A 55,329-nucleotide genomic window follows, 5' to 3' on the forward strand; every position below is an offset into this window, starting at 1 on the left:
GTGGGGGGGTGGGGGCGAGGGGGGTGGGGGCGAGGGGGGGTGGGGGCGAGGGGGGGTGGGGGCGAGGGGTCAGCGGGTGGCTGCTGGGGCGGGGGCTGGGGTGGGGAGGTGGGTGGCGGCGGTGAGGAGGGTGGGGAGCATGCGGGTGGCGTGGGTGGCGTAGCCGTGCGGGGAGGGGTGGATGCCGTCGGGGCCGAGGAGTTGGGCGGCGCGGTGGTGGAAATCGGGGCCGGAGGTGGGGGCGAGGTGGGCGTCGGTGCGGGTGGCGGTGCGGGTGTGGAGGCGGGCGAGGCGGGTGGAGCGGTGGTGGCCGATCCAGCGGACGGGGGTGCGGAAGCCGGGCGCGTAGCCGGGGTCGGGGCAGGGGACGACGACGAGTTGCCAGCCGGCCTCGCGGAGGGTGCGGGCGAGGTGGGCGTGCCGGCGGGCGGCGCGGCCGAGCGGGGCGGGCAGCAGGACGTCGTTGCCGCCGACGATCAGTACGGCGACGCCGGGCCGCAGCCGGGCGGCGCGCAGGACTTGGCGGCCGACGGCGGCGGTGGTGGCGCCGGCCCGGGCGTGGACCCGCAGGTCGACGGGCCGGCCGGTGCCCTCGGCGAGGCCGGTGGCGAGCAGGGCGCCGAGGGTCTGCTCGGGGCGGTGGGCGCCGAAGCTCTGGGCGAGCGAGTCGCCGAGCATCAGCAGGGTGAGCGGGTGGTCGGCGGCGTCCGGGGCGGAGCCGTACCGGCCGTCGGCGACCGGGACGAACCAGTCGGTGGGCGGCCGGTGGGCGAGCAGGCGCAGGTACAGCCGGGCGAGCCGGTGGGCGAGGCGGCGCATGGGGGGATGGACTCCGGGGTCGGGCGGGAGGGCGGTCAGGCGGCGGTGAGGACGACGGCGGCGTTCTGCCCGCCGAAGCCGCAGGAGACGGACAGGGCGGAGGGGGCGTCGACCGGACGGGGCGCCTTGGTGACCACGTCGAGGCGGATGGCGTCGTCGAGCCGGTCGAGGTTGGCGGTGGGCGGGACCAGCCGGTGCTGGAGCGCGAGCACGGTGAGGGCCGCCTCGATGGCGCCGGCCGCGCCCATGGTGTGGCCGATCACGCTCTTGTTGGCGGTGACCGGCGGCGGTCGGCGGAAGACCTGCCGCAGGGCCGCCGCCTCGGCGGGGTCGTTGAGCGTGGTGCCGGTGCCGTGCGCGTTGACGTGCCCGATCTCCTCGGGTGCCAGCCCCGCGTCGGCGAGTGCCGCCCGTACGGCCCGGGCCAATCCGTCGCCGCCGGGGTGCGGGGCGGTGAAGTGGTGGGCGTCGCCGCCGGCGCCGTGCCCGGCGAGGTACCCGCGGACGCGGGCGCCGCGGGCCCGGGCGTGGTCGGTACGTTCGAGCAGCAGGACGCCCGCTCCTTCGCCGAGGACGAAGCCGTCCCGGTCGGCGTCGAAGGGCCGGGAGGCGCCGGCCGGGTCGTGGCGGCGGCGGGAGAGCGCGCCGAGGCGGTCGAAGCCGACGCAGGTCATCGCGGAGCGGGCGCTGTCGGTGCCGCCGGCCAGCACGAGGTCGCAGGTTCCGGCCCGGATCAGGTCGCTGCCGAGGGCGAGCGCGCTGGTGCCGGAGGCGCAGGCGGTGCTGACGACCAGGCCGGGGCCGAGGGCGCCGAGGTCGAGGCTGACCTCGCCGGCGGCCATGTTGGGGATGGAACGCGGGATCATCAGCGGGGAGATCCGGTCGGCCCGGCCCGCGGCGAGCCGGCCGTACTCGACCACGTGGGTCTGCACGCTGGTGGCGCTGACCCCGAGGACGACGCCGACCCGGGTGCCGTCCCAGTGCGCCGGGTCGAGCCCGGCGTCGGCGACGGCCTGGCGGGCGGCGACCACGGCCAGCTGGCTGAACCGGTCGAGGCGCCGGGCGAGCCGCCCGCCGAGCAGGGCGGGCGGGTCGAAGTCGGCGACCCGGCAGGAGAAGTCGACGTTCAGGCCGAGGAGTTCGGGGTCGGGGCGGGCGGTGGGCGCGGCGCCGAGGAAGTGCTCCCAGACGGCGTCGGCGCCGCTCCCGGCCGGGGTGACCAGGCCGAGTCCGGTGACGGCGACCATCGAATGGGACGGGGCCAGCGGACGGGACGGGGCAGAGGGGCGCAGCGGGCTCAACTGACCGATTCCCGGGCCAGGGTGGCGTCCGCGTGGGCGGCGAGTTCGCCGAGGGTGCGGTCCGGGCCGATGTCGGCGACGGTGACGCCGAGCTTCTCCTCGACCACCAGGGAGAGTTCGACCAGGGCGAGGCTGTCGAGGGCGAGCGAGGCGAGGGTGGCGTCGGGGGTGACCACGGCCGGGGAGACGTCGAACTCGTCGATCAGGCAGGCGCGGATCGTCTCGTAGCTGCTGGGCATGGTGAAGTTTCCTTTCAGCTGGGGGTGTTGATGGTGTCGATGACGGCGGAGGCGGCAGCCCGCCGCCCGGGCAGCCGGGTCCAGGCCAGCGCGGCGCCGAGCAGGGCCACCGCGCCGCCGACGACAGCGGCGGCCGCCAGACCGTCGGTGAAGGCGGCCGGGTCGCCGGGAGCGGCGCCGGTGAGCGAGGTGGCGAGGACGGAGCCGAGCACCGCCACGCCGAGGGTCGAACCGACCTGCCGGGTGGCGTCGTTGAGCGCCGAGCCGACCCCGGCCGCGCCGACCGGGACGGCGCTCATCACCACCTCGGTGGCGACCGGGGCGAGCAGCCCGGCACCGAGCCCGGCGAGGGCCTCGAAGAGCAGCACCCGCCCGTCCCCCGAGTCGGCGGCCAGCCGGCCGAGTTGGACGAATCCGGCGGCGATCAGCAGCAGTCCGCCGGCCGAGGGCACCCTGGCCCCCAACGGCCGTGCCAGCAGAGGCCCGAGGAGCGCGCCGACGGCGAGCCCCAGGGACAGCGGGACCATCCGCAGCCCGGCCTGCCAGGCGCTCAGGCCCCGCACCTGCTGGAGGTAGAGGGTGAGCAGGAACATCGCGCCGAACATCGCGAAGGACATCAGCGCGAGCGTGGTGGTGGCCGGCCAGACCGGCCCGCCGCGCAGCAGCCGGACCGGCACCATCGGTGCGGCGCAGCGGAGTTGGCGACGCACGAAGGCGGCCAGCAGCAGGACGGCGATCGCGAAGGCGGTGAGCACGGCGGGGCCGGTCCAGCCCCGGCCGGGGGCCTCGATCACTCCCCAGACCAGGGCCAGCAGCCCGGCACAGGACAGCAGCGCCCCGGGCCGGTCCAACGGCCGGGCCTCCGGCGCACGGGACTCGGGGACGGCGACCAGGGCCGCCGCGCCGATCACCGCGATGACCGGGACGTTGAGCCAGAACGCCGACTGCCAGCCGTACCGGTCGACCAGCAGTCCGCCCGCCACCGGGCCGAACACCGCACCGACCCCGGCCACCGCCGCCCAGATGCCGATCGCCCGCTTCCGGGCGACCGGATCGCGCAGCACGTGCACCACGGTGGACAGGGTGGCCGGCATGAACAGGGCCGCGCCGAGGCCCATCCCGCAGCGCGCGGCGACCAGTTGGGCGGGCCCGGTACCGAGCGCCCCGGCGGCCGAGGCGGCCCCGCACAGCGCCAGCCCGGCGAGGAAGGCGCGCCGCCGGCCGTACCGGTCCCCCAGCGCACCGCCCGCCAGCACGCAGCCGCCCAGCGCCAGCGCGTAGCCGTCCACGATCCACTGGGTCTCGGCGAGGGTCGGGCCGAGGTCGGCGCGCAGGCCGGGGACGGCCACGTTGAGCACGGTGAAGTCGAGGCCGAGCAGGAACAGCGCGGCGCAGACCACCGCGACCGCCGCCCAGGCCCGCCGCGCGGTGGGCGGCGAGCTCACGGGCGCCGGGGCCGCAGGCGCCGAGCGCACGGGCGCCGAGCTCACAGGCATCGGGGTCGCAGGAGTCGGGCCCACAGGAGTCGGGGCCATCAGGCGGACAGCCGCAACGGCTCGTCGCGCCGCCGGAAGCCGATCCGGTACAGCGTGGCCGCGCCGCGCAGGAAGGTCACCTCGCTGGCCCGCAGGTAGCGCCGGTACCGCCGGTAGCCCTCGGGGCCGACCAGCTGCTCGGCCTGCTCGCGGGCCCGCAGCAGCCGGGCCGACCAGGAGGCGAGGGTGCGGGCGTAGTCCTCGGCGGAGGCGGTGAGGGCGACCACCGAGAAGTACGGGTCGCAGGCGGCGGCGATCTCGCTCAGCCGGGGCAGCCGGGCGGTCGGGAAGACGTCGTTGCCGACGAAGTCGCCGATCGGGCCGGAGCCGTCGGCGGCGCCGTCGTAGGCGATGGTCTGCAGCGACATCCGGCCGCTGGGGCGCAGCCAGCGGTGGCAGGCCGCGAAGTAGCGGGCGTAGCAGTCGAGGCGCTCGGCCCGGCTCATCCCGGCGGTGGCGAAGTGCTCGAAGGAGCCCATCGCCATGACGGCGTCGTACGGCCGGTCGGGGTCGTGGGCCTCCCAGCTCTCCAGTCGGGGTTCGACGCCGGGCAGGGCGCGGGCGGCGAGGAACTCGTACTGGGCGCGGGAGACGGTCAGCCCGACGGCTTCGCGGACCCGGTCGTCGCCGCTCGCGTGCGCCAGCATGGCGCCCCAGCCGCAGCCGACGTCGAGCAGCCGCAGGCCGTCGCCGGGGCGGGCGCCGACCAGGTCGAGGTGGTGGTCGAGCTTGGCCCGCTGGGCGCGCGGCAGGGCGGTGGCGTCGGGCGCGTCGCGGGGGATGCCGTCCCACTTGGCGGCGGTGTAGGCGAGGGTCTCGTCCAGCCAGAGGGCGTAGAAGTCGTTGCCCAGGTCGTAGTGGAACTCGATGTCGGCGGCGGTGGTGCCGGCCGTGGTGACGGTCATGCGGATCCTGTTCCGGGTGGTCCTGCGGTCCGGGCGGTCTGTCGGTCCGGGTGGTCTTACGGAGGTCCGGGTGGCCTCGCGGGAGCCCGGGCGGTCTTGCGGAGGCCCGAGCGGCCTTGCGGGCCCTACGGAGGCCCGGGCGGGCGGTGCTCTCAGCCGGCACCGGCCCGGCGGGCCCGGACGGCGAGGGCCTGATCGCGGCGCTCGACGAAGCGGGCGGCCCGCGCGTCGGTCCGTGCGAGGTGGGCGGCGATCCGTTCGCGGGCCTGTTCGCCGGTGGGGCCGAGCCCGGTCAGCTCGGTCACCCGGAGGGCGCGCAGCAGCGGGACGAGCACCTCGTCGTGGTGCACCCGCAGGTCGTAGACGCCGGCCACCGCGATCTCGGCGGCCAGTCGGCCGAAGCCGGGCATGGCCTGGCCCGGCATGGCGAAGTCGCGGATCGTGGTGTCGAGCGTGACGAGCACCTGGTCGGCGTCCACCTCGACTGCCGCGCGCAGCAGTTCGCGGTAGTAGACCATGTGGAGGTTCTCGTCCTGGGCGATCCGGGCGAGCAGCCGCTCGCAGACCGGGTCGCCGCTGAGCCGCCCGGTGTTGCGGTGGCTGACCCGGGTGGCGAGCTCCTGGACGGCGGCGTGGGCGACCACGCCGAGCACGCCGTCGAGGTCGGGGGCGGTGCCGGCGGCGAGGTGCGCCATCCGGGAGCGCTCCAGCGCGACGGGGTCGACGGCGCGGGCGGCGTGCAGGTAGCCCCGGATGGCGGCGGCATGGCGGTCCTCCTCGGCGGTCCACCGGTGCAGCCAGGCGCCCCAGGCGCCGTCCCGGGAGGTCCGGCTGCCGATGGCCCAGTGGTAGCCGGGCAGGTTGTCCTCGGTCAGCAGGTTGACGACCAGGGCGGAGCGCACGGCGGGTGCCAGCGCGGACTGCTCGGGGCGCCAGGGCTCGCCGCCCAGCGGGCCGTCGAAGTCCCGGCCGAGGCTCCAGGGGACGTACTCGTGCGGGAACCACTCGCGGGCGGCCGCGAGATGACGATTCATCAACTCCTCGGCAGTGGCTTCGAGTTCGGAGAGCCAGCGGGCGGTTTCCGCGGTAGCGATCTTCACGGGCCATGATCGTCGCGGACCGGCGCGCGGCTGCGCAAGCCCGCCTCACCCGTTCAGGTGACCCCGGGATCACGGCCCTGACCTGGGTCTATGCCACCGGCAATCCGGGCGCCGAGCGGCCCGACACGCGGCGCGTGAACGGCAACGACAACGGTCACCAGTACAGCCTTTGGATCTTTGTCGATTCTGCGGTTCACTTCGAGTGCGGGCGATCGCACCCCGTCACCACCCACCCGTGCGTCCAGAGAGGACTTCGATGGCCGGGCACGAGCATTCCCACGATGATCATGCGCATGACCACCAGAACCCGAAGGGCCACGGCCACGGAGGGCACGGCGGCCACGCGCACGGCCACGGGGGCCACGGCGGCCACTCCCACGGCGTCGCCGCCGACGCCGACCGCCGCTGGCTGGTCAGCGCCCTCACCCTGATCGTCGTCTTCATGGCCGGCGAGGTCGTGGTCGGCTTCGCCGCCCAGTCCCTGGCCCTGATCTCCGACGCGGCGCACATGCTCACCGACGCCGCCTCGATCGTGCTCGCCCTGGTCGCCATGCGGCTCTCCGCCCGCCCGGCCCGCGGCGGCTACACCTACGGGCTCAAGCGCGCCGAGATCCTCTCCGCCCAGGCCAACGGCGTCACCCTGCTGATCCTCTCCGCCTGGCTCGGCTACGAGGCGATCACCCGGCTGATCAGCCCGCCCGAGGTCACCGGTTCACTGGTGCTGGTCACCGCGCTGATCGGGATCGTGGTCAACCTGGCCGCCACCTGGTGCATGTCCAAGGCCAACCGCAGCTCGCTGAACGTCGAGGGCGCCTTCCAGCACGTGCTCACCGACCTCTACGCCTTCATCGCCACCGCCGTGGCCGGTGCGGTCATGCTGACCACCGGCTTCGCCCGGGCCGACGCGATCGCCTCGCTGATCGTGGTGGCGCTGATGCTCAAGGCCGGCATCGGGCTGGTCCGGGACTCCGGGCGGATCTTCCTGGAGGCCGCCCCCGCCGGGATCGACCCGGACGCGGTGGCCGACCGCCTGGTCACCGAGCCGCTGGTCGAGGAGATCCACGACCTCCACATCTGGGAGATCACCTCCAACCAGCCGGCCCTGTCGGCGCACATCCTGGTCACCCCCGGCGGCGACTGCCACGCCGTCCGGCGCGAACTGCAGCGCCGGCTGTCCGAGGAGTACGGCATCACCCACAGCACCCTCCAGGTCGACCACGTCGGCGAGGACGAGGCGGGCGCGCTGCTGCAGATCGCCGGCCCGGGCGAGTCGGCCGCCGAGCACTGCGCCGACGCCCACGGCCCGGTGCACCGCGCCGGCCCGCACGAACACTGAGCGCGAACACTGAGCGCGAGCGCCGAGCAGGATCGCTGAGCACGAACGCCGAGCAGGAGCACTGAGCGCGAACGCCGAGCACGAACGCCGAGACCGCCGTTCGTCGTCGCGGTGCGGCATGATCTGACTCGTGACCGCACCGCGACTGATGCTGCTCGACTCCGCCAGCCTGTACTTCCGGGCCTACTACGGCGTACCGGACTCCCTGCGCTCGCCGCAGGGGGAACCGGTCAACGCCGTCCGCGGCCTGCTGGACTTCATCGCCCGGCTGGTGCACGACCACCGGCCCGAGGAACTCGTCGCCTGCATGGACGCCGACTGGCGCCCCCAGTGGCGGGTGGACCTCGTCCCCTCGTACAAGACCCACCGGGTCGCCGAGGCCGCCGTGGACGGCGAGGAGGAGGTCCCGGACACCCTCGCCCCGCAGGTGCCGGTGATCGAGCAGGTGCTGGACTCCCTCGGCATCGCCCGGGTCGGCTGCCCCGGCTACGAGGCGGACGACGTGATCGGCACCCTCACCGCCCGCGCCACGGGCCCGGTGCAGATCGTCACCGGCGACCGCGACCTGTTCCAACTGGTCGACGACGAGCGGCTGATCACCGTGCTGTACCCGGTCAAGGGGATGGGCAACCTCCAGGTCACCGACGACGCGGTGCTGCTGGAGAAGTACGGCGTGCGCGGCGACCGGTACGCCGACATGGCTGCCCTGCGCGGCGACCCGTCCGACGGCCTGCCCGGCGTCAAGGGCATCGGCGAGAAGACCGCCGCCCAGCTGATCAACGAGTACGGCGACCTGGCCGCGATCCGCGCCGCCGCCCTGGACATCGGCTCCCGGCTCACCCCGGCCCGCCGCCGCAACATCGTCGAGGGCGCCGCCTACCTGGACGTCGCCCCCACCGTCGTCCGGGTCGCCCAGGACGCCCCGCTCCCGGACTTCGACCCGGTCCTCCCCCGCGAGCCCGCCGACCCGATGACGCTGGAGCACCTCTCCGCCCGCTGGGGTCTCGGCACCTCCCTGGAACGCGTCCTGGAGGCCCTGGCCACCCGCTGAGCCCGCTCCCCGCCGGCGACCTGTCGGCAGCCAGCCAGCGACCTGTCGGCGGGCAACGGTAGGGTTCGGGGAAACTGATGATCAGTTGTGTGTTTCCGAACTCGGGGGGTCCCTTGAACACCGTCTCCGTCAAGCGCCGCGGCGCGTTCCTGCTCGCGGCCGCCGCCCTGGCCACCGTCGGCGTCGCCGGCACCGCCCAGGCCGTGCCCAACTCCGGCTCGCTGTGGGTCGGCTACGGCAAGAGCAACACCTACGCCAGCGTCAAGTGCGTCCAGCTCATCTCCAACAGCCTGCACTACCAGACCGGTTACCACACGGTCGACGTGGACGGCTCGTTCGGCCCGGACACCTACGGCGCGATCGTCGCGCTCCAGAAGTGGGCCAGCCTGGACCCGGACGGCGTCGTCGGCCCGCGGACCGGCGACGTCATGATCGAGGCGACCAAGGACAGCTACCACTGCTACTCCTCGCTGCCCACCCTCAAGTAGGCACCGGCACCCAGCAGCGCAGGGGCCAGCACGTTCCCTCGAACGTGCGGGCCCCTGCGCGTTGCCGGCGGCCGGGCCCCGTCCGGCCGGACAGGGCCTAGCCCCTAGCCCACCGAGGAGTAGGCGATGATGCCGCGGCGCAGGCCGTCGACGGCCTTGCGGGCGGTCCTGCGGAGTTCGGCGTCCTCGCCGGCCGCGTCCTGGATCTGACCGAGGACGTCGATCAGCTGCTTCGTCCAGCGGACGAAGTCGCCGGCCGGCATGTCGGCGTCGCGCAGGACCTGGTCCAGGCTGTGGCCGAGCGCCCAGCGGTAGGCGGCCCAGGCGAAGCCGAGGTCGGGTTCGCGCTGGCCGACGCCTTCGGCGGTGTTGATCCGGTGCTGCTCCTCCAGGGCGTCCAGGTGGCCCCAGATCCGGACCATCTGGCCGAGCGCCTCCTTGGCCGCGCCCTCCGGCACCCGGGGGGCGCCGGCGTCGTCGGCCTGCCGCGACTCGAAGACCAGCGCCGAGGCGCAGGCGGCGAGTTCGGCGGCGGCGAGGCCGCTCCAGACGCCCTCGCGGATGCACTCGGAGGCCAGCAGGTCGAGCTCGCCGTAGAGCCGGCCGAGCCGCTTGCCGTCGTCGGTGACGGTGTCACCGCTCAGGTAGCCGAGGTCGGTGAGCAGGCCGCAGACCCGGTCGAAGGTGCGGGCGATGGTGTGGGTGCGGGAGCGCATCCGGCGTTCCAGCAGTTCGGTGTCGCGGTGCAGCCGGTGGTAGCGCTCGGCCCAGCGGGCGTGGTCCTCGCGGTCGGAGCAGCCGTGGCAGGGGTGCTGGCGCAGCTCGGTGCGCAGCCGGGTGATCTCCGGGTCGTCGGCGGCGGCCGCGCGGCCGCGCCGGAACCGCTCGGGCTCCAGGTGGCCGGCCTTGGTGCGCAGCGCGGAGGCGAGGTCGCGCCGGGACTGCGGGCTGCGCGGGTTGAAGGACTTGGGGATGCGGACGCGTTCGACGGCGACCACCGGGTGCGGGAAGTCGATCATCGCGAGCCGCTTGACCTGCCGCTCCGCGGTGAGCACCACCGGGCGCGGGCCGTCCTGGAAGTCGGGGTGGCGCGGGCCGCCCCGGCCGGAGCGGCTGACCGGCGGCAGGCCCGGGTCGAGGACCAGGGCGAGGCCGGCGAACTTGCCGGTGGGGACGTGGATGACGTCGCCCGGCTTGAGCTGCTCGATGGACTCGACGGCGGCGGCGCGGCGCTGGCTGCTGCCCTCGCGGGCCAGCTCGTTCTCGCGGTCCTTGAGCCGGCGGCGCAGCTCCATGTACGCGTCGAAGTCGCCGAGGTGGCAGGTCATCGACTCGCGGTAGCCGTCCAGCCCCTCCTCGTTGCGCTGCACCTGGCGGGCGATGCCGACGACCGAGCGGTCCGCCTGGAACTGGGCGAAGGAGGTCTCCAGCAGTTCGCGGGAGCGGTGCCGGCCGAACTGGGAGACCAGGTTGACGGCCATGTTGTAGGAGGGCCGGAACGAGGACTTGAGCGGGTAGGTGCGGGTGCCGGCCAGGCCGGCCAGCGCCTCCGGGTCGAGGCCGCGCTGCCAGAGCACCACGGCGTGGCCCTCGACGTCGATGCCGCGCCGCCCGGCCCGGCCGGTGAGCTGGGTGTACTCGCCGGGGGTGATGTCGGCGTGAGTCTCGCCGTTCCACTTGACCAGCTTCTCCATGACCACCGAGCGGGCGGGCATGTTGATGCCGAGCGCCAGGGTCTCGGTCGCGAAGACGGCCTTGACCAGGCCCTTCACGAAGAGCTCCTCGACCACTTCCTTGAACCGGGGCAGCATCCCGGCGTGGTGGGCGGCGATGCCGCGCTCCAGTCCGTCCAGCCACTCGAAGTAGCCGAGGACGTGCAGGTCCTCGTCGGGGATGTCGGCGCAACGCTCCTCGACGATGGCCCGGACCACGGCGCGGTCGGATTCCTTGTTGAGCCGCAGGCCGGAGCTGAGGCACTGCTGGACGGCGGCCTCGCAGCCGGCCCGGCTGAAGATGAAGGTGATCGCGGGCAGCAGGCCCTCGGCGTCGAGCCGGTCGATGACGTCGACCCGGCCCGGCGTCCAGACCTTGCCGGGGCGGCCGTTGGGCATGGAGCGGCCCCGGCCGCGGCCGAACCGGTCACGCGGGTTGCGGTCGAGCTCGGAGCGGGCGAGCCGGACCAGCTCGGGGTTGACGGCCTTGCCGGGGTTCTTGAGGCTGTGCTTGGGGCGGCCGTCCCGGTCGGGGTCGGCGAACAGGTCGTACATCCGGTTGCCGGCCATCACGTGCTGCCACAGCGGGACGGGGCGGGTCTCGGAGACGATCACCTTGGTGCCGCCGCGGACGGTGTCCAGCCAGTCGCCGAACTCCTCGGCGTTGGAGACGGTCGCGGAGAGCGAGACGAGGGTGACCGACTCGGGGAGGTGGATGATGACCTCCTCCCAGACGGCGCCGCGGAGGCGGTCGGCGAGGTAGTGCACCTCGTCCATCACGACGTAGCCGAGGCCGTCGAGGGTGCTGGAGCCCGCGTAGAGCATGTTGCGGAGCACCTCGGTGGTCATGACCACCACGGGGGCGTCGCCGTTGACGGAGTTGTCACCGGTGAGCAGGCCGACCTTGGCGGCGCCGTAGCGCTTGACCAGGTCCCCGTACTTCTGGTTGGAGAGCGCCTTGATCGGCGTGGTGTAGAAGCACTTGCGGCCGCCCTGGAGGGCCAGGTGCACGGCGAACTCGCCGACGATGGTCTTCCCGGAGCCGGTGGGGGCGGCGACCAGGACGCCGGAGCCGGCCTCCAGGGTCTCGCAGGCCTCCAGCTGGAAGTCGTCCAGCGGGAAGTCGTACAGCTGCTGGAAGCCGTACAGGGCGGTGGCCTGCTCCTTCGCCCGGCGACGGCTGGCCGCGTACGCCTCGGCGGGGCTGAGCTCCTGGTCTTCCTGGGGCTCTGGATCGGGGGTGTTCATCGCCGTCCGGGTGTGGTTGGTGTGATCTCGCATCTCAGCGAGAGGTTACCCGGGAGGAGTGACATCGATAGCACCGTTTTCCGAGGCACCGTTTTCAGAGCCGGGAGATCACTCCTCTCTCAGATCCATAGTTGCAAATGTCTTCAAGTGATCAGAGTCCGGCAAGATCCGAGCGACTCCGGTCATTCGCGGTGGAGTCCGGGATTCGCTCCCTACCTTCGTGAGCCAGGGCCGCGAGCGACGCGATCACCGCGCCGTCCCCGGCCACCGACTCACGGGAGGACCGCCACGATGGCGAACCTGGAGACGTCCCTCAAGGACTCCATGTCGATCGACGGCGCGATCGGCGTCGCCCTGGTCGACTACGGCAGCGGCATGGCCCTCGGCACCCTCGGGGACGGCGGCGAACTGGACCTCAACGTCGCCGCGGCCGGCAACACCGACGTGGTCCGCGCCAAGATGCGGGCGATGGAGGCGCTCAACCTGCTCGACAACGAGATCGAGGACATCCTGATCACGCTGACGCACCAGTACCACATGGTCCGGCCGATCACGACGCCCAGCGGGCGCGGGCTGTTCCTCTTCCTGGTGCTCCACCGCAACCGTTCCAACCTGGCGATGGCCCGCCACCGGCTCAAGCAGATCGAGCTCTCGCTGGAGATCTGAGCCCGCCGACACCAGGGAAGGGGGGCCTCGTGACGATCGGAGTACCTCCCGGCCGACGGCCGGGGGAGCTGTACCAGGCCAAGGCCGAGTTCTTCCGGATGCTCGGCCATCCCGTCCGGATCCGGGTGCTGGAGCTGCTGCAGGCCGGACCGACACCCGTCCGCGGACTGCTCGCCGAACTGGAGGTGGAGCCCTCCAGCCTGTCCCAGCAGCTCGCGGTGCTGCGCCGGTCCGGCATCGTCACCGCCACCCGGGACGGCAGCACCGTGGTCTACGCGCTGGCCGGCGGCGACGTCGCCGACCTGCTGCGAGCAGCCCGGCGGATCCTCACCGGGCTGCTCGCCGACCGCGACCTGCTGCTCGCGGAACTGCGGGCGGCGGGCGACCAGGGCCCGGCCGGCCCCGCGCCCACTCCTTGAACAGGGGCCGGTCGGCCGCGTGCCTACTCCTTGAACAGTTCCACCAGCGCGTCCGCGAGCCGCTCGTAGTCCGCCGCCCGGTTGTACAGCTGGGCGCTGACCCGCAGCACCGCGCCGTCGGGCCCGGGCCGGACGGCGACCCGGATCCGGTGCCGCCGCCACAGCTCGCCCAGCAGCGCCTGGTACTGCGCCTCGGTGTCGCCGCACCCCGCCGGCAGCCGTACGGCGCGCATCCACACCCCGGGCGTCGCGGGCAGCGCCCGCAGGCCCGCCCGCTCGACCAGCACCCGCTGGCCGTACGCGGCGAGCGCGGCGTTGTGGGCGGCGACCGCCTCGACGCCCAGTTCGCGCAGCAGCTCGAAGCCGGCCGGGGCGGCCAGCCACGGGGTGTAGTCGCAGGTGCCGCGCCACTCGACGTTGGCCGGGAAGCCGCGGTGGTGCTCCCAGGACAGCGCGAGCGGGCGCACCCGGGCGGTCCACTCGGGGCGGACGGACAGCACCCCGGTGGCGCGCGGCGCGAAGGCCCACTTGTGCAGGTTGCCGAACCAGAAGTCGGCGTTCGGGTCGACCGGCCCGGGCAGCATCCCGGGGGCGTGGGCGCCGTCCACCACGGTGGTCACCCCGCGTCCGCGCAGTTCGGCGACCAGGGCCGGGGAGGCCACCGCGCGGGCGGTCAGCGAGGTGATCCGGTCCAGGACGGCGACGGTGGTGCGGTCGTCCACGGCGGCGAGCACCGCGGCCCGGACGGCGGCCTCGTCCGGGGCGTCCAGCGGCACCTCGGCGACCACCAGCTCGGCCCCGGTCTCGGCGGCCCTGCGGGCGACGGCCTGGGTGACGGCGCCGTAGCCGTGGTCGGTGACCAGGATCCGGTCACCGGGGGCGAACGGGATGCTGTCCAGGGCGATCGCGGCCGCCTCGGTGACGTTGGCGACCAGGGCCAGCCGCTCCGGGTCGGTGGCCAGGTCGGCGGCGATCCGCGCCCGGGCACCGGCGATCCGGGCCGGCAGGTCGGCGAAGAAGCCGTCCGGGTCCAGCTCGTGCTCGGCCCGCAGCTCCTGCTGCACCCGCTGCACCGGGACCGGCACGGCCCCGAAGGAGCCGTGGTTGAGGTGCGCGGCCTGCGGCGAGACGCTGAACAGGCCCTCGGCGGCGGGCAGCGGGACCGGGGGCTCGGCGGTGCTCAGGTCGTCGACCACGGCGGTACTCCCTCTGGTGATGTGTGACATTGCATGCGTCAGGCTACGGCCCGGCCCCTGTTCCGTACACGTCTTCGGGGCGATCCATTGAGTTCCCGCCGGACCGACTGGGAAACTCCGCCTGACCGCGGAGACCGCGACGGAACGGGGAGAGCACAGGATGAGGATCGAAAGACCGGGACCGGTCGGGCAGCGGCAGTGGACCCCGCTGACCATGGCCAACGCGGGGCTCGCCTTCGGGCTGGAGCTCGCCCTGCTGGCCTCGCTCTGCTACTGGGGGTTCAGGACCGGCTCCGGCCTGGGCACCCGGCTGCTGCTGGGCCTCGGCGCACCGGCCCTGGCGGCCGCGTTCTGGGGGCTGTTCCTGGCCGCGGGCGGGCCGAGGTTCCGCCAGCCGCTCGGCGTGGAGATCGTGCTCAAGCTGCTGGCCCTGCTCACCGGGGCGCTCGCGCTGCACGCCGGCGGGCGGACCACCCTGGCGGTGGTCTACGCGGTACTGGTGGTCGTCAGCGTGACCGTGGAGTACACCGTGCGCTGACCCCGCAGAAGGGTTCGCGCCGTCCTCCGAAGGCACCGGCCGGCGGCGACTGCGCAGGGTAACTCCGCTGTCCGACAACGATCGTGGCGCCCCGGGAACGGAGTGTTCGGTCACGTCCGATAAGCTGGGACTTCAAGAGAGCTTGAAGTCGAGCGGCAGCGACGAGTCAAGGAGCGGTGACCATGACCGGGACGGCACCCGTCGACCTGCTCAGCGTGGGCGAGGTGGCCCGCCGGGCCGGGATCGCCACCTCCGCCGTGCGCTTCTACGAGGAGCAGGGGCTGATCTCCTCCGAGCGCTCGGCCGGCAACCAGCGCCGCTACCGGCGGCACGTCCTGCGCCGGATCTCGCTGATCCTGGTCGCCAAGCGGCTCGGCATCCCGCTCGCCGAGGTCGCCGAGGTGTTCACCGGGCTGCCCGAGGACCGGATGCCGGGCAAGCACGACTGGGAGCGGATCTCCCTCCGCTGGGCCGAGCAACTGCGCGCCCGCCGAACCGAGTTGGAGCGGCTGGAGGACGAACTGACCGGCTGCATCGGCTGCGGCTGCGTCTCGCTGCGCCGCTGCCGGGTGCTCAACCCCGGTGACGAGCTCGCCACCGAGGGGCCCGGGCCCCGGCTGCTGCTGCCCTCCGAGGAGCAGCAGGGGGAACAGTAGGGGGACCCGCGGGGGGAGCAGTGGCGGGTTGGTACCCGGTCGGACGCGGCCCTCGTGAGGTTCCCCGCCACGCCCGACCGGGGGCTTTTCCGGTTACGGCTGCTCCGGGAAGTGGCAGGCCGCCTGGCGCCCGCCGACCCCCACCACCTCCAGCAGCGGCCGTTCCGTCCGGCAGCGCGCCTGCGCCTTGGGGCAGCGCGGGTGGAAGCCGCACCCGGTGGGCGGGTCGGCCGGGCTCGGCGGGTCGCCGAGCAGCACGATCCGTTCCCGGGCCCGCTCCGCCGCCGGGTCCGGCAGCGGGACGGCGGACAGCAGCGCCCGGGTGTACGGGTGCGCCGGACGGCCGTACACCTCGGCCTTGTCGCCGATCTCCACGATCCGGCCCAGGTACATCACCGCGACCCGGTCGCAGACCCGCTTGACCACCGAGAGGTCGTGCGCGATGAACACGTACGCCAGGCCCAGCTCCCGCTGCAACTGCTCCATCAGGTTGACCACTTGGGCCTGGACGGAGACGTCCAGCGCGGAGACCGGCTCGTCCGCGACCACCAGCTTCGGCGAGGTGGCCAGCGAGCGGGCGATGCCGATCCGCTGCGCCTGGCCGCCGGAGAACTCGTGCGGGTAGCGGTCGAGGTGCTCGGGGATCAGCCCGACCAGCTCCATCAGCTCGGCCGCCCGGCCGCGCGCCGCCGCGGCACCCGCGCCCTGGACCAACAGCGGCTCGGAGATGATCCGGGCCACCGTCTGCCGGGGGTTGAGCGAGGAGTACGGGTCCTGGAAGACCATCTGCAGGTGCCGCCGGTGCGGCCGCAGCCGGGCCTGGGACAGCCCGCCGATCTCGGTGCCGTCGAAGGTGACGGTGCCCGAGGTGGGGTCGAGCAGCCGGACGATCATCCGGCCGGTGGTGGACTTGCCACAGCCGGACTCGCCGACCAGGCCCAGGGTCTCGCCCGCGGCGAGGTCGAAGCTCACCCCGTCCACGGCCCGGACCGGCGCACCGGCCCGGCCGGTGCGGGTACGCCGTCCGGCGAAGGTCTTCACCAAGTCCCGTACGGACAACAGCGGTTCGGCCATCAGAGGGCCCCTTCCGGCACCAGTGGCAGATGGCAGGCGGCCCGGTGGCCGACCCCGGGCGGGCCGGACGGGTCGAGCGGCGGGCGCTCGGCCAGGCAGCGGGCGTGCTCCTCCGCGGTCGCCGCGGTGGTGCGGGCGCAGCGCGGGGCGAAGGAGCAGCCGGGGGCGGGGGTGAGCAGCGAGGGCGGACTGCCGGGGATGGCCCGCAGCGGGGCGTCGTCGGAGTCGTCCAGGCGCGGGAGCGAGTCCAGCAGCCCGCGGGTGTACGGGTGCGCGGGTGCGGCGAACAGCCTTTCCGCCGGGGCCTGTTCGGCCGCTCGGCCGCCGTACATGACCAGCACTTCATGGGCGACCCGGGCGACCACGCCCAGGTCGTGGGTGATCATCACGACGCCGAGCCCGCGGTCCTGCTGGATCCGGGCGATCAGGTCGAGGATCTGCGCCTGGACGGTGACGTCCAGCGCGGTGGTGGGCTCGTCGGCGATCAGCAGGTCCGGTTCGCAGGCGAGCGCCATGGCGATCATGACGCGCTGGCGCATGCCGCCGGAGAACTGGTGCGGGTACTCGTCGACCCGGCGGGCCGGTTCCGGGATGCCGACCTCGGCGAGCATCTCGACGGCCCGGGCCCGGCCGGCCTTGCGGCCCGCCCGGAAGTGCACCCGGTAGTGCTCGGCGATCTGTTCGCCGACGGTGTAGAAGGGGTGCAGGCTGGACAGCGGGTCCTGGAAGACCATGGCGATCCGCCGGCCCCGGACGGCGCCCAGCTCCCGCTCCCCCAGACCGGTCAACTCCCGTCCGTCGAGCCGGATCGAGCCGGAGACGGCGGCGCCGCGGTGCAGGCCCATCAGGGCCAGCGAGGTGACGGACTTGCCGCTGCCGGACTCGCCGACCAGGCCGAGGGTGCGCCCGGCCTCGACGGTGAAGGAGATGCCGTCCACGGCCCGGACGGTGCCGCGCGGGGTGTCGAAGGCGACCTTGAGGTCCTCGACCTCCAACAGGCTGGCCATCAGTACCTCACTCTCGGGTCGACGTACGCGTAGAGCAGGTCGACCAGCAGGTTCGCGACGACGATGAAGAAGGCCGCGAGCAGGGTGACGCCGAGGATCACGGGCTGGTCGGAGCGGGCCAGGCCGTCGTAGAACAGCCGGCCGACGCCGGGCAGACCGAAGATCGACTCGGTGATGACGGCCCCGGCCAGCAGCCCGCCGAGGTCCATCCCGAAGATGGTCAGGATCGGTGTCGTCGCGGAGCGCAGCCCGTGCTTGACGGTCACCGTGCGCGGCGGCAGCCCCTTCGCCCGGGCGGTGCGGATGTACGGCTCGGCCATCGCCTCGATCATCGAGGTGCGGCTCTGCCGGGCGTACATGGCCGCGTACAGCAGGGCCAGGGCGGTCCAGGGCAGCAGCAGGTTGGTGGCCCAGTCGAGCGGGCCGTCGGTGAACGCGTGGTACGAGGGGTAGGGCAGCAGCCCGGCCGTGCGGACCACGCCCCAGATCAGCATGATCGAGGTGAAGTAGACCGGCAGCGAGGCCGCCCCGACCGAGAGCACCATCAGGGCCCGGTCGGTGAAGCCGCCCTTGCGCAGCGCCGAGGTGACGCCCGCGCCGAGGCCGAGCAGCAGCCAGAGCACGGCCGCGCCGAGGGCGAGCGAGACGGAGACCGGCAGGCGGTCGGCGAGCAGGTCCCGGACCGGCAGCCCGTACTCGTAGGAGTAGCCGAGGCAGGGGAAGCCGCAGTGCACGGCACTCGGGCCGGTGCCGTAGTCGCGGCCGGCGAAGATGCCGGTCAGGTAGGTGGCGAACTGCTCCCAGACCGGTTTGTCCAGGCCCATCGCCGCCTTGACGTCGGCGAGCCGTTCGGGGCTGCAGGTCTTGCCGCAGGCGGCCGCGGCCGGGTCGTTGGGCAGCAGGTAGAAGATGGTGAAGGTGATGGCGCAGATGGCGAGCAGGATGCCGGCCACGCCGAGCAGGCGGCGGCCGAGGTAGAGGATCACGACCGGCCTCCGCGGGGGTCGGGGTGGCGGTTCACGAGCGGGCTCCCCGGGGGTCGAGGATGTCGCGCAGCGCGTCCCCGAGCAGGGTGAAGGCGAGCACGGCGAGGAACAGGAAGGCGGTCGGGATGAGGAAGTAGGTGGGGTCGGTCTCGTAGTGGGCGATGCTCTCGGCGATCATCTGCCCCCAGGAGGGGGTGGGCGGGCGGACGCCCACGCCGAGGTAGCTGAGCGCGGCCTCGGTGGCGATCATGCCGGGGATCAGCAGCGTGGTGTACGCGATGACCGGGCCGGAGACGTTCGGCAGGATCTCCCGGGTGAGGATCCGCCAGGAGCGGGCGCCGCCGACCCGGGCGGCCTCGACGTACTCGCGGTGCTTGAGCGAGAGGGTCTGGCCGCGCACCACCCGGGCGATGCCGGGCCAGGTGAACAGGCCGATCACCAGGGTGATCAGCAGGATCCGGTTGACGTCCTTGGCCACCGACATCATCGCGATCATGAAGATCAGCGAGGGGAAGGACATCGTGAGGTCCATCAGCCGGGACAGCACGGCGTCGGTCCGGCCGCCGAAGTAGCCCGCCGAGACACCGGCCAGGGTGCCGGTGACCACGACCACCGCGGTCGCGGTGAACGCGATCAGCAGCGACACCTGGCCGCCGTGCAGCACCCGGGCGAACAGGTCGCGCCCGGTGATCGGCTCCACGCCGAGCCAGTGCCGGGTGCTGATGCCGCCGAAGTCACCCCTGGGCATGCCGCCCAGGTAGGCGTCCACGGCACGTTTGTCGAACTCCTCGGGGGACCAGCCGCCGAGCGCGCTCAGCGGGCCGGCCAGGGCGGCCGCCAGGACCAGCACGCCGACCGTGACCAGGCCGAACCGGGCCGAACCGCGGGCCCACAGCTGGTCCAGGACGAGCCGCCACGGCCCGCGCCCGGCCGCCACGGCGGGGCCCGCCGGCGCGCCCGCCGGCGCCGAGGGGGCTTCGGTGGTGGTGCTCATCGCGCCGCTCACTTGCCCTTGGCCGGGTCCTTGAGACCGACCACGGCCAGGTCGATCATCCCGGCGTAGCCCGAACTGCCGAACGCCCCGGCCACGTTGGTGCCGACCATGAGCGGGCGGCGCTGCCACATCAGCGGGACGGCCGGGGCCTTGCGCAGCAGGTCCTCGTCCAGCTGCTGCCAGGCCTTGTTGGCCTCGTTGACGTCCGGCATGGCCGCGATCGCGTCCATCCGGTCCATCGTTGCCTGGTCCCGGAACTGGCTGTAGTTGCCCTGGTTGCCCTTCTCCTTGATGGTGCGTCCGTCGAACAGGAACGGCAGGAAGGTCGCGGCGGAGGGGTAGTCCGGGCACCAGCCGTTGATGGTCAGCTCGGGAGCGTTCTTCGTGTCGCCGAGGGTGTCGGTGAAGGCGGACGGGTCCACGGTGTTGACGGTGACCTGGACGCCGGCCCTGGCCAGCGACTGCTGGATCGCCTCGGCCCGGGTCTTGTCGTTCTGCGAGACGGTCAGCCCGACCTTGAGGTCGGTCTTCCCGGCCGCCTTGAGCAGGGCCTTGGCCTTCTCCGGGTCACCGGCCGCCGGGATCTTCAACGGGTCGGCCGTGGCCCCGCCGGTGAGCGAGGGCGGCAGGAAGGAGGTCGCCACGTCGGCCATCGCCGGGCCGCCGAACGCGGTCACCTGGGCCTCCCGGTCGACGGCCCACATCATCGCCTCGCGCACCTTCGGGTCGTCGAAGGGCGCCTTGGCGGTGTTCAGGTACAGCATGTCCGTGCAGCCGGTCCGCTCGGCCGCCATCCGGGACTTGACGTCCGCCTTGGGCAGCACCTTGGCGACCGACTCGTGCTGCATCCAGGGCATGTTGAGGGCGTTGGCGTCGGCGCCCTCGCTGGCGATGATCCGGTCGTCCGCCTGGCCGCCCTTGATGCCCTCGGTGACCACGATCCGGTCCGGGTAGGCCTTGCGGACGGTGTCGGTGGCCTGGTCCCAGTGGGTGTTGCGGACCAGCACCAGCTGCTTGCCCCGGTCGTAGGTCTCGATCTTGTACGGGCCGGAGGAGAACGGCCGGGAGTCGTACTGGGTGCCCTTCTCCTGGGACTGCGGCACCGGGGCGAAGGTCGGCAGGGTGACGGTGTCCGAGAACTCGGCGACCGGGCGCTTGAGGTGGAAGACGATCGTCCGCTCGTCCGGGGTCTCGATGCTCGCCAGGTGCTCGCCGGTGAGCGGGCCCTTGTAGTTCTCGCCGCCGGCCAGGTACTGGATCGCGTAGTCCGGTCCGCCGGTGAGGTCCGGGGAGAAGGAGCGCTCGACGTTGTACTTGATGTCGGCGGACCTGATCGGGCTGCCGTCCTCGTACGTGAGGCCTTCCTTGAGGGTGAAGGTCCAGGTCTTGCCGCCGTCCGCGGACTTGCCCAGGTCGGTGGCGAGGTCCGGGACGATCTCGCTGCCGGCGGCCCCCGGCTCGGCCTTGAAGGTGGTCAGGGTGCGGTAGAGCAGCCGGGTGCCGAAGTCCATGTGCGGGACGGTCCAGTTGCGGGCCGGGTCGAGGTGGGCGAAGTCCTGGTTGGTCAGGACGGTGAGGGTGCCGCCCTTGGCCGGGGTGCCGCCGATGACCGAACCGCTCTCCGCGCCCGGGCCCTTGGTGCTGCTGGGGGCCGCGTCGTCGCCGGTGTCGCTCTTGTCGTTCTTGCAGGCCCCGAGGCCGAGGGTGAGGGTCGCCGCGAGGGCGGCGGCGAGGAGGGCATGGCTGCGCCTGGTCATGTGGCAACTCCGCTGTGGGGGGGCCTGCATCGGTCAGCGGGGCCGGCTCTGGCCGCGCCGCTGTGTGACCCGTAACATAGTAATGTGAAATTGCACTGCACAAGAGGTGGCGCCCGCCGTTACCCAGCTGTGTCCCACCAGCCCCAGCTCCCCACCCCCGCCTAGGAGTTCACCGGTGACCCAACCCCAGCCCCGGCTCGCCACCGGCAGCCACGACCTCCCGGTCTCCCCCGCCCTCGACGCCTTCATGGGCACCGCCTGGGCCGCCACCCCGCTCCCCGCCGACCAACGCGTCCCCGGCTACCCCGAGTTCGCCCGCCGCCGGGCCCGGCTCTCCGCCGCCTTCCCCGGCGAACGGCTGATCGTCCCCGCCGGACGCCTCAAGGTCCGCTGCAACGACCTCGACCACCGCTTCCGCCCGCACAGCGCCTACGCCTGGCTCACCGGCCTCACCGGCGAGGACCAGGCCGACCACGTCCTCGTCCTCGAACCGGCCGGCCCCGAGGGCCACGAACCCGTCCTCCACGTACGGCCCCGATCCCCGCGCAGCGGCGGCGAGTTCTACCGCGACCGGCGCTACGGCGAGTTCTGGGTCGGCCGCCGCCCCGACCTCGACGAGACCGCCCGGCTCACCGGACTGCGCACCGAACACCTCGACGACCTCGACACGTTGCTCGCCGGACCGCAGCCCCCCACCCGGGTGCTGGCCGGCACCGACGCCCTCGTCGACCGGGCCACCGGGCGCGGCTCCTTCCCCCAGGACGACGAACTCGCCGCCGTGCTCTCCGAGTTGCGCCTGGTCAAGGACACCTGGGAGGTCCAGCAGCTGCAACTCGCCGTCGACCACACCGTCAGCGGCTTCGAGGACGTCGTCCGCGCCCTCCCCGCCGCCCTGCGCCACCACCGCGGCGAACGCTGGATCGAGGGCGTCTTCGACCTGCGCGCCCGCGCCGAGGGCAACGGCCCCAGCTACACCACCATCGCCGCCTCCGGCGCCCACGCCTGCGTCCTGCACTGGATCCGCAACGACGGCGCCCTCGACCCGGACGCCCTGCTGCTGCTCGACGCCGGCGTCGAGACCGACACCCTCTACGCCGCCGACATCACCCGCACCCTCCCGCTCAGCGGCACCTTCACCCCGGTCCAGCGCCAGGCCTACGAACTCGTCCTCGCCGCCCAGAGCGCCGGCATCGCCGCCCTGCGCCCGGGCGCCCGCTTCCGCGACTTCCACCGCGCCGCCATGCGGGTCATCGCCGAAGGCCTCGCCGACTGGGGGGTCCTGCGCGTCCCCGCCGAGCAGGCCCTCGCCGACGACAACGGCCTGTACCGCCGCTACACCCTCTGCGGCAGCGGCCACATGCTCGGCCTCGACTACCACGACTGCGCCAAGGCCCGCGCCGACCACTACGTCGACGGCACCCTGGAAGCCGGCATGGTCCTCACCGTCGAACCCGGCCTCTACCTCCAGCCCGACGACGAAACCCTCCCCCTCGAACTCCGCGGCCTCGGCATCCGCATCGAGGACGACCTCGTCATCACCGAGGACGGCGCCCACCTGATGTCCGGCGCCCTCCCCCGCACCGTCCCGGCCATCGAGTCCTGGATGTCCACCCTGCTCAGCTGAGCCGGGCCCCCCGCGCGCTCCGCCAGAGGTCCGCCACGAGCTGCTCCGCCGGGCCGGTGGCGGCCAGGCGGTGGGCGGTGCCGGCCCAGAGGTGCATGGCGGCGGTGTCGGCGCGGCGGGTGGCGGCGGTGCGCAGGGGGGCCGTGAGGTGGTGCACCTCGGGGTAGGCGGGCGGGGCGTACGGGCCGTGGCGGTCGATGAAGGCGTTGCGCAGGCCGCGGGCGGGGCGGCCGGTGAAGGCGCGGGTGACCACGGTCTCCGGGAGCTCGGTGAGCGCGGCCCGGTGGGCCGCCGAGGCGCCGGACTCGTCGGAGCGCAGCAGCGCCGTCCCCAGCTGCACCGCCGCCGCACCGGCCCGCAGCGCCGCCGCGACCGCCGGGCCGTCGCCCAGCCCGCCCGCGGCGATCAGCGGCAGCGGCGTCACCGCCCGTACGGCGGGCAGCAGTTCCAGCAGCGGCAGTTCCCCGGGCCGGTCCGTCACCCGGTGGGTGGCGCGGTGTCCGCCGGCCTCCGGGCCCTGGACGCACAGGGCGTCCATGCCGACCGCCTGCGCGGCCCGCGCCTCCTCCGGGCCGGTGACGGTGCCGACCTGCAGCGTGCCCACCGCGCGCAGCGCCGCCGCCTCCTCGGCCGTGGGCAGCCCGAAGGTGTACGAGACGACCGGTACCGGGTCGGCCACCAGCGCGGCCAGCTTGGCCTCCCAGTCGTCCCGGTCCGGCCCGATCTCCTCCGGCAGCGCGACGCCCCAGTGCTCGGCCTCGGGCCGCAGCCGCTCCCGGTAGGCGGCGACGGCCGCCGCGTCCCCGGGCGGGGCCGGCACGAACAGGTTCACCCCGTACGGCCGGTCGCTCGCCTTCCGCACCTCGGCGATCTGCTCGGCCATCGCGGCGGCCGACTTGTAGCCCGCGGCGAGGAACCCCAGCCCGCCGGCCCGGTTCACCGCGGCCACCAGCTCGGGGGTGGAGGTCCCGCCCGCCATCGGGGCGCCGATCACCGGCACGGCGAGGTCATCGAGACGGACGGTCATCGGAGCGGCTCCTCAGGCGGCTGCGGGCACGGATCGCCCCCACCCTACGCCCGGCCGGCTCAGCGGATCAGCCCCCGCCCGCGCGCCTCCCGCACCGCCGCGGTGCGCGAGTCCACGCCCAACTTCGTGTAGATGTGCACCAGATGGGACTTCACGGTGGCCTGGCTCAGGTGCAGCCGCTGGCTGACCTGCTGGTTCGTCAGCCCGTCCGCGACCAGCCCGAGCACCTCGGTCTCCCGCGCGCTGAGCGCCGCGGCCGGCGTCCGCATCCGTTCCAGCAGCCGGTCCGCCACGCTGGGCGCCAGCGCGCTGCGGCCCGCCGCCGCGGCCCGGACCGCCTGGGCGAGTTCCTCCGGCGGCGCGTCCTTCAACAGGTAGCCGGTGGCGCCGGCCTCCAGGGCCGGCAGGGTGTCGGCGTCGCTGTCGTAGGTGGTGACCACCAGGACCTTCGGCGCGCCCGCCCGGGCGGTGATCGCGGCGGTGGCCTGGGCCCCGTTCATCGCCGAGCCGGGCCCGAACTGGAGGTCCATCAGCACCACGTCCACGCCCGGTCCGGCCGCCAGCTCGACGGCCCGCTCGGCGGTGGCGGCCTCGGCGACGATGGCGAAGTCCGGTTCGCTCTCCAGCACCGCCCGCAGCCCGGCCCGCACCACCGGGTGGTCGTCGGCGATCAGCAGCCGGATCACGGCCCGGCCTCCGGCGCCGGGGCGACGGGCAGTTGCACGGCCAGCGCCGTCCCCTCCCCGGGCGCCGACTCCACGGTGAAGCTGCCGCCGAGCGCCCGGGCCCGGGCCCGCATGGAGGGCAGGCCGAAGCCGCCTTCCCCGTCGGTGCGGCCGGCCACCGCCGCCGGGTCGAACCCGGCCCCGTCGTCGAACACGTCCAACGCCACCTCGCCCTCCATGTAGCTGAGTGTCACCTCGGCCCGCGAGGCCTTCGCGTGCCGCACGGTGTTGCCGAGCGCCGACTGCGCGATCCGCAGCAGCGCCACCTCCTGCGCGGCGGGCAGCCGCACCTGCTCCCCGGAGACGTGCAGGTGGACGGGCAGACCGCTGTGCGCCGTGGTGGTCGCGCACAGCCGCTCCAGCGCGACGGACAGCGGATCGCCGTCCAGCGCGGGCGGGGTGAGCGCGCGGACGAAGCGCCGGGCCTCGTCCAGGTTGTCCTGGGCGGCCTGCCGCGCCTGCTCGACGTACCCGGCGGCGGCCTCGGTGCGCTCGGGCAGCGCCCGCTGGGCCGCCCGCAGCAGCAGCTGGATGGAGCTGAGGCTCTGCGCGAGGGTGTCGTGGATCTCCCGGGCCAGCCGCTCGCGCTCGGCGAGCACGCCGGCCGCGTGGTGGGCGGCGGCGAGGTCGGCGCGGGCGGCGGTCAGTTCGTCGATCAGCCGGCGGCGTTCCTCGCTCTCCCGGTACAGCGCCTGGTAGCCGAGCACGGTGGCGGTGGCGACGGCCGCGCCGAGCAGCGGCCCGATGGAGGCGGCCAGGTTGAAGGCGTGCTGGTGGAAGGACCATCCGGCGATCGCCGCCGCGGCCGTCAGGCCGACCGCGACCAGCCCGCTGCGCCGGCCGAGCAGGTGCAGTTCCAGGAAGTACAGCGGGAACGCCAGCCACACCCCGTCCTGGGTGGCGACCAGCACGCCCGCCCAGGTGACGCCGAGCAGGGCCAGCCAGAGCGCCGCGCCCCGACGGGACCGGTGCACGGCGGCCAGCCTCGGTCCGACGGCGTACACGGCGGCCATCGCGGAGGCCGCGGCGCCCACGGCGGCCGGGTCCCCGCCCCGGGCGGCGAAGGCGGCCCGGGCGACGGCGAGCGCCAGCAGGCCCGCCACCAGCAGGTGCAGGCAGAGCCGGAGGACGAGGGCGACGGGAGTGGTTCTGGATCGTTCGGTCGCCATCCCTCCAGCCTAAGTTCCGGCCCGGTGCCCGGCATCAATCAAAAGGTTGAACTCCGCTTCTGCCCTTTGATGCCCAGGATGCAATCCCCGGCGCGATGCCCGCGGGCCCCCTGCTCGGCGACCGTGGGGGCATCGCTCGTTCCGTCCACCGCACCCGTCCACCCTTCGATCCAACGCGCCATCCGCCACTCCGTCCACCGCTCCGCCCGCAGAAAGGCCCACCGTGTTCGTCGCCTGGAGGGATCTGGGGTTCGCCAAGGGGCGGTTCGCCCTGATGGGAACCGTCATCGTGCTGATCACCGTCCTGGTCGGCATGCTGTCCGGGCTGACCGCCGGACTCGGCCGGCAGAACATCTCCGCGATCAGCGGGCTGCCCGCCGACCACCTGGTCTTCGGCAAGCCCGCCGACGGCCAGGAACTCAACTTCACCGACTCCCAGGTCACCCCCGACCAGTGGCAGGCCTGGGCGCGCGAGCCCGGCGTCACCTCCGCCCAGCCGCTCGGCATCACCACCACCAAGGCCGCCGCCGGACAGCGCACCGCCGCGCTCTCCGCCTTCGGCGTCCCCGACGGCTCCGACCTGGCCCCGCAGGGCGGCCTGATCGCCCCGGGCAGGGCGGTGCTCTCCCGGACCGCCGCCGAGAAGCTGGGCGGCCTCACGGCCGGCACCGGCTTCACCCTCGCCGGGCACCCGCTGCAGGTGGCCGCCGTCGACGGCGACGCCGCCTACAGCCACACCCCGGTGATCTGGACCAGCCTCGCCGACTGGCAGCAGTTCGCCCCCGGCGGCGCCGGCCACGCGACCGTCATCGCCCTCCACACCGCCGCGGGCGCCGACCTCGCCGCCGCCGACGCCCACCACGGCACCGTGACCCGCACCCGGGACGACGCCCTCGCCGCGATCGGCTCGTACACCTCCGAGAACGGCTCCCTCCAGCTGATGCGCGGCTTCCTGTTCGCCATCTCCGCCCTGGTCATCGGCGCCTTCTTCACCGTCTGGACGATCCAGCGCAGCGGCGACATCGCCGTGCTCAAGGCGCTCGGCGCCTCCACCCGCTACCTGCTGCGCGACGCCCTCGGCCAAGCGGTGCTGCTGCTGGTGCTCGGTACGGCCGTCGGCACCGCGATCGCCCTCGGCGCCGGCTCGCTGATCGGCTCCGCCGTGCCGTTCGTCCTGGACGCCCCGACCCTGCTGCTGCCCGCCGTCGTCATGATCGCCCTCGGCGCGATCGGCGCGGCCCTGTCCATCCGGCGGATCACCTCCGTCGACCCGCTGACCGCCCTGGGGAGCGCCCGTTGAACGAGCGAAGCGAAGTGACCATCGAAAGGTGCGCGTGGGCGAATGCCCCCGCCGAGCGAAGCGAGGCGGGCGCATGAGCTTGGAACTCGACCGCATCACCCTGACCTACCCGGACGGCGACGGCCGGCTCACCGCCCTGGACGACATCTCGCTGACCGTCCCCAAGGGCACCCTCACGGCCGTCGTCGGCCCGTCCGGCTCCGGCAAGTCCAGCCTGCTGGCCGTCGCCGCCACCCTGATCGGCCCGGACACCGGCCGGGTCGTCGTGGACGGCACCGACACCGCGGGCCTCGGCCGCGCCGAACTCACCGCCCTGCGCCGCACCCGGATCGGCATCGTCTTCCAACAGCCCAACCTGCTGCCCTCGTTGACGGCCGCGGAACAGCTCCAGGTGATGGCCCACCTCGACGGCCGCTCCCCCCGCAGCGCCCTCCCCCGCGCCCTGGAACTCCTGGACGCCGTCGGCCTGCGCGACCAGGCCGCCCGCCGCCCGCACCAGCTCTCCGGCGGACAGCGCCAGCGGGTCAACATCGCCCGCGCCCTGATGAACGACCCCACGGTGCTGCTGGTGGACGAGCCCACCAGCGCCCTCGACCACGAACGCGGCGCGGCCGTCCTGGAGTTGATCACCGAACTCACCCACCGCCGGGCGACCGCCACCGTCCTGGTCACCCACGACCGCACCCACCTGACCGCCGTCGACCAGATCGCCGAGGTCCACGACGGCCGCGTGACCATCCCCGCTCCGACCCGTTAGAAGAGGAGGTCGTCCACGCTCAGGGCCACCACCGCGCCGATCGACTCCGGCAAGGTGAACTCCCCCGAGGCGTGGACGGCCTGCTCCCGGTACACGCCGTCCACAGGGTCCGTCATCACCAGGACCCGACGCCCGATCCGGTCCACGACCACGTAGACCGGCACCCCCGCGAGCGCGTAGGCGGCGGGCTTCCTGGTGAGATCGCTGCACAATGCGGCCGAGGTCACCTCCAGCACGAACCGGAAGATCTTCGGGTCGTAGCAGTTGTACGTGACCATGTGATCGTCGCTGTCCGCATCGACGATCGACAGGTCCGGCATCGCGAAGTCATCGGGCCCGGTCGGCAGCCAGATCGCGATCCGTTGGAAAACCTCGGTATCTCCATCGTCCGACCCCGCCGCAGAGCAGGCCCTCCGCACACGGTTCAGAACCCTGGCATGCCGCATGTCCGGCACCGGTTCAACGGACACCTCGCCACCGAGCACCTCCACCCGGCGCCGGGGAAAGCGCTCGAAAAGGGCGTCAGCCAAGTGGAGCACGAAGACGACTACTTCTTGGTCATGAGTACGTCGTCCACCGAGAGCGTCACCGTTGCCCCGATCGACTCGGGCAGCGTGAACGACTGCCCCGGATGGTGTACCGCGTGCACCCGGTACTCGCCGTCCTTGGGGTCGGTGAGCACCATGACCCGCTGGTTCGTCCGGTCCACGATGACGTAGACGGGCACCCCTGCCTCGGCGTACAGCAGAGGCTTGACCTTCAGATCAGTCGTGAAGTTCGACGATGTCACTTCCAGTACAAGACGGAAGACCATCGGGTCATAGCAATTGAGCTCGATCAGGTGTTCTCGGTAGTCGGCATCGACGACACACAGATCCGGAACCGCATAATCGGACGGTCCGCTCGGCAACCACAGACCCATCCCCGGGACCACTCGGGACACATCACCATGGAGCCCCGCCGCCGACAAAGGGATGATCAGGTCGGTGAGCATGTCATTGTGCGGCCCGTCCGGAGGCGGCGTCACCGTGATCTGTCCTCCAAGAACCTCGACCCGGTGCCCCACGAGTCGATCGGAGATCAGCTCTGCGGCTTCGAGCAACGTCACCTGCTCGAAGGGTCCTTCCACTGCGGCGGCGGACATGGAAATCCTCCTGGCTGCCGATGTCGGGACCATCATGGTAGAGCGCGGGCACCCTCCGACGCCCGATCCTCCGCATTCACCCGAACGGGTGGTTTAGCCCCCTACCGAGCCCGGAGCCGCAGGCTCGGGCGCTCCGCCTCGGCCTCCTCGTCCTGGCCCGCCCAGAGCGAGCGGACGTGGCTGAGGTGGCGGGTCATGCAGGCCTCGGCCGCCTCCGCGTCGCCGCTCAGCATCAGGTCGAGCAGCTCGACGTGCTCCTCCGCCGAGGAGACCAGCTGCCCCAGCTCGTCCAGCCGGGTCAGCCCGTACAGCCGGGAGCGCTTGCGCAGGTCGCCGACGACCTCCACCAGCCGGGCGTTGCCGGCCAGCCCGAGCAGGTCGAGGTGGAACTGCCGGTCCGCCTCCAGGTAGCCGATCAGGTCGTGCTTGCGCGCCGCCGCGACGATCGCCTCGGCCTCGGGGCGCAGCCGCTCCAGCTGCTCCTTGGTGGCGGTGCGGGTGACCAGGCCGACGGTGGGGACCTCGATCAGGGCGCGGATGCCGGTGTAGTCGTCGAGGTCGCGCTCGGTGAGTTCGGTGACCCGGAAGCCCTTGTTGCGGACGGCCTCGACCAGGCCCTCCCGGGCGAGGTCGAGCATGGCCTCGCGGACGGGGGTCGCGGAGACACCGAAGTCGGCGGCGAGGGCGGGGGCGGAGTAGACGACGCCGGGGCGCAGTTCGCCGGAGATCAGGGCCGCCCGGAGCGCGTGGGCGACCTGGTCGCGGAGCCGCTCCTGCACGGAGATCAGGGTGCGGGACTTGAGCTCGGCCATGGTGTTCCTCCGGTGGGTGCAGAACACCAGCGTACAATGTCACGTTACGTTGAGCGTGCAACAAGCCGGGAATCCGAACAGCCTGTCACGGTCGCCGCCGCCGACGTTCATGGTGGCAGCGACCACCGGTCGGCACAACGGTCGACGCCACACCGGCGACCGCCGGAACACCCTCGGACGAACGGAGAGACCGGAACGTGGGCATCGAGATCGCCCTGCACGACGGCCGGCCCGGCGCCGGCCGCACCGCCCCCGCCCTGCTGCACCTGTCCACCGGCCACGGCCCGGCCCTCGCCGCCGCCCTGGCCGCGCACACCCGGCCCGCCGACCACCGGCTCGCCCGGATCGACCCGTACGGCGACACCCACTTCAACGAGCAGGACGCGGCCGCCGCCTTCGAGGAGGCCACCGCCCTGCTCGCCCGCTGCACCACCGAACCGCAGCGGGCGGCCGTCCGCGACCTGCGCAACCTGCTCGCCAACTGCGCAGCTATACCGGGGAGTTGGCTCAGCCTCTACGGGGACTGAGGCGACGACGGCGCCCCGGCCCGGTACACCTCCGCCGCCACCGCCAGGTCCTCCCAGGCCATCCCGACGCTCTTGAAGAACCGCGGCCGCCCCTGCGGCAGCAGCGCGTCGCCGCGCAGCAGCTCGGCCAGGTTCCACACCTGCCGCCGCCCGAGCGCGCCCGCCAACAGCAGGTCCCCGGCCTCCCGGGCCGCGACGGCCCGCGCCTCCACGTACAGTTCGGCCCGCCCGACCAGCACCTCGTCCACCTCGCGGGCGTCCGGCTCGTGCGAGCCGACCGCCGCGACGGCCGCGTGGTCGGGCACCAGCACTCCGTCGAACAGCGGGGTGCGCGCGGTCGTGCAGCAGACCACCAGGTCCGCCCGACCGACCGCCTCCGGCCCGCCCACCGAGGCGGTCAGCCCGAGCGCCCGCCCGTACTCGGCCAGCGCGGCCGCCCGTCCGGCGTGCCGCGCCACCACGGTGAGCCGCCGCAGCGGCCGCACGGTGAGCAGCGCGTCCAGGTGCCCGTAGGCCTGCGGCCCGGAGCCGAACACCACCACGTGTTCGGCCTCCGGGACCGCGAGCCGCGCCAGCGCCGCCGCCGTCACGGCGGGCGTGCGCAGGGCGGTGAGGGCCGCGCCGTCCAGCAGCGCCAGCGGCTGGAGCGTCGGCCCGTCCAGCAGCAGGTAGCTGCCGGTGATCCGGGGCAGTCCGCGCGCGGGGTTGGCCGGCGCCACCCCGGCGATCTTCACCCCGGCGTACGGCCCGGCGGCGGCGGGCATCAGCAGCAGCTCGCCGGCGGGCACCGGTACGGCCGACCGGGCGGGCGCCGCCTCCGGGTCGAGCCCGTCCAGCAGCACCCGCTCGATCGCCCGCACCGCCCCGGCGGGCCCGATCCCGCCGGTGCCCGGCACGGCGTACTGGAGCGGCTCAGCCCCCGCGCCGGGCAGCTCATCAGGGGTCACGGCATCGGGGGGCACAGCATCGGGGGTCACAGCGTGAACCCCGGCGCGTCCCCGGGCTCCAGCACGAACAGGTGCTCCCCGGTGCGGTACGCCGTCCCGCCGACCTCGGTGACGACGCCCTCCCCCAGCGGGTCGCCGCCGCCCACCACCCGCCCGGTGAACACGGTGCCGATGACGGACTCGTGCCGCAGCTCCTCGCCCGGCGCGATCCGCCCTTCGGCGGCGAGCACCGCGAGCCGCGCGGAGGTGCCGGAGCCGCACGGCGAGCGGTCGATCTGCCCGTCCGCGAACACCACGACGTTCCGCTGGCTCAACACCCCCTCCTCCGAAGGAAGTTCGTCGTACAGCACGACCCCGTACACCCCGGAGAGCCGCGGGTCGGTCGGGTGCGCGACGGCCTCCGACCCGGCCAGCAGCGCCCTGATCTCCCGCCCCGCGGCGACGAGTTCGGGCAGCAGCCCGGGCTCGACGGCGAGCCCGAGGGCGGCGGCCGGCACCGAGGCGTAGCACGCCCCGGAGTGCGCCACCGCGACCTCGACCGTCCCCCGCGAGGTCTCGACCGGCAGCTTCAAGGCGCTGACCCGGCTCGGCACGTTGCGGAAGGTGACCCCGGTGGTGCGCCCGCCGCTCCGCCGCACCAGCGCGGTGACCCGCCCGGAGGGGACGTCGATCCGCACCCGGGCCACGCCGTCCGCGGGGGCCGGGACCAGCCCGGAGTCCACGGCCCAGGCGCCGAGCGCGATGGTGCCGTGCCCGCAGGCGGTCGAGTAGCCGTCCTTGTGCCAGAACAGCACGCCCAGGTGGGCCTCGTCGTCGTCCGGCGGCACCAGGAACCCGCCGTACATCCCGGCGTGCCCGCGCGGCTCGTGCACCAGCAGCCGCCGGACCTCCTCCAGCGCGCTCGGCCGGGGCGCGGTCGCGCTGCCGCCCGCGCCGATCGCGATGGCCCGCCGCTCGGCGACGCTGTCGCCGGGGATCGGGGGCACGCCGTCCAGCACGATCCGGAACGGCTCGCCGGCCGTGTGGTAGTCGACCGTACGGACGCACAGCACCGGCCCCGGCCCCGCACCCGGCGCCGTCCCGACCCCCGTCCCCGTCCCCGAGCCCGTCCCCGCTGCCCTGCCCGGCATCACAGCCCCCCGCCCGGCAGCACGCTGACCGTCCGGCCGACGGTGTAGAACTCCAGTGCCGCCCGGCCCTGTTCGCGCTCCCCGTGGGCCGCGCCCTTGGCCCCCCCGAACGGCAGGTGGAAGTCGACGCCGCTGGACGGGGCGTTGACCCGGATCATGCCCGCGTCCAGCCGGTCGGCGACGGCCAGCGCCGCGTCCAGGCTCCGGGTGTGCACCGAGGTGGCCAGGCTGTGCGGGGTGTCGTTGGCGAGCGCGACGGCCGCGTCCAGGTCGGCCGCCGCGTGCAGCACCGCGACCGGTCCGAAGAACTCCTCGCGCGCCAGCGGGTGTTGCGGGGGGACGTCGGCGAGCAGGGTCGGCTCGACGTACCAGCCGGCCCGGTCGGGCGCGCACCCGCCGACCAGCACGCTCGCCCCGTCCGCGACGGCCGACTCGACCGCCGCCACCAGCCGCTCCCGCGCGTCGGCGCCGATCACCGGCCCGCAGACCGTGTCGTCCACCGCCGCCAGCGCCTTGACCAGGGCCTCGCGCAGCGGCTCGTACGCCGTCCCGACCGCGATCACCCGGCTGGTCGCCGTGCACTTCTGTCCGGCGTACCCGGCGATCGCGGCCGCGATGTGCCCGGCGGCCAGTTCCACGTCCGCGTCCGGCAGCACCAACGCCGCGTTCAGGCCGCCGAGTTCGGCCTGCACCGGCACCCCGCGCCCGGTGGCGGCCAGGACCACGGCCCGGCCGACGCCGGTGGAGCCGGTGAAGGAGACCACGTCCGCCGCCGCGACCAGCGCCGCCCCCTCCTCCGCGCCGCCGGGCAGCACCGCGAGCACGTCCGGGGGCAGCACGGCCGCGGCCAGCTCGGCCAGCCGCAGCGCGCACGCCGTCGCCTCCGGCGCGGGCTTGAGCACCGCCGTGTTGCCGACCGCCAGCGCCGGAGCGGCCTTCCAACTCGGGATCGCCAGCGGGAAGTTCCACGGCGCGATCAGCCCGGCCACCCCGTGCGGGCGGCGCCGGGTGAACAGCAGGCCCGGCCCGGCGGCGGTCTCGTGCACCGCGCCGGACGGCTCGTACGGCGCCTGGGCGTAGTAGCGCCAGATCGCCGCCGTCCGGGCGACCTCCCCCCGCGCCTCGGCGAGCGGCTTGCCGACCTCGCGCACGATCAGCGCGGCGAGTTCCTCGGCGTGCGCCTCGACCGCCTCGGCGATCCGGCCCAGCGCGGCCGAGCGGGCGCCGGCACCGGCCGCCAGCCAGCCGCCCTGGGCCGCCCGGGCCCGCCCGACGGCGGCCCGCACGGCCTCGGCGCCGGGTGCCTCGACGGCGACCACCAGGTCGGTCGGGTCGGCGGGGTTGTACGAGGTGATGGTCACAACTAGCAGCCCTTCAAAGCGCGTTCGGGAGAGAGCGTCAGAGCAGGAAGCCCGCCGGGAACGGGTCGTCTGGGTCGAGGAAGTACTGGGCGGTGCCGGTGATCCAGGCCCGCCCGGTCACGGTGGGCACCACGGCCGGCCGCCCGGCCACCTCGGTCTCCTCGACCAGCCGCCCGGTGAAGGTGGTCCCGATGAAGGAGTCGTTGCGGAAGTCCCGCCCCAGCGGGAGTTCGCCGCGCGCGTGCAGCTGGGCCATCCGGGCCGAGGTGCCGGTGCCGCAGGGCGATCGGTCGAACCAGCCGGGGTGGATCGCCATCGCGTGCCGGGAGTGCTCGGCGGTGGAGCCGGGGGCGAGCAGCTGGACGTGGTGGCAGCTGTGGATGGAGGGGTCCTCCGGGTGCACCGGCCGGTCGGGGCTCGCGTTGATCGCGTCCATCAGGGCCAGGCCGGCGTCCAGGATGTCCTGCTTGCGCTCGCGCTCGAACGGCAGCCCGAATTCGGCGAGCGGCAGGATGGCGTAGAAGTTGCCCCCGTACGCGAGGTCGTAGCCGATGGTGCCGTGGCCGGGCACCTCGATCTTGCGGTCCAGCGCGACGGAGTACGAGGCGACGTTGCGGATGGTGACGGCCTTGGCCGCGCCGCCCTCCACCCGCACCTCGGCGACCACCAGTCCGGCGGGGGTGTCCAGCCGTACCGTGGTGACCGGCTCGACCACCGGCACCATCCCGGTCTCGACCAGCACGGTGGCGACGCCGATGGTGCCGTGCCCGCACATCGGCAGCAGCCCGGAGACCTCGATGTAGAGCACCCCGAAGTCGGCGTCCGGCCGGGTCGGCGGCTGGAGGATCGCGCCGCTCATCGCGGCGTGCCCGCGCGGCTCGTACATCAGCAGGGTGCGGAAGTGGTCCAGGTGCTGCTGGAAGTGCACCCGGCGTTCGGCCATGGTGGCGCCGGGGATGACGCCGAAGCCCCCGGTGATCACCCGGGTCGGCATGCCCTCGGTGTGCGAGTCGACGGCGTGGAACACGTGACGGCTGCGCATTCCGCACAACTCCTCTGACGAAGCGGTTGGTTGAGGCCGGCTGCCCGCACAGCCGGCCGTACGACGGGTGGTGCCGGTAGTACCAGTGGTGCCGGTGGTGCCGGCCCGTGTCGGGCAGGCCCTACGCCAGCCCCTCCGCGAGGGCCTTCTCGGTGGCCGCACGCACGGCCGCCTCGATCTCCGGCTCCAGCGGCTGCCGCGGCGCCCGGACCGGCCCGCCGGGGCGTCCGGCGATGTCCATGGACAGCTTGATGGCCTGGACGAACTCGGTCTTGGAGTCCCAACGCAGCAGCGAGTGAAGCGACTTGTAGAGCGGCAGCGCGGTCTCCAGGTCGTGCCCGACGGCCGCGCGGTACAGCGCCGCGGACGCCTCGGGCAGCGCGTTCGGGTACCCGGCGATCCAGCCGACGGCCCCGGCCAGCGCCAGCTCCAGCAGCACGTCGTCGGCGCCGATCAGCAGGTCCAGCCCGGGCGCCAGCTCGGCGATCTCGTAGGCCCTGCGGACGTCCCCGCTGAACTCCTTGACCGCCACGATCGAGCCCTCGCCGTGCAGTTGGGCGAGCAGCGCGGGCACCAGGTCGACCTTGGTGTCGATCGGGTTGTTGTACGCGACGACCGGCAGCCCGGCCCGGGCGACCTCCGCGTAGTGCGCCCGCACCGAGGCGTGGTCGGCCCGGTAGGCGTTGGGCGGCAGCAGCAGGACGGAGCCGGCGCCGGCCTCGGCGGCCTGCTCGGCCCAGCGGCGGGACTCGGCGCTGCCGTAGGCGGCGACCCCGGGCATGACCCGGGCGCCGTCGCCGGCCGCCTCGACCGCGACCTCGACGATCCGGGTGCGCTCCTCGGCGGTGAGCGTCTGGTACTCGCCCAGCGAGCCGTTCGGGACGACGCCGTCGCAACCGGACTCGATCAGCCAGCGGACGTGCTCGGCGTAGGCGTCGTAGTCGACGGAGAGGTCCGGGCGCAGCGGGATCGTGGTGGCGACCATGATGCCGCGCCAGGGGCGGGTGGTGTCGTGCGGGGTGATGGACACGTTGGGCTCCTTGGTGAGGTGTGACATTTTATAAACAGTGACAGGCCGGAGACAAGGGTCCCGCCCGAGACGTTCCGACGGATCGGGCCCGGCCTACTCCCCCGGGCCGGCCGCCAGCTGCGAGAGCGGCACCGGGCAGGCCATCGACCGCCGGTCCGCCCCCGGCTCCGCAGCGCCGGACAGGCAGGCCACGGCCGGACCGCACATCCGCCCCTGGCACCAGCCCATCCCCGCCCGGGTGAGCAGCTTGACGGTCCGGGGATCGCCCGCGCCCAGCTCCTCCACCGCTTCCGCGATCCGCGCGACCGGCACCTCCTCGCACCGGCACACGTCGGTGTCCGGCCGCAGCCACCCGGTCCAGCCGGGCCCGGGCCGGTGGGCCGCCGCCATCAGCGCGGCGAACTCCCGCAGCCGGGCCCGGCGGCCCAGCAGCGCCCGCCCGGGCAGCACCCCGGCGACCGCGTGCGCGGCCAGCTCCCCCTCGGCGAGCGCGAGGTCCGCACCGCCGACGCCGTTGGTCTCCCCCGCGGACCACAGGCCCGGGACGGAGGTGCGCAGCCTGGCGTCGACCCGCAGCGCGACCGCGCCGTCCGGCCCGGTGAGGGTGTCCGCGCCGAGTTCGGTGGCCAGGTCGATCTGCGGCAGCAGCCCGTGGCCGACGGCGAGCGCGTCGCAGGCGATCCGCCGCTCGGTGCCGGGCAGCGGCCGCCAGTCGGCGTCCAGTCGGGCCACGGTGACGCCGGTGACCCGGTCCGTCCCGTGCGCCTCGACCACCGCGCTGCGCGGCCGCAGCCGTACGCCGTGCCGCAGCAGCGCGCCGCCGTGCCCGGCGCCCTCGACGAGCTTGGCGGGGACGGCCGCCAGCACGCCGGGGCGCCGGGCGTACCCGAGGTAGCCGCTCGCCTCGACCACCGCCGGGACCTCCGCCCCGGCGGCGACCAGCGAGGAGGCCGCGGCGAGCAGCAGCGGTCCGCTGCCGGCCACCACGATCCGCCGGCCGGGCAGCACCAGCCCGGCCTTGAGCATGGCCTGGGCGCCGCCCGCGGTGACCACCCCGGGCAGCGTCCAGCCGGGGAAGGGCAGTTGGCGCTCGTACGCGCCGGTGGCGAGCAGCACCGCCCCGGCCCGGAGGGTCGCCCGGTCGGCGGCCTGCGGGCCGCGGGTGACGTGCAGGGCGAAGCCGTCGACGGTCCGCTCCAGCGCCCACACCTGGTGCCCGCCGCGGAAGTCGGCCCGCGGGTGGGCTTCGAGCCGCGCGGCCAGCCCGGCGTACACCGGCCAGCGGTGGTGCAGGCGGTCCGGGCGGCTCGCGCCCAGTCCGGGCGCCGGGTGCCGGTAGTACTGCCCGCCGGGCCGGTCCGCGCCGTCCAGCAGGACGCAGCGCAGCCCGAGGTCGGCGGCGGTCACGGCGGCGGCCAGCCCGGCCGGCCCGGCCCCCACCACGACGAGGTCGTAGGCCGACCCGGAGCGCCCGGCCGACCCCGAGCCCTCGGACGACTCGGAACGCTCAGACGGCGAGATCGGCACGACCGTGGCCCTCCTGACTGGTGACGACGGTGCCGGGCTCGGCGGGCAGCAGGCACAGCCGCTGGTTGGCCCGGCCGTCCACGGTGGCCAGGCAGTCGAAGCAGGCGCCGATCCCGCAGAACGCCCCGCGCGGCCGCCCGCCGGTCCGGGTGGTGCGCCAGGCGAGCACGCCGTCGGCCCAGAGCGCGGCGGCGATCGACTGCCCGGGCAGGGCGCGGACGGCCCGCCCGTCGAACTCGATCAGGTGCCCGGGCCCGGGGTCGGCCCCGACCAGCCCGGCAGGGGTTCGGCGACGCGTCACCGGCTTCTCCATTCCGTCGTCCAGCTCATCCGATCCGATCCGTCCACGGCCCGGCCCACACCGACACCCACGCCCGCCACCCCGCCCACGCGCGTCACCCCGCCGGGAACCGGTCGGCCCGGAACGGCGCGAGGTCCAGCTCCGGCCGCTTGCCGGTCAGTTGCTCGGCGATCAGCAGCCCGGTGGCGGGCGCCAGCCCGATCCCGGCCCCCTCGTGCCCGCAGGCGTGGTAGAGCCCCGGCACCCGGGGGTCCTCGCCGATCGCGGGCAGGTGGTCCGGCAGGTAGGGGCGGAAGCCCCGGTAGACGCGCATCACGGTGACGTCCGCGAGCACCGGGAACAGCTCCGCGGCCTGGACGGCGAGCCGGCGCAGCACCTCCTGGGAGAGGGTCCGGTCGAAGCCGACCCGCTCCCGGCTGGCGCCGATCAGCACCGGTCCGCCCGGGGTCCCCTCGACCACGGCGGAGGTCTGCAGATCGGCCGAGCCGCTGGCCACGTCCGCCACGTAGTCGGCGGCGTAGACCTTGTGCCGGACGATCCTGGGCAACGGCTCGGTGACCAGGACGAACCCGCGCCGGGGCAGCACCGGCAGGTGCACCCCCGCCAGCGCGGCCAGTTCGCCGCCCCAGGTGCCGGCGGCGTTGACCACCGCGGGGGCGGCCAGTCGGCGCCGGGCGGTCCGTACGCCGCGCACCGCGCCGTCCGGGCCGCGCTCCACGGCCGTCACGTCCTCCCCGGTGATCAGTTCGGCGCCCGCCCGGCGGGCCTCGCGCAGCAGGTGGGCGGCGGCGAGCGCGGGCTGCACCTGGGCGTCCTGGGGGTAGTGGTAGCCGCCCGCGAGCCCGGGGGCGAGGTGCGGCTCCAGCTCGCGCAGCCGCTCGGCCGGAACCTCCTCGGCGCTCACCCCGGCCGCGGCCTGCCCCGCGGCGAAGGCCCGCAGCGCCTGCTGTCCGGCATCGGTCGAGGAGACCACGACGCCGCCCTTGGGCTCGTACTCCACGGCCGGGCCGAGCTGTTCGGCGAGTTCGCGCCAGAGCCGGGTGCTGAGCAGGGCGAGGTCGAGTTCGGGCCCGGGTTCCTTGTCGGAGACCAGCAGGTTGCCCTCGCCTGCCCCGGTGGTGCCACCGGCGACCGGCCCGCGGTCGACGACGGCGACGGCGAGTCCGGCCCGGGCGGCGTAGTAGGCACAGGCGGCGCCGACGACTCCGGCGCCGACCACGACGACGTCCAGTGGAGGTGTCCAGGTCTTCAGCACGCCAGTAATATGTCACATGCCATCTGCTCTGCCAAGAGTCCCCTGCCCTTCCCCGGAGAGTCCCCCGAGAGTCCCCGGAACGGCGGACGGCCCCGGCCCCCGCACGAAGCGGGAACCGGGGCCGCGGCCCGATCACTCACCGGCTCAGGTGATGTCGTCCATCTGCTCCCGCCGTGCGCCCGGCACCGGAGCGGCGCCCGCCGCCGGCGTCGCCGAGGCCTCGACCGTCTCCGTACCCGCCACCGGCTGCACCGAGAGGTCCACCTCGGAGGCCTCCTCGTCGTCCAGCTCGGCGTCCGGGTCGTTCCGGCGCTTGCGCCGGTCGTTCATGATCGAGATGCCCACCGCGATGAAGTACAGCGCCCAGATCGGCGCGGCCAGCGCCAGCATGCTCAGCGGGTCGGCGCTCGGCGTCGCGAAGGCCGCGAACACCGTGATGCCCATGACCATGCCGCGCCACCAGCCGAGCAGCCGCTTGCCGGTGACCATCCCGACCTGGTTCATCATCACCAGCAGCAGCGGGAACTCGAAGGCGAGGCCGAAGACCAGCACCATCCGGGTCGCGATGTCGAGGTAGTCCTCGGGCGGCAGGATCGGCGTGGTGTTGTTCGGGGTGAACGAGATCAGCACGTCGACCGTGGTCGGCAGCACCAGGATCGCCACGGCCACACCGGCCAGGAACAGCGGCGCCCCGCAGAGCATGAAGACGACCGCGTACTTCTTCTCGTGCCTGTGCAGACCGGGCGCCACGAAGGCCCACACCTGGTACAGCCAGATCGGCACGGTCCCGACCACGCCGGCCGTCAGCGAGACCTTCAACATCCAGGTGAAACCGGCGGTCAGACCGATGTTGGAGACCTGGGCGCACTTGCCGTGGTACTGCCCGGCGGTCTCCACGGTGCAGCGCGGCAGCGGCTGCAGCAGGAAGTCCTCGATCTGCTTGTGGTAGATCGCCGCGATGACGGTGATCACCAGGATCGCCAGGACCGACTTGACCACGCGGTTGCGCAGTTCCCGCAGGTGATCGGCGAGGGCCATCCGCCCCTCAGGATCCTTGGGCGCCTTCTGCGGCGCCTTGGAGAGCTTGCTCAACCCCGGTCCTCAACTCGTGCGTCGAGGCCCGCCGGTCGACGGGCCTCCGTGGTCGCTCGCGGCACCCGTGCCGCGTACCTCGGGTACGTCACGCGCGCCGCGCTCAGTGCGGGCGCTCGCCGCCGGGCACACCCGGGGCGCCGGGCGCCGGCTCGACGATCCGGGCCTCCGGCTGCGCCGAGCCCTGCGCCGAGACCTGCGGCGGCGCGGACGGCCGGACGGCCGACGCACTGCCCTCCGGCTCCTCCTCCGAGCGCATCGCCCTGGCCTCGCTCTTGAGGATCCGCAGCGACTGCCCCAGCGAGCGCGCCAGGTCGGGCAGCCGCTTGGCCCCGAACAGCACGACGGCCACCACCACGACCACCACGATCGCGGTCATCGAGAAGCGCATGCGCCGACCACCTTCAGCATCCGCGGCCCGACAGGCCGCCCGCCGCGGATGGTAACCGCTGCGGATGACGCCCCGACGACGGCCGCCCGAACAGGACAGCGGCCCCGACCGGCAGGACTGGAGCCACTGAGAGCGTAACCCGCCCTCACCTCAGGACAGCAGCCCCCGTACCGCCGATGACCCGGCCGTGCTATCGGGCGGGAACGGCCTCGGCCAGCTCCCCCGCCGCCTCGGCCAGCGCCCGGGACGCCGCGTCCACGCCCTTGGCCAGCGCCCGCACGTCCAGCCAGAGCCGGATCGCGAGGACCCCGAGGACCAGCAGGCCCGCGGTGGCGAGCAGGACGGCGGCGACGAGCATCCAGGACATGCGCCCCACCCTATACGGGGGTCACCCCTCCGCCGGGACGAGCCGCATGGTGCGCACCCCGGCCGCGGTGAGCGCCTCGACGATCTTCTCGCCGGCCGGTTTGCGGACCGCCGCCCCGCAGAGCGGGCAGCCGAAGCTGTAGTGCGCCTGCGCGGGAGTCCGGCCGAGGGTCAGCCGGAACTCCTCGGCCGGGAGCTCGACCTTCTCCCGGCACTGCGAGCAGTACACCTTGAATCTCGTCCCGGGCTCCACCGCTCAGTCCCGCCCCTCCCCGTAGGCGGCCAACGCCTCCCGCGCGGCCGAGCGCGCCTGCTCGGCCGGCTCGGGCGGCGAGACGATCCGGCCGTCCCGGCCCAGCCGCAGCGCCAGCGGGCGCAGCTGGGAGGGGTCGGCGCTGCGCAGGGTGATCCGCAACCCGCCGTCGGGCAGTTCCTCGGCCCGGTCGTGGGTGTAGTACTCGGCGACCCAGCGGCCGCCGGAGGAGACCTCGACCACCACCTCCGGGTCGTCGGCGGCCGGGTTGACCAGCCCGCCGCTGAGGTCGCGCGGCTCGCGCCGGGGCGGGTCGGCCGGGACGTCCAGGACGCGGATCTCGGCGACCCGGTCCAGCCGGAACATCCGGTGGTCCTCCGAGGTGCGGCACCAGGCTTCCAGGTAGGTGTGGCCCTCGGTGAGCAGCCGGATCGGGTCGACCTCGCGCTCGGTCATCCCGCCGCGCCCGTGCGAGTAGTAGCGCAGCCAAAGCCGGCGGCCCTCGCTGAGCGCGCGGTCGATGTCGGCGAAGACGTGGCTCTCGGCCTCGAAGGTCACGCCGACCCGGGCGCTGCCCTCGGCGCTCTCCCCCGCGGCGTTCTCGATCTTGGCGACGGCCCGGGTGAGGGCCTCCCGGTCCCCGGCCCGCAGACCGGGCAGCCCGGCCACCGCCCGGGCGGCCACCAGCAGCGCGGTCGCCTCGTCGGCGGCCAGCCGCAGCGGCTGGGCCACGTCGTCGACGTTGTGCCACCAGATCCGCTCGCCGTCGGTGTCGATGTCGAGCAGGTCACCGCCGCGGAAGCTGGTGCCGCACATCGGCAGCACGTTGAGGTCCGCGATCAGCTCGCGCTCGCTGATCCCGAACGCGCGCGCCACCTCGGCGACCTCGGCCCCGGGCCGCTCGCGCAGGTAGGTGACCAGCGACAGCATCCGTCGCGTCTGGTCGATCGCATTGCTCATGCCCGAACGTCCTCCGTGTCCAGCCCCGCGACCGCCCGCAGCCGGTCGATGACATCCGCCCGCAGCTCCTCCGGGCCGAGCACCAGCACGTCGGGCCCGAACTCCGCGAGGTCGGCGCCCAGCCCGTTGCCGTACGGGATCTCCAGCTCGTCCCAGACCTCGTCGACCCGGGTGCTGCCGAGCGCCTTGGTGCGCAGCGGGAAGCCCGCGCCCCGGCGGACCCGGACGGTCGCGGTGGCGGTGGCCCCCTCACCGGCGAACTTGGCCACGGTGGCCCGGACGTCCACGTGCTCGGGCACGGTGCCCAGGAACGCCCCGCTCCTGGCCTTCACCCTGCCGGTGATCCGGCTGAGCCGGAACACCCGGGCGTCGCCGCGGTCCCGGTCGTACCCGGCCAGGTACCAGTGCCCGCGCCAGCACTCCAGCGCCCACGGCTCGACGCTGCGCTGCTCGACGGCCGCGGCACCGGCCTTGCGGTACTCGAAGGTGACCGGGCGGCGGTCCCGGGCGGCGGTGAGCAGCGGCTCGAACGCGGCCTCCCGGGCGGGGATGCGCGGCTCCAGGGCGGTCCGGCCCTCGGCCTCGGTGAACGGCACCCCGGCCGCGCGCAGCTTCTGCAGCGCGCCGCTGGCCGCGCCGGACATCTTGGCCTGCTGCCAGACCCGGGCGGCCAGGGTCAGCGCGGCCGCCTCCTCGGCGTCCAGCGCGATCTCCGGCAGCCGGTTGCGGTCGGCGCGGGCGAGGTAGCCCAGCTCACCGTCCAGCGTGCTCTCGTCGACGTCGATCACCAGGCCGAGCTCGCGCAGGTCGTCCTTGTCCCGCTCGAACATCCGGTTGAAGGCGTCCTCGCTGCTGTTCTGCCAGGCTTCGCGGTAGGCCTCGATGGATTCCCGCAGCTCCTTCTTGGAGAGCGGACGTCTGGTGTTCATCAGGCACAGGGCGAGATTCATCAGCCGCTCTGCCTTGGCGATCGCCATCGCTGACCCTTCCGGTGTGCCGCGCCGCGCGCGGGGTGCGCCAACCGGGCGATCCCCACCCGGCGGGACCGACCGTACCGGTAGCGGTACGCACTGCAAAAGCCGCGTCCCGCGGCCGGTCCCCGGGAGCCGCCGTCCGGGCCCGGGAACGGCCTCGGGCCGGGCCCCCGAAGGGGTCCGGCCCGAGGTCACAGCAGGCTCAGACGGCCAGCAGGTCGACCACGAAGATCAGGGTCGAACCCGCCGGGATGAGCGGCGACGGCGACTGGTTGCCGTACGCCAGGTGCGACGGGATGGTCAGCTCGCGACGGCCGCCGACCTTCATGCCCTTGACGCCCTGGTCCCAGCCCTTGATGACCCGGCCGCCGCCCAGCGGGAAGCGGAACTCGTTGGGGCTCCGGTTCCAGCTCGCGTCGAACTCCTCGCCGGTCTCGAAGGTCACGCCGACGTAGCGGACGCTGACGTTCTGACCCGGCTTGGCCTCCTCGCCGTCACCGACGACGATGTCGCGGATCTGCAGCTCGGTCGGGGCGTCGCCGATCGGGAAGTCGATCTCGGGCTTCTCGTTCAGGTTCACAGCCATGGTCCCTCTTCTCACGTTCCCAAATTCCCTACACGACCAAGCGGCGGACACCCGTGCCGCGGTCCGTCCGGACCACGGTACGGGCGCCCGCCGCCCGCCGGGACGCGGCCACGCGGCCGCACCCGAAGGTCACACGCGCACCATTGTCCCCGAAAAGTCGATCAGCCCTGACCGGCGTCCAGGATGTCCACCACGAAGACCAGGGTCGCACCGGGCGGGATGTCGCCCTGGCCCTTGTCGCCGTAGCCCAGCGAGGCCGGGATCACCAGCTCGACCCGGCTGCCGACGGTCTGGCCCGTCAGCCCCTGGTCCCAGCCCTGGATGACCTGGCCGCCGCCGACCGCGAAGGAGAACGCCTGGCCCTTGCTGAGCGAGGAGTCGAAGACCTTGCCGTCCTTGGCCAGCGCGCCGGTGTACTGGACGACGACCTTCTCGCCCTTCTCCACCGCCGGCCCGGTGCCCTTGATCAGGACGTGGGTCTTGAGCTCGGTCGGGTCCTTGGCCCCGGCCACCGGGGTGATGTCGGCCGGCTTCTTGCCGTTGTCCTTGACCTGCGGGAAGTCGGCCGGCGGCGGGGTGACGGTGCCGCTGACCACCGCGTCGGGCGCGTTGGCGTTGCGGACGTCGATCACGAAGATCAGGTTGTCCTTCGGGCCGATCGACATGTCCGGCTTGCCCTGGGAGCCGAAGCCGGCCGCCGGCGGGGCCACCACCAGCAGTCGGCTGCCGGCCTTCTTGCCCATCACGGCCTGGTCCAGCGCGGGGATCAGCGCGTCGGTGCCGGCCTGGAAGATCTGCGGCTTGCCCTTGTCGTCGTACGAGCTCGGGATGTCCTTGCCGGTGTTCCAGTCCTTGGCGGTGTAGTCCACCGAGGTCCAGGAGTTCTTGTCCACCTTGGGGCCGTTGCCCTCGGACAGCACCTTCACCACGAAGGAGCCGTCGGAGGCCTCGCCCGGCACCTGGATCTCGGCCTTCTTGCCGAAGTCACCGGTGACGGTCGGCAGCACCTTGGCGCTGTCCTTGATCGGCGGCACCGGCTCGGCGGTCGGCGTGGGCGGCGCGGACTTCGTCGCGTCCGGCTGGGCGGCCGAGGCGGTGTCCTTCGACGAGTCCTTGTTCACCATGTACAGCGTGATGCCGCTGCCGACCAGCAGCACGGCGAGCACCGTGCCGAGGATCACGCCCAGCTTGCCGACGCCGGGCGGGTTCTCGTCGTACCCCGCCTCCGAGCTGTCGGCCTTGCGCACGTTGCTGGCGAAGATCTGCGGGGCCTCGTCGTCGTCCGACTTGGGTCCGGCCGCGCGCGGCTTGTCACCGGGCTGCGCCCAGCCCGCCTGCTGCGCGAGGATCGCCGGGGGCACGACGATCGACTCACGGTCCGCCGTGGCCTGCCCTCCCGGGCGGGAGGCGGCCGGGTCACCCGCAGAGCCGTCGTTCGCCGCGGTGCCGGCCGCGCCCGGGCTCGGCGTCTTCTCAGTCATGACTCCCCATCCATCTCGCCACGAGGTCTTCCAGGTCTGCGCCCGGCGTGGTGAGCGCCGGCCTGCCGCCGTACCCGTCCGCCCCGGACCCCGGCGCCGGGCGGCGCCTGCCACAGTGCGAGGGCAGTATGACAGCTCAGGATGAGGACGGACGCTTTGTTGTACGAGCGTCCGCCCAAGCGTACGGAATCCTCCCGGCGACTTCCTAGAGCGCCCGCTAGACCGCTTCCAGAATGTCGATCACGAAGACCAGCGTGGAGTTCGGCGGCACCGACCCCTGGGCCTGGTCCTTGTAGCCCAGGGCCGGCGGCACCACCAGCAGCACCCGGCTGCCCACGTTCTGCCCCACCAGCCCCTTGTCCCAGCCCTCGATCACGCTGCCGGTGCCGATCTGCACGGCCTGCGCCCCGCCGTGGGTCCAGGAGGCGTCGAACTGCTGCCCGTTGCTCCACAGCACCCCGGTGTACTGCACGATCAGGGTCTGCCCGGTCTTGACCTGCTTGCCCTCGCCCTTGATCAGCACGGCCTGCTGGAGGTCGGCGGGGGCGGCCTGCCCGGCCGGGACGGTGATCCCCGCCGGTGCCTTCCCGTTGTCCTTGACCTGCGGCAGCGTCGCGGCGGGCTGGGTCATGTTGCCGGTCAGCGTGGAGTCCTGCGGCAGCGCCTCCACGATGTCCAGCACGAAGACCACGGTGTCGCCCTTGTTGACGCCCAGCTGGGTGGAGCCCTGCTCGCCGAAGGCGGCCGCCGGCGGGGCCACCACCAGCAGCCGGGTGCCCACCTTCTTGTCGATCACGGTCTGGTCCAGCGCCGGCACCAGCTGCCCGCTGCCGGCCTGGTAGAGCTGGGGCTTGCCGTTGTCGTCGTACGAGCTGGGCAGGTCCTTGCCGGTGGTCCAGTCCTTCGCCGTGTAGTTGACCGTCACCCAGTCGCCCTTGCCGACCGTCGACCGCTCACCGTCCGTCACCGTGTTCACCACGAACTGGCCGCTGGGCTGCTGGCCCTCGGGGATGGTGATGGTGGCCTTGCTGCCGAAACCACCACCCGAAAGAGTGGGCATCGGGGAGGCCTCGCCCACCGGCGCCGGCACCGTCGGGGCCGCGCTCGGGGTGGACGGCGTCGCCGGTCCGGCCGCCTTGGGCGAGCTGCTGCAGGCGACCGCGAGCAGCAGCGGCAGGGTGAGAAGCAAACCGGCGGTGCGGCGCACGGTGGTCCTAACTGTCGGTCGAAGTCGGCTCTCCCGACTCGACGGACAGCGTATGCCCGGCATGCGTCCGGCCCCGGTAGACACCACCGGGGCCGGTCAACGCCGAGGGCACGGCGGTCGGTCACACGCCGACGGTCACATGCCGGCGATCAGCTTCTCCACCCGCTCGTCCACCGAACGGAACGGGTCCTTGCACAGCACGGTGCGCTGCGCCTGGTCGTTCAGCTTGAGGTGCACCCAGTCCACCGTGAAGTCCCGGCGCTGCTCCTGCGCCCGGCGGATGAAGTCCCCGCGCAGCCGGGCCCGGGTGGTCTGCGGCGGGACGGACTTGGCCTCGAAGGTCTTGAGGTCGGTGGTCACCCGCTTCGCCTGGCCCTTGCCCTGGAGCAGGTAGAACAGGCCGCGCCGGCGGTGGATGTCGTGGTACGCGAGGTCGATCTGGGCGACCCGCGGGTTGGACATGCTCATCTCGTGCTTCTCGCGGTAGCGCTCGATGAGCTTGTACTTCATAATCCAGTCGATCTCGGTGGCCACCGTGTCGAGGCGCTCGGTGCGCACCGCCTCCAGGGTGCGGCCCCACAGTTCGAGCACCTGGGCGATGGTGCCGGTGTTGATGCCCTTGCGGTCGGCGAACTCCAGGGCCTTGCTGTAGTACTCCTCCTGGATGTCCAGCGCGCTGGCCTCCCGGCCGTTGGCCAGGCGCACCTGGTGGGTGCCGGTGAGGTCGTGGCTGACCTCGCGGATCGCCCGGATCGGGTTCTCCAGGGTGAGGTCGCGCATCACCACGCCGGCCTCGATCAGCCGCAGCACCAGGTCGGTGGAGCCCACCTTGAGCAGGGTGGTGGTCTCCGACATGTTGGAGTCGCCGACGATCACGTGCAGCCGGCGGTAGCGCTCGGCGTCCGCGTGCGGCTCGTCCCTGGTGTTGATGATCGGGCGGGAGCGGGTGGTGGCGGAGCTGACGCCCTCCCAGATGTGCTCGGCCCGCTGGCTGACGCAGAACACCGCGCCGCGCGGGGTCTGCAGCACCTTGCCCGCGCCGCAGATCAGCTGGCGGGTGACCAGGAAGGGGATGAGCACGTCGGCCAGCCGGGAGAACTCGCCGTGCCGGGCCACCAGGTAGTTCTCGTGGCAGCCGTAGGAGTTGCCGGCCGAGTCGGTGTTGTTCTTGAAGAGGTAGACGTCCCCCGCGATGCCCTCCTCGTGCAGCCGCCGTTCGGCGTCCACCAGGAGTCCTTCGAGGATCCGCTCGCCCGCCTTGTCGTGCGTGACCAGCTCGGTCACGTCGTCGCACTCGGGGGTGGCGTACTCGGGGTGGGAGCCGACGTCGAGGTAGAGCCGGGCGCCGTTGCGCAGGAACACGTTGCTGCTGCGGCCCCAGGAGACGACCCGGCGGAACAGGTACCGCGCGACCTCGTCCGGCGACAGCCGACGCTGCCCGCGGAACGTACAGGTCACGCCGTACTCGTTCTCCAGCCCGAAAATCCGGCGGTCCATGAGCACTCCATTCTCTGTCGGAGCTGTCCGAAACCGCCTCCACGACGACTGGGCCGCCGCAGGGGCACCGGAGTCCCGTACGCCGGCGGTCCGGCCGCCGTACGGGACTCCGCAGGCACTGCTACTCCGGCGCGCTCGCCGCCGGGTTCTCGTCGTCGTCCGACTCGGCGGACTGGTCCCCGTCGAGCAGCCGGCCGAGCTGGTTGCCCAGGATCCGCTTGAACTTGCGCTGCTGGAACCGCTGGCGGTCGAGGACCGCGACCTCCAGTTGTTCCGGGGTGAGGGCGCGCGGGCTGCCCCCGTTGGGGTCGCGGGCGAGCGAGTCGACCGCGACCTTCACCGCCTCGGTGAGGCTCAGTCCGGCGCGGTGGCGCTGGCCCAGGTAGTTGCCGATCGAGTCGGCGTTGCCGCCGACCACGACGTAGTTCTTCTCGTCGACGACCGAGCCGTCCGGCGTGAGCCGGTAGATCTGGTCGTTGTCGGCGGTGCGGCCGACCTCGGCGACGATCAGCTCGACCTCGTACGGCTTCTCGCCGACCGAGGAGAAGATGGTGCCCAGGGTCTGGGCGTACACGTTGGCCAGGCCGCGGGCGGTGACGTCGGCCCGGTCGTAGGAGTACCCGCGCAGGTCGGCGTAGCGGACGCCGCCGATGCGCAGGTTCTCGAACTCGTTGTAGCGGCCGACCGCCGCGAAGGCGATCTTGTCGTAGATCTCGGAGACCTTGTGGAGCGCCCGGGAGGTGTTCTCGGCGACGAAGACGATGCCGTCGGTGTAGGTGAGCACGACCACGCTGCGGCCGCGAGCGATGCCCTTGCGGGCGTACTCCGCGCGGTCCGCCATGGCCTGCTGGGGCGAGACGTAGAACGGTGTCGACACCGGCGGTCGTCCCTTTCCTGTGAGGTGATGGCTAGATCAGCGGGGCCTGCGGGCCGTTGGGCCGGGTCAGGCGCTCGTCGGTGATGGCGACCGCGATCGCCGCGACCTCCGCGTTGTCGAGCCGGCGGAAGCCGTCCGCGGTGATCAGCGAGACGATCGGGAAGATCTTGCGGGCGAGGTCCGGGCCGCCGGTGGCGGAGTCGTCGTCGGCCGCGTCGTAGAGCGCCTGGACGACCAGGGTGGCGGCCTGCTCGGCCGTCAGGTCGTCGCGGTAGAGCTTCTTGAGCGAGCCGCGGGCGAAGACCGAACCCGAGCCGGTGGCGGTGAAGCCGTGCTCCTCGGAGCGCCCGCCGGTGACGTCGTAGTTGAAGATCCGGCCGCGGCCGAGGTCGAGGTCGTAACCGGCGAAGATCGGCACCACCGCGAGGCCCTGCATCGCCATGCCGAGGTTGCCCCGGATCATGGTGGTGAGCCGGTTGGCCTTGCCCTCCAGGGAGAGCACCGCGCCCTCGATCTTCTCGTAGTGCTCCAGTTCCAGCTGGAACAGCCGGACCATCTCGACCGCGAGGCCGGCGGTGCCGGCGATGCCGACGGCGCTGTACTCGTCCGCCGGGAAGACCTTCTCGATGTCACGCTGGGCGATGACGTTGCCCATGGTCGCGCGGCGGTCACCGGCGATCACCACGCCGCCGTCGAAGACCGCGGCCACGATCGTGGTCCCGTGCGGGGCCTCGACCACGGAGCCTTCGGGGAGCCCGCGGTGGCCGGGCAGCAGCTCCGGCCGGTGCTCGGCGAGGAAGTCCAGGAACGAGGAGGACCCCGGGGTCAGGAAGGCAGCCGGTAGACGCCCGGTGCCACGAGTGTTGGCTTCCACACGATTCCTTCCAGGTAGCTTGAAGCGCGCATTGCCCGCACCCTACCCGCCGACGATCATCGTCCAACGCGTGGAGGGGCCGGTGCCGGGACGGCCGGGCGGACGGCGCCGCCCGACCGTCCCGGACGGTCACGACCGTGAATTCCCGATGACCGGGTACGGGCTATTGCCCGCCCTTCTGCACGAATCCCCGGACGAAATCCTCGGCGTTCGACTCGAGCACTTCGTCGATTTCGTCGAGCACCGCGTCGACGTCGTCGCTCAACTTTTCCTGGCGTTCCTTGAGGTCGTCGGAATTCTGGGTTTCCGCGACCTGCTCCTCGACCTCCTCGGAGGAGCGGTTTGCCCGCTGCTGGCCGCCGCCGGTGTCCTTGCTCGCCATTTCCCTCACCCCGCTCGAATCGTCTGGCACGGTTTGGTCGGTCGGTCGTTGCCGGTTGGCACCGACCCTATACACAAGGTGCGACTGCCGCTCCCGGTTTGCCGGTGGTGCTCCCTGTCCAACACCCGCTGCCACCCCGGATGATTCCCATTCGGCGGACGTTCACCCGTGGTGATCGAAAAGTTACCCGCCGGAGAGGACGCGCAGCAGGTCCTCCGCCGTGCGGCAGCGGTCCAGCAGCTCCTTGACGTGGTTGCGGGTGCCGCGCAGCGGCTCCAGGGTGGGCACCCGCTGGAGCGAGTCCCGGCCCGGCAGGTCGAAGATGACCGAGTCCCAGGAGGCCGCCGCGACGTGCTCCGCGTACTGCTCCAGGCAGCGGCCGCGGAAGTACGCCCGGGTGTCCTCCGGGGGCTTGGAGACGGCCCGTTCGACCTCTTCCTCGGTCAGCAGCCGCTCGAACCTGCCGCGGGCCACCAGGCGGTTGTAGAGGCCCTTCTCGGGCCGCACGTCGCTGTACTGGAGGTCCACCAGGTGCAGCCGCGGGTTGTCCCACTCCAGGGCGTCCCGGCTGCGGTAGCCCTCCAGGATCTCCCGCTTGGCGATCCAGTCCAGTTGCCGGGAGAGCGACATCGGGTCGCGCTCCAGCCGCCCGAGGACGTCCTCCCAGCGGGCCAGAACGTCCAGGGTCTGCTCGTCGGCGTCGGTGCCGAAGCGGTCCTCGACGTACTTGCGGGCCAGTTCGAAGTACTCCAGCTGGAGTTGGACGGCGGTGAGCTTGCGCCCGTTGCGCAGGGTGATCAGGTGCTTGAGCGTCGGGTCGTGGGAGACCCGGTGCAGGGTGCGCACCGGTTGGTCGATCGCGAGGTCGGAGGCGATGAAGGAGTCCTCGATCATCGACAGGACCAGCGAGGTGGTGCCCAGCTTGAGGTAGGTGGAGATCTCGGAGAGGTTGGCGTCCCCGATGATCACGTGCAGCCGGCGGTACTTCTCGGCGTCGGCGTGCGGTTCGTCCCGGGTGTTGATGATCGGGCGCTTGAGGGTGGTCTCCAGGCCGACCTCGACCTCGAAGTAGTCCGCCCGCTGGCTGATCTGGAAGCCGTTCGCCGAGCCGTCCTGGCCGATGCCGACCCGGCCGGCGCCGGTGACCACCTGGCGGGAGACGAAGAACGGGGTGAGGTGGCGGACGATGTCGGCGAACGGTGTCGCCCGCTTCATCAGGTAGTTCTCGTGGGTGCCGTAGGAGGCGCCCTTGTTGTCGGTGTTGTTCTTGTACAGGTGGATGTTCTGCCCGTTGGGCAGTTCCAGCGCCCGCAGCGCGGCGGCCGCCATGATCCGCTCGCCGGCCTTGTCCCAGAGCACGGCGTCGCGCGGGTTGGTCACCTCGGGCGAGCTGTACTCGGGGTGCGCGTGGTCCACGTAGAACCGGGCCCCGTTGGTCAGGATGACGTTGGCGAGGCCGATGTCCTCGTCGGTCAGCTGGCTGGCGTCCGCCACCTCGCGCGCGAGGTCGAAGCCCCGCGCGTCGCGCAGCGGGTTCTCCTCCTCGAAGTCCCAGCGGGCCCGCCGTGCCCGGTGCATCGCCGCCGCGTACGCGTTGACGATCTGGGACGAGGTGAGCATGGCGTTGGCGTTGGGGTGCCCGGGCACGGAGATCCCGTACTCGGTCTCGATGCCCATCACGCGCCGTACGGTCATGCGGCCCTCCTTGCCCGGTGCCCCGCCCCCGGCGGGCGGAACACGCTGACGTACCGCTGAACAACACCGGCGCCGGACATCTGCCCGCGGACGGTGGGTCGAGCCTATTTCCGTGCCGTACGGCGGGCCCCGAGACGCGCCGTCCGGCTGCGGGGCCGCGAGGCGCCACAGCCGGACGGGGTGCGTACAGCTCCGGGGACCGTCGCCGGCCCGGACAACCGCGTGCTTACAGGTACTGCCCCGTGTTGGCGACAGTGTCGATCGAGCGGCCGGACTCGGCGCCCTGCTTGCCGGTGACCAGCGTGCGGATGAAGACGATCCGCTCGCCCTTCTTGCCGGAGATGCGGGCCCAGTCGTCCGGGTTGGTGGTGTTCGGCAGGTCCTCGTTCTCCTTGAACTCGTCCACGCAGGCGGCGAGCAGGTGGGAGACGCGCAGACCGCGCTGACCGTGGTCGAGGAAGTCCTTGATGGCCATCTTCTTCGCCCGGTCGACGATGTTCTGGATCATGGCGCCGGAGTTGAAGTCCTTGAAGTACAGGACCTCCTTGTCACCGTTGGCGTAGGTGACCTCCAGGAAGCGGTTCTCCTCGGTCTCCGAGTACATCCGCTCCACGACCGACTGGATCATCGCCGCCACCGTGGCCCCGACGGAGCTGTCGTGCTCCTTGAGGTCGTCCGGGTGGAACGGCAGCGAGTCCTTGAGGTACTTGGAGAAGATGTCCTTCGCGGCCTCGGCGTCCGGGCGCTCGATCTTGATCTTGACGTCCAGGCGGCCGGGCCGCAGGATCGCCGGGTCGATCATGTCCTCGCGGTTCGAGGCGCCGATGACGATGACGTTCTCCAGGCCCTCCACGCCGTCGATCTCGGCGAGCAGCTGCGGGACGATGGTGTTCTCCACGTCCGAGCTGACACCGGAACCGCGGGTGCGGAACAGGGACTCCATCTCGTCGAAGAAGACGATGACGGGCGTGCCCTCGCTCGCCTTCTCCCGGGCCCGCTGGAAGACCAGCCGGATCTGCCGCTCGGTCTCGCCCACGTACTTGTTGAGCAGCTCCGGGCCCTTGATGTTGAGGAAGTAGCTCTTCCCCTGGGGGCGGCCGGTGACCTCGGCGACCTTCTTGGCCAGCGAGTTGGCGACCGCCTTGGCGATCAGCGTCTTGCCGCAGCCGGGCGGGCCGTAGAGCAGCACGCCCTTGGGCGGACGCAGCTCGTACTCCTTGAAGAGGTCGGCGTGCAGGTACGGCAGCTCGACCGCGTCGCGGATCAGCTCGATCTGGTTGCTCAGGCCGCCGATCTGGCGGTAGTCGATGTCCGGGACCTCTTCGAGGACCAGCTCCTCGACCTCGGACTTCGGCACCACCTCGTACACGTAGCCGGAGCGGGGCTCCAGCAGCAGTGCGTCCCCCGCCCGGACGGTGATGTCCCGCAGCGGTTCGGCGAGGCGCACCACCCGCTCCTCGTCGGTGTGGCCGATGACCAGGGCGCGCTCGCCGTCCTCGAGGACCTCCTTGAGGGTGACGATCTCGCCGATGCGCTCGAAGGCCATCGCGTCCACGATGTTGAGGGCCTCGTTGAGCATCACTTCCTGGCCGCGCCGCAGTTCGTCGAGGGCGACGTTCGGGCTGACGTTGACGCGGAGCTTGCGACCGCCGGTGAAGATGTCGGCGGTACCGTCCTCGTTCGCCTCGAGGAAGGTGCCGAAACCGGCCGGGGGCTGTGCCAGCCGGTCCACTTCCTCCTTGAGGGCCACGATCTGGTCGCGGGCCTCGCGCAGGGTGGAGGCGAGTCGTTCGTTCTGGGCGGTCACGCCGGCCAGGTTGGTCTGGAGCTCGACGATCCGCTCTTCGAGGATTCTCGAATTGCGCGGCGAGTCGGCGAGCTTGCGGCGCAGTACGGCGATTTCCTGCTCAAGGTACGAGACCTGAGCGGCCTCGTCGGAACCACGAGCGGGCCTGCCGGTGCTGCGGTTGTAGTCGTCATCGTGGGCTGCCACGGTCCTCACCTCCTCCGGGGAGCTGGACGCTTCCAGACCCTACCTGGGACCAGGGGTCCGTAAACCCCTAGATCAAGAAAGATGGAACGGGCGTGTCCGATCTTCGCCCCAGCGTGCTTCCCCTCTGCTAAGGGGATACCCACCGCGCACCACCCAAAGCGGGCCAGATGTATCGTCGGGCGAAGTGATATCCGATCGCGACCGCGGTAGTGGGTCCGATCGTTGTACGAATGGCGGGATTGCCCCCGGAATAGGGGCGACCCGGGACAGAAACGGCAGGGGACCATGTCGGTGACCGAGCAGAACGCGGCAGCGGCCGACGAGCTGGAGGTGTGGATCGACCAGGATCTGTGCACCGGCGACGGCATCTGCGTCCAGTACGCACCGGAGGTCTTCGAGCTGGACATCGACGGACTCGCGTACGTGAAGGGCGAGGACGACGAACTGCGCCAGCAGCCCGGGGAGACCGCCCCGGTGCCGCTGACGCTCCTTCAGGACGTGGTGGACTCGGCGAAGGAGTGCCCCGGCGACTGCATCCACGTGCGCCGGGTCGCCGACCGGGTCGAGGTCTACGGGCCCGACGCCGAATAGGGTTTCGGGCCGCGCGGAGGGTTCAGGTCGCGCTGACCGGGGCGGCGGTCTGGGAGCGTTCCCAGCCGCCGCCCCGGTGCGTCCAGGTGAGGTCGAGTGAGAGGTCGGGGCGGAAGCGCGGCACCTCGTCGCTCGAATACCCCTGCGCGCGGCCGGTGATGGCGCCGTCGGAGCGCACCGTGAGCCGGCTCAGGGTGAGGTTCTCCCGGTCGGTCAGCAGGGTGGCGACCACCACCGGGCGCTGGTCCGGGCCGAAGCCGAGCAGGTAGACGGAGTCCGGCGGGGTGCCGGTGTCGGTGCCGCACTGCGCGGCGACGACCGTACCGGGACGGCCGTCGCCCAGTTCGGCGGGCACGCTGAGCACCGTCCTGACCGGGAACGGGCCGCAGTCCATGGGCAGTTGGGCCTTGGCCGGATCGGGGGCCGCGCCGGCCGCGAGCGCCTTGGGGGCGCCGCCGCGGGCGGGCAGCGGGGTGCCGGTCGCCGGGGAGGCGGCGAGTGCGGCGGCCACCACCGCGCCGCAGCCGGCCAGGGCGAGGGCCCAGTGCCAGGGTGCGGTCCGCGCGTGACCGGGCCGGGTGCGGCCCTGCGGTGTCTGCTGTCCGGCCGTCGCCGTCGTCCCGACCGCGGTCTCCACCCGGCGTCCCCTCCAGAGCTCCAGGAGCGTGTGAGCGAGCATCGTCCCACACGGAGCCTGCGGGCCGGCGGCCGGGGAGCCGAAGGGCGCGCCGGTGCCGAAAGCGACGAGCGACAAGCGAGGAACGAGCGCCGGAGCGAGGACCGTCGGCGCCGGGTCAGAGCGCCCGGAGGCGAGCCGGCCAAAAAACGAAGGGGTGGCGCGAGCGCGATGCTCGCACCACCCCTGCTGTTCCGGCCGGGCTCAGCCCAGGTCGGGCTGCTCGGAGTCGGTGTCGCGGGCCGCCTTGCGGGCCGCGGCGCGCTCCTGGAGGGACGGCTCGGGCGCCCCGTTGTCGTAGTCCTCGCCGTAGGCGCCCTTGGCCGGGCGGCGGCGGCGCAGCGGCGGCTCGACGCCGTCCGCCAGGCGGCGGGCGGTGAGCAGGAAGCCGGTGTGGCCGATCATCCGGTGGTCCGGGCGGACGGCCAGGCCCTCCAGGTGCCAGGTGCGGACCATGGTCTCCCAGGCCTGCGGCTCGGTGAAGGTGCCGTGGTCGCGCAGCGCCTCGACGGTCTTGGACATCTGCGTCGTGGTGGCCACGTAGCAGCAGATGAGACCGCCGGGGACGAGCGCCCGGGAGGCGACGTCCAGGCACTCCCAGGGGGCCAGCATGTCGAGGATGACGCGGTCGACGTCGGTCTCGACCAGGTTGTCCTGGAGGTCGCCGACGGTCAGCTTCCACGCCGGGTGCGGGCCGCCGAAGTAGCGCTCCACGTTGCCCTGGGCGAT

Annotated in this window: 56 protein-coding genes (1 of these 56 only partly in view); 12 read left to right on the forward strand and 44 right to left on the reverse strand. The window is 73.2% G+C overall.

Features of this window, described 5'->3' with window-relative positions; genetic code table 11:
• Positions 1 to 69: 69 nt before the first annotated feature.
• The 6 genes from ACFXOZ_RS18160 to ACFXOZ_RS18185 all read right to left on the reverse strand — a co-directional run bounded on the left by ACFXOZ_RS18160 (position 70) and on the right by ACFXOZ_RS18185 (position 5,899).
• Positions 70 to 819 (reverse strand): SGNH/GDSL hydrolase family protein, encoded by a 750-nt coding sequence (locus tag ACFXOZ_RS18160; RefSeq protein WP_380591410.1) that lies wholly within the window; start codon positions 817 to 819, stop codon positions 70 to 72.
• A 35-nt stretch (positions 820 to 854) separates the two neighbouring features.
• Positions 855 to 2,066, reverse strand: a complete 1,212-nt coding sequence (locus ACFXOZ_RS18165; protein WP_380532558.1) for a beta-ketoacyl-[acyl-carrier-protein] synthase family protein — start codon at positions 2,064 to 2,066, stop codon at positions 855 to 857.
• Between the two features lie 50 nt (positions 2,067 to 2,116).
• Positions 2,117 to 2,359 carry an acyl carrier protein gene (locus tag ACFXOZ_RS18170; RefSeq protein ID WP_375890866.1) on the reverse strand — a complete coding sequence of 81 codons (243 nt, stop codon included), beginning with the start codon at positions 2,357 to 2,359 and terminating at the stop codon, positions 2,117 to 2,119.
• Between the two features lie 14 nt (positions 2,360 to 2,373).
• Entirely contained in the window at positions 2,374 to 3,804 is a 1,431-nt protein-coding gene (locus ACFXOZ_RS18175) for an MFS transporter (protein WP_380591413.1), read from the reverse strand.
• An 89-nt stretch (positions 3,805 to 3,893) separates the two neighbouring features.
• Complete coding sequence (locus tag ACFXOZ_RS18180) at positions 3,894 to 4,799, reverse strand: class I SAM-dependent methyltransferase (protein ID WP_380591416.1); 906 nt, start codon at positions 4,797 to 4,799, stop codon at positions 3,894 to 3,896.
• 152 nt (positions 4,800 to 4,951) lie between these two features.
• Entirely contained in the window at positions 4,952 to 5,899 is a 948-nt protein-coding gene (locus ACFXOZ_RS18185; RefSeq protein ID WP_380591419.1) for an acyl-ACP desaturase, read from the reverse strand.
• Positions 5,900 to 6,155: 256 nt separating this feature from the next.
• Between ACFXOZ_RS18185 and ACFXOZ_RS18190 the strand changes: the two genes are divergently transcribed.
• The 3 genes from ACFXOZ_RS18190 to ACFXOZ_RS18200 all read left to right on the forward strand — a co-directional run bounded on the left by ACFXOZ_RS18190 (position 6,156) and on the right by ACFXOZ_RS18200 (position 8,774).
• Positions 6,156 to 7,235 (forward strand): cation diffusion facilitator family transporter, encoded by a 1,080-nt coding sequence (locus ACFXOZ_RS18190; protein ID WP_380532545.1) that lies wholly within the window; start codon positions 6,156 to 6,158, stop codon positions 7,233 to 7,235.
• Positions 7,236 to 7,383: 148 nt separating this feature from the next.
• On the forward strand, positions 7,384 to 8,286 hold the full coding sequence (locus tag ACFXOZ_RS18195; protein ID WP_375890946.1) for a 5'-3' exonuclease H3TH domain-containing protein: 903 nt from the start codon (positions 7,384 to 7,386) through the stop codon (positions 8,284 to 8,286).
• Positions 8,287 to 8,399: 113 nt separating this feature from the next.
• Positions 8,400 to 8,774: a peptidoglycan-binding protein gene (locus tag ACFXOZ_RS18200; protein ID WP_380532542.1), complete on the forward strand. Its 375-nt coding sequence runs from the start codon at positions 8,400 to 8,402 to the stop codon at positions 8,772 to 8,774.
• Between the two features lie 104 nt (positions 8,775 to 8,878).
• Here the strand turns inward: ACFXOZ_RS18200 and ACFXOZ_RS18205 are convergent, their stop codons facing one another.
• On the reverse strand, positions 8,879 to 11,734 hold the full coding sequence (locus ACFXOZ_RS18205) for a DEAD/DEAH box helicase (protein WP_375890944.1): 2,856 nt from the start codon (positions 11,732 to 11,734) through the stop codon (positions 8,879 to 8,881).
• Positions 11,735 to 12,025: 291 nt separating this feature from the next.
• On the opposite strand from ACFXOZ_RS18205, the gene ACFXOZ_RS18210 reads away from it, so the two are divergent.
• Positions 12,026 to 12,400, forward strand: a complete 375-nt coding sequence (locus ACFXOZ_RS18210; protein ID WP_375890856.1) for a hypothetical protein — start codon at positions 12,026 to 12,028, stop codon at positions 12,398 to 12,400.
• A gap of 29 nt (positions 12,401 to 12,429) precedes the next feature.
• Positions 12,430 to 12,819, forward strand: coding sequence for an ArsR/SmtB family transcription factor (locus ACFXOZ_RS18215; RefSeq protein ID WP_375890855.1), 390 nt, complete (start codon positions 12,430 to 12,432; stop codon positions 12,817 to 12,819).
• A gap of 23 nt (positions 12,820 to 12,842) precedes the next feature.
• Here the strand turns inward: ACFXOZ_RS18215 and ACFXOZ_RS18220 are convergent, their stop codons facing one another.
• Entirely contained in the window at positions 12,843 to 14,045 is a 1,203-nt protein-coding gene (locus ACFXOZ_RS18220) for an aminotransferase class V-fold PLP-dependent enzyme (protein WP_380591422.1), read from the reverse strand.
• Between the two features lie 130 nt (positions 14,046 to 14,175).
• On the opposite strand from ACFXOZ_RS18220, the gene ACFXOZ_RS18225 reads away from it, so the two are divergent.
• Entirely contained in the window at positions 14,176 to 14,553 is a 378-nt protein-coding gene (locus ACFXOZ_RS18225) for a DUF2568 domain-containing protein (RefSeq protein WP_375890851.1), read from the forward strand.
• A 182-nt stretch (positions 14,554 to 14,735) separates the two neighbouring features.
• On the forward strand, positions 14,736 to 15,209 hold the full coding sequence (soxR, locus tag ACFXOZ_RS18230; RefSeq protein WP_375890850.1) for a redox-sensitive transcriptional activator SoxR: 474 nt from the start codon (positions 14,736 to 14,738) through the stop codon (positions 15,207 to 15,209).
• A 93-nt stretch (positions 15,210 to 15,302) separates the two neighbouring features.
• Here the strand turns inward: soxR and ACFXOZ_RS18235 are convergent, their stop codons facing one another.
• The 5 genes from ACFXOZ_RS18235 to ACFXOZ_RS18255 are packed head-to-tail and all read right to left on the reverse strand — an operon-like array spanning position 15,303 to position 21,027.
• Positions 15,303 to 16,283: an ABC transporter ATP-binding protein gene (locus tag ACFXOZ_RS18235; RefSeq protein WP_380524718.1), complete on the reverse strand. Its 981-nt coding sequence runs from the start codon at positions 16,281 to 16,283 to the stop codon at positions 15,303 to 15,305.
• Positions 16,283 to 17,290 (reverse strand): ABC transporter ATP-binding protein, encoded by a 1,008-nt coding sequence (locus ACFXOZ_RS18240; protein WP_380591425.1) that lies wholly within the window; start codon positions 17,288 to 17,290, stop codon positions 16,283 to 16,285. Before ACFXOZ_RS18240 ends, ACFXOZ_RS18235 begins: the two co-directional genes overlap by 1 nt.
• The gene (locus ACFXOZ_RS18245; RefSeq protein ID WP_380524716.1) at positions 17,290 to 18,276 is read right to left on the reverse strand and encodes an ABC transporter permease; all 987 of its coding nucleotides are present in this window, start codon (positions 18,274 to 18,276) and stop codon (positions 17,290 to 17,292) included. The genes ACFXOZ_RS18240 and ACFXOZ_RS18245 overlap by 1 nt, the downstream gene beginning before the upstream one ends.
• A 31-nt stretch (positions 18,277 to 18,307) precedes the next feature.
• The gene (locus ACFXOZ_RS18250; protein WP_375890842.1) at positions 18,308 to 19,270 is read right to left on the reverse strand and encodes an ABC transporter permease; all 963 of its coding nucleotides are present in this window, start codon (positions 19,268 to 19,270) and stop codon (positions 18,308 to 18,310) included.
• An 8-nt stretch (positions 19,271 to 19,278) separates the two neighbouring features.
• Positions 19,279 to 21,027, reverse strand: coding sequence for an ABC transporter substrate-binding protein (locus tag ACFXOZ_RS18255; RefSeq protein WP_380591428.1), 1,749 nt, complete (start codon positions 21,025 to 21,027; stop codon positions 19,279 to 19,281).
• A 175-nt stretch (positions 21,028 to 21,202) separates the two neighbouring features.
• Between ACFXOZ_RS18255 and ACFXOZ_RS18260 the strand changes: the two genes are divergently transcribed.
• Positions 21,203 to 22,651: an aminopeptidase P family protein gene (locus tag ACFXOZ_RS18260; RefSeq protein WP_380524714.1), complete on the forward strand. Its 1,449-nt coding sequence runs from the start codon at positions 21,203 to 21,205 to the stop codon at positions 22,649 to 22,651.
• Here ACFXOZ_RS18260 and ACFXOZ_RS18265 read toward each other — a convergent pair.
• Genes ACFXOZ_RS18265 through ACFXOZ_RS18275 form a run of 3 tightly spaced genes read right to left on the reverse strand, consistent with a single transcriptional unit; the run spans position 22,644 to position 25,572 of the window.
• Positions 22,644 to 23,678, reverse strand: a complete 1,035-nt coding sequence (locus ACFXOZ_RS18265; RefSeq protein ID WP_380591431.1) for a nitronate monooxygenase — start codon at positions 23,676 to 23,678, stop codon at positions 22,644 to 22,646. The genes ACFXOZ_RS18260 and ACFXOZ_RS18265 overlap by 8 nt on opposite strands.
• Before the next feature lie 59 nt (positions 23,679 to 23,737).
• A complete protein-coding gene (locus ACFXOZ_RS18270; RefSeq protein ID WP_375890835.1) occupies positions 23,738 to 24,364 on the reverse strand; it encodes a response regulator in 627 nt (208 codons plus the stop codon).
• Positions 24,361 to 25,572 (reverse strand): sensor histidine kinase, encoded by a 1,212-nt coding sequence (locus ACFXOZ_RS18275; RefSeq protein WP_380524713.1) that lies wholly within the window; start codon positions 25,570 to 25,572, stop codon positions 24,361 to 24,363. Before ACFXOZ_RS18275 ends, ACFXOZ_RS18270 begins: the two co-directional genes overlap by 4 nt.
• Positions 25,573 to 25,795: 223 nt before the next feature.
• On the opposite strand from ACFXOZ_RS18275, the gene ACFXOZ_RS18280 reads away from it, so the two are divergent.
• Complete coding sequence (locus ACFXOZ_RS18280; RefSeq protein ID WP_380591434.1) at positions 25,796 to 26,872, forward strand: ABC transporter permease; 1,077 nt, start codon at positions 25,796 to 25,798, stop codon at positions 26,870 to 26,872.
• A 73-nt stretch (positions 26,873 to 26,945) separates the two neighbouring features.
• Positions 26,946 to 27,629 carry an ABC transporter ATP-binding protein gene (locus tag ACFXOZ_RS18285; protein WP_380524711.1) on the forward strand — a complete coding sequence of 228 codons (684 nt, stop codon included), beginning with the start codon at positions 26,946 to 26,948 and terminating at the stop codon, positions 27,627 to 27,629.
• Here ACFXOZ_RS18285 and ACFXOZ_RS18290 read toward each other — a convergent pair.
• From ACFXOZ_RS18290 to ACFXOZ_RS18300, 3 genes are all read right to left on the reverse strand, one after another.
• On the reverse strand, positions 27,626 to 28,168 hold the full coding sequence (locus ACFXOZ_RS18290) for a Uma2 family endonuclease (RefSeq protein WP_375890827.1): 543 nt from the start codon (positions 28,166 to 28,168) through the stop codon (positions 27,626 to 27,628). The genes ACFXOZ_RS18285 and ACFXOZ_RS18290 overlap by 4 nt on opposite strands.
• Before the next feature lie 8 nt (positions 28,169 to 28,176).
• A complete protein-coding gene (locus tag ACFXOZ_RS18295) occupies positions 28,177 to 28,773 on the reverse strand; it encodes a Uma2 family endonuclease (protein ID WP_375890825.1) in 597 nt (198 codons plus the stop codon).
• A gap of 101 nt (positions 28,774 to 28,874) precedes the next feature.
• Entirely contained in the window at positions 28,875 to 29,585 is a 711-nt protein-coding gene (locus tag ACFXOZ_RS18300) for a GntR family transcriptional regulator (protein WP_380591438.1), read from the reverse strand.
• A 197-nt stretch (positions 29,586 to 29,782) separates the two neighbouring features.
• On the opposite strand from ACFXOZ_RS18300, the gene ACFXOZ_RS18305 reads away from it, so the two are divergent.
• Positions 29,783 to 30,112 (forward strand): hypothetical protein, encoded by a 330-nt coding sequence (locus ACFXOZ_RS18305; protein WP_375890822.1) that lies wholly within the window; start codon positions 29,783 to 29,785, stop codon positions 30,110 to 30,112.
• On the opposite strand, the gene ACFXOZ_RS18310 is transcribed toward ACFXOZ_RS18305, so the two are convergent.
• From ACFXOZ_RS18310 to arc, 23 genes are all read right to left on the reverse strand, one after another.
• A complete protein-coding gene (locus tag ACFXOZ_RS18310) occupies positions 30,100 to 31,059 on the reverse strand; it encodes an ornithine cyclodeaminase family protein (RefSeq protein ID WP_380591441.1) in 960 nt (319 codons plus the stop codon). The two genes, ACFXOZ_RS18305 and ACFXOZ_RS18310, sit on opposite strands and share 13 nt — an antisense overlap.
• Before the next feature lie 26 nt (positions 31,060 to 31,085).
• Complete coding sequence (locus ACFXOZ_RS18315) at positions 31,086 to 32,111, reverse strand: proline racemase family protein (protein WP_380591444.1); 1,026 nt, start codon at positions 32,109 to 32,111, stop codon at positions 31,086 to 31,088.
• Positions 32,112 to 32,188: 77 nt separating this feature from the next.
• The gene (locus tag ACFXOZ_RS18320; RefSeq protein ID WP_380591446.1) at positions 32,189 to 33,550 is read right to left on the reverse strand and encodes an aldehyde dehydrogenase family protein; all 1,362 of its coding nucleotides are present in this window, start codon (positions 33,548 to 33,550) and stop codon (positions 32,189 to 32,191) included.
• Between the two features lie 37 nt (positions 33,551 to 33,587).
• Complete coding sequence (locus tag ACFXOZ_RS18325; RefSeq protein ID WP_375890815.1) at positions 33,588 to 34,592, reverse strand: proline racemase family protein; 1,005 nt, start codon at positions 34,590 to 34,592, stop codon at positions 33,588 to 33,590.
• Between the two features lie 121 nt (positions 34,593 to 34,713).
• On the reverse strand, positions 34,714 to 35,649 hold the full coding sequence (locus tag ACFXOZ_RS18330; RefSeq protein WP_380403977.1) for a dihydrodipicolinate synthase family protein: 936 nt from the start codon (positions 35,647 to 35,649) through the stop codon (positions 34,714 to 34,716).
• Between the two features lie 66 nt (positions 35,650 to 35,715).
• Complete coding sequence (locus tag ACFXOZ_RS18335; RefSeq protein WP_380591448.1) at positions 35,716 to 37,149, reverse strand: FAD-dependent oxidoreductase; 1,434 nt, start codon at positions 37,147 to 37,149, stop codon at positions 35,716 to 35,718.
• A complete protein-coding gene (locus tag ACFXOZ_RS18340) occupies positions 37,130 to 37,450 on the reverse strand; it encodes a (2Fe-2S)-binding protein (protein ID WP_380403980.1) in 321 nt (106 codons plus the stop codon). Before ACFXOZ_RS18340 ends, ACFXOZ_RS18335 begins: the two co-directional genes overlap by 20 nt.
• A 94-nt stretch (positions 37,451 to 37,544) precedes the next feature.
• A complete protein-coding gene (locus ACFXOZ_RS18345; RefSeq protein ID WP_380591450.1) occupies positions 37,545 to 38,705 on the reverse strand; it encodes an NAD(P)/FAD-dependent oxidoreductase in 1,161 nt (386 codons plus the stop codon).
• A gap of 144 nt (positions 38,706 to 38,849) precedes the next feature.
• A complete protein-coding gene (tatC, locus tag ACFXOZ_RS18350) occupies positions 38,850 to 39,743 on the reverse strand; it encodes a twin-arginine translocase subunit TatC (protein WP_375890940.1) in 894 nt (297 codons plus the stop codon).
• 157 nt (positions 39,744 to 39,900) lie between these two features.
• A complete protein-coding gene (gene tatA / locus ACFXOZ_RS18355; protein ID WP_380524703.1) occupies positions 39,901 to 40,188 on the reverse strand; it encodes a Sec-independent protein translocase subunit TatA in 288 nt (95 codons plus the stop codon).
• Positions 40,189 to 40,378: 190 nt separating this feature from the next.
• Positions 40,379 to 40,555 (reverse strand): hypothetical protein, encoded by a 177-nt coding sequence (locus ACFXOZ_RS18360; RefSeq protein ID WP_360230298.1) that lies wholly within the window; start codon positions 40,553 to 40,555, stop codon positions 40,379 to 40,381.
• Positions 40,556 to 40,576: 21 nt separating this feature from the next.
• On the reverse strand, positions 40,577 to 40,783 hold the full coding sequence (locus tag ACFXOZ_RS18365) for a hypothetical protein (RefSeq protein WP_333493513.1): 207 nt from the start codon (positions 40,781 to 40,783) through the stop codon (positions 40,577 to 40,579).
• A gap of 27 nt (positions 40,784 to 40,810) precedes the next feature.
• Entirely contained in the window at positions 40,811 to 41,767 is a 957-nt protein-coding gene (locus tag ACFXOZ_RS18370; RefSeq protein WP_375890807.1) for a helix-turn-helix transcriptional regulator, read from the reverse strand.
• Positions 41,764 to 42,744, reverse strand: coding sequence for a helix-turn-helix transcriptional regulator (locus tag ACFXOZ_RS18375; RefSeq protein WP_375890805.1), 981 nt, complete (start codon positions 42,742 to 42,744; stop codon positions 41,764 to 41,766). Before ACFXOZ_RS18375 ends, ACFXOZ_RS18370 begins: the two co-directional genes overlap by 4 nt.
• A gap of 199 nt (positions 42,745 to 42,943) precedes the next feature.
• Positions 42,944 to 43,327 (reverse strand): FKBP-type peptidyl-prolyl cis-trans isomerase, encoded by a 384-nt coding sequence (locus tag ACFXOZ_RS18380; protein ID WP_375890804.1) that lies wholly within the window; start codon positions 43,325 to 43,327, stop codon positions 42,944 to 42,946.
• Positions 43,328 to 43,488: 161 nt separating this feature from the next.
• On the reverse strand, positions 43,489 to 44,808 hold the full coding sequence (locus ACFXOZ_RS18385; protein ID WP_375890802.1) for an FKBP-type peptidyl-prolyl cis-trans isomerase: 1,320 nt from the start codon (positions 44,806 to 44,808) through the stop codon (positions 43,489 to 43,491).
• A 217-nt stretch (positions 44,809 to 45,025) separates the two neighbouring features.
• Positions 45,026 to 46,015, reverse strand: coding sequence for an FKBP-type peptidyl-prolyl cis-trans isomerase (locus ACFXOZ_RS18390; RefSeq protein ID WP_375890800.1), 990 nt, complete (start codon positions 46,013 to 46,015; stop codon positions 45,026 to 45,028).
• A 135-nt stretch (positions 46,016 to 46,150) separates the two neighbouring features.
• Positions 46,151 to 47,512, reverse strand: a complete 1,362-nt coding sequence (gene pafA / locus ACFXOZ_RS18395) for a Pup--protein ligase (protein ID WP_375890798.1) — start codon at positions 47,510 to 47,512, stop codon at positions 46,151 to 46,153.
• Positions 47,513 to 47,633: 121 nt separating this feature from the next.
• A complete protein-coding gene (gene prcA / locus ACFXOZ_RS18400; RefSeq protein WP_380591453.1) occupies positions 47,634 to 48,389 on the reverse strand; it encodes a proteasome subunit alpha in 756 nt (251 codons plus the stop codon).
• Positions 48,390 to 48,420: 31 nt separating this feature from the next.
• A complete protein-coding gene (gene prcB, locus ACFXOZ_RS18405) occupies positions 48,421 to 49,263 on the reverse strand; it encodes a proteasome subunit beta (RefSeq protein ID WP_375890794.1) in 843 nt (280 codons plus the stop codon).
• 163 nt (positions 49,264 to 49,426) lie between these two features.
• Positions 49,427 to 49,645: a ubiquitin-like protein Pup gene (locus ACFXOZ_RS18410; RefSeq protein WP_030286125.1), complete on the reverse strand. Its 219-nt coding sequence runs from the start codon at positions 49,643 to 49,645 to the stop codon at positions 49,427 to 49,429.
• A gap of 183 nt (positions 49,646 to 49,828) precedes the next feature.
• Positions 49,829 to 51,340 (reverse strand): depupylase/deamidase Dop, encoded by a 1,512-nt coding sequence (dop, locus tag ACFXOZ_RS18415; RefSeq protein WP_375890792.1) that lies wholly within the window; start codon positions 51,338 to 51,340, stop codon positions 49,829 to 49,831.
• A gap of 226 nt (positions 51,341 to 51,566) precedes the next feature.
• Positions 51,567 to 53,333 (reverse strand): proteasome ATPase, encoded by a 1,767-nt coding sequence (gene arc, locus ACFXOZ_RS18420; RefSeq protein WP_380524701.1) that lies wholly within the window; start codon positions 53,331 to 53,333, stop codon positions 51,567 to 51,569.
• 285 nt (positions 53,334 to 53,618) lie between these two features.
• On the opposite strand from arc, the gene ACFXOZ_RS18425 reads away from it, so the two are divergent.
• Positions 53,619 to 53,924: a ferredoxin gene (locus tag ACFXOZ_RS18425; protein WP_375890788.1), complete on the forward strand. Its 306-nt coding sequence runs from the start codon at positions 53,619 to 53,621 to the stop codon at positions 53,922 to 53,924.
• A 22-nt stretch (positions 53,925 to 53,946) separates the two neighbouring features.
• Here the strand turns inward: ACFXOZ_RS18425 and ACFXOZ_RS18430 are convergent, their stop codons facing one another.
• Together ACFXOZ_RS18430 and ACFXOZ_RS18435 are read right to left on the reverse strand one after the other, a co-directional pair.
• A complete protein-coding gene (locus tag ACFXOZ_RS18430; RefSeq protein ID WP_375890787.1) occupies positions 53,947 to 54,561 on the reverse strand; it encodes a hypothetical protein in 615 nt (204 codons plus the stop codon).
• 243 nt (positions 54,562 to 54,804) lie between these two features.
• On the reverse strand, positions 54,805 to 55,329 hold the 3' portion of the coding sequence (locus tag ACFXOZ_RS18435; RefSeq protein WP_375890785.1) for a tRNA (adenine-N1)-methyltransferase. It continues 435 nt past the right edge of the window; only the last 525 of its 960 coding nucleotides appear in the window; its start codon lies off the right edge, out of view — the gene reads right to left on this strand; it ends in the stop codon at positions 54,805 to 54,807.

Source organism: Kitasatospora sp. NPDC059160, from assembly GCF_042755465.1.
Lineage (GTDB): Bacteria > Actinomycetota > Actinomycetes > Streptomycetales > Streptomycetaceae > Kitasatospora.

What these genes read in the sequence shown, in the direction of transcription:
- ACFXOZ_RS18160 (WP_380591410.1), bottom strand. Translation starts at nt 819, where the DNA reads ATGCGCCGCCTCGCCCACCGGCTCGCCCGGCTGTACCTGCGCCTGCTC.
- ACFXOZ_RS18165 (WP_380532558.1), bottom strand. Translation starts at nt 2,066, where the DNA reads ATGGTCGCCGTCACCGGACTCGGCCTGGTCACCCCGGCCGGGAGCGGC.
- ACFXOZ_RS18170 (WP_375890866.1), bottom strand. Translation starts at nt 2,359, where the DNA reads ATGCCCAGCAGCTACGAGACGATCCGCGCCTGCCTGATCGACGAGTTC.
- ACFXOZ_RS18180 (WP_380591416.1), bottom strand. Translation starts at nt 4,799, where the DNA reads ATGACCGTCACCACGGCCGGCACCACCGCCGCCGACATCGAGTTCCAC.
- ACFXOZ_RS18190 (WP_380532545.1), top strand. Translation starts at nt 6,156, where the DNA reads ATGGCCGGGCACGAGCATTCCCACGATGATCATGCGCATGACCACCAG.
- ACFXOZ_RS18195 (WP_375890946.1), top strand. Translation starts at nt 7,384, where the DNA reads ATGCTGCTCGACTCCGCCAGCCTGTACTTCCGGGCCTACTACGGCGTA.
- ACFXOZ_RS18205 (WP_375890944.1), bottom strand. Translation starts at nt 11,734, where the DNA reads ATGAACACCCCCGATCCAGAGCCCCAGGAAGACCAGGAGCTCAGCCCC.
- ACFXOZ_RS18210 (WP_375890856.1), top strand. Translation starts at nt 12,026, where the DNA reads ATGGCGAACCTGGAGACGTCCCTCAAGGACTCCATGTCGATCGACGGC.
- ACFXOZ_RS18220 (WP_380591422.1), bottom strand. Translation starts at nt 14,045, where the DNA reads ATGTCACACATCACCAGAGGGAGTACCGCCGTGGTCGACGACCTGAGC.
- ACFXOZ_RS18225 (WP_375890851.1), top strand. Translation starts at nt 14,176, where the DNA reads ATGAGGATCGAAAGACCGGGACCGGTCGGGCAGCGGCAGTGGACCCCG.
- soxR (WP_375890850.1), top strand. Translation starts at nt 14,736, where the DNA reads ATGACCGGGACGGCACCCGTCGACCTGCTCAGCGTGGGCGAGGTGGCC.
- ACFXOZ_RS18235 (WP_380524718.1), bottom strand. Translation starts at nt 16,283, where the DNA reads ATGGCCGAACCGCTGTTGTCCGTACGGGACTTGGTGAAGACCTTCGCC.
- ACFXOZ_RS18240 (WP_380591425.1), bottom strand. Translation starts at nt 17,290, where the DNA reads ATGGCCAGCCTGTTGGAGGTCGAGGACCTCAAGGTCGCCTTCGACACC.
- ACFXOZ_RS18250 (WP_375890842.1), bottom strand. Translation starts at nt 19,270, where the DNA reads ATGAGCACCACCACCGAAGCCCCCTCGGCGCCGGCGGGCGCGCCGGCG.
- ACFXOZ_RS18255 (WP_380591428.1), bottom strand. Translation starts at nt 21,027, where the DNA reads ATGACCAGGCGCAGCCATGCCCTCCTCGCCGCCGCCCTCGCGGCGACC.
- ACFXOZ_RS18265 (WP_380591431.1), bottom strand. Translation starts at nt 23,678, where the DNA reads ATGACCGTCCGTCTCGATGACCTCGCCGTGCCGGTGATCGGCGCCCCG.
- ACFXOZ_RS18275 (WP_380524713.1), bottom strand. Translation starts at nt 25,572, where the DNA reads ATGGCGACCGAACGATCCAGAACCACTCCCGTCGCCCTCGTCCTCCGG.
- ACFXOZ_RS18285 (WP_380524711.1), top strand. Translation starts at nt 26,946, where the DNA reads ATGAGCTTGGAACTCGACCGCATCACCCTGACCTACCCGGACGGCGAC.
- ACFXOZ_RS18295 (WP_375890825.1), bottom strand. Translation starts at nt 28,773, where the DNA reads ATGTCCGCCGCCGCAGTGGAAGGACCCTTCGAGCAGGTGACGTTGCTC.
- ACFXOZ_RS18300 (WP_380591438.1), bottom strand. Translation starts at nt 29,585, where the DNA reads ATGGCCGAGCTCAAGTCCCGCACCCTGATCTCCGTGCAGGAGCGGCTC.
- ACFXOZ_RS18325 (WP_375890815.1), bottom strand. Translation starts at nt 34,592, where the DNA reads ATGCGCAGCCGTCACGTGTTCCACGCCGTCGACTCGCACACCGAGGGC.
- ACFXOZ_RS18330 (WP_380403977.1), bottom strand. Translation starts at nt 35,649, where the DNA reads ATGTCACACCTCACCAAGGAGCCCAACGTGTCCATCACCCCGCACGAC.
- tatC (WP_375890940.1), bottom strand. Translation starts at nt 39,743, where the DNA reads ATGGCCCTCGCCGATCACCTGCGGGAACTGCGCAACCGCGTGGTCAAG.
- tatA (WP_380524703.1), bottom strand. Translation starts at nt 40,188, where the DNA reads ATGCGCTTCTCGATGACCGCGATCGTGGTGGTCGTGGTGGTGGCCGTC.
- ACFXOZ_RS18360 (WP_360230298.1), bottom strand. Translation starts at nt 40,555, where the DNA reads ATGTCCTGGATGCTCGTCGCCGCCGTCCTGCTCGCCACCGCGGGCCTG.
- ACFXOZ_RS18370 (WP_375890807.1), bottom strand. Translation starts at nt 41,767, where the DNA reads ATGAGCAATGCGATCGACCAGACGCGACGGATGCTGTCGCTGGTCACC.
- ACFXOZ_RS18375 (WP_375890805.1), bottom strand. Translation starts at nt 42,744, where the DNA reads ATGGCGATCGCCAAGGCAGAGCGGCTGATGAATCTCGCCCTGTGCCTG.
- ACFXOZ_RS18380 (WP_375890804.1), bottom strand. Translation starts at nt 43,327, where the DNA reads ATGGCTGTGAACCTGAACGAGAAGCCCGAGATCGACTTCCCGATCGGC.
- ACFXOZ_RS18385 (WP_375890802.1), bottom strand. Translation starts at nt 44,808, where the DNA reads ATGACTGAGAAGACGCCGAGCCCGGGCGCGGCCGGCACCGCGGCGAAC.
- pafA (WP_375890798.1), bottom strand. Translation starts at nt 47,512, where the DNA reads ATGGACCGCCGGATTTTCGGGCTGGAGAACGAGTACGGCGTGACCTGT.
- ACFXOZ_RS18410 (WP_030286125.1), bottom strand. Translation starts at nt 49,645, where the DNA reads ATGGCGAGCAAGGACACCGGCGGCGGCCAGCAGCGGGCAAACCGCTCC.
- dop (WP_375890792.1), bottom strand. Translation starts at nt 51,340, where the DNA reads ATGACCGTACGGCGCGTGATGGGCATCGAGACCGAGTACGGGATCTCC.
- ACFXOZ_RS18425 (WP_375890788.1), top strand. Translation starts at nt 53,619, where the DNA reads ATGTCGGTGACCGAGCAGAACGCGGCAGCGGCCGACGAGCTGGAGGTG.